The sequence below is a fragment of the Acaryochloris marina MBIC11017 genome, from assembly GCF_000018105.1.
Classification (GTDB): Bacteria; Cyanobacteriota; Cyanobacteriia; order Thermosynechococcales; family Thermosynechococcaceae; genus Acaryochloris; species Acaryochloris marina.
Map to the genome: position 1 here is coordinate 3,517,538 of NC_009925.1, position 57,671 is coordinate 3,575,208.

General features: G+C 49.0%; 50 protein-coding genes and 1 pseudogene (1 of these 51 cut by a window edge). 29 read left to right on the forward strand and 22 right to left on the reverse strand.

The window, feature by feature from the left end; translation table 11 throughout:
* Positions 1 to 2 precede the first annotated feature (2 nt).
* The 4 genes from AM1_RS15760 (at position 3) to AM1_RS15775 (ending at position 2,202) form a co-directional block, all read left to right on the forward strand.
* Positions 3 to 1,097 (forward strand): AI-2E family transporter, encoded by a 1,095-nt coding sequence (locus AM1_RS15760; RefSeq protein WP_012163869.1) that lies wholly within the window; start codon positions 3 to 5, stop codon positions 1,095 to 1,097.
* Between the two features lie 161 nt (positions 1,098 to 1,258).
* Positions 1,259 to 1,570 (forward strand): Rossmann-fold NAD(P)-binding domain-containing protein, encoded by a 312-nt coding sequence (locus AM1_RS15765; RefSeq protein ID WP_012163870.1) that lies wholly within the window; start codon positions 1,259 to 1,261, stop codon positions 1,568 to 1,570.
* 103 nt (positions 1,571 to 1,673) lie between these two features.
* Positions 1,674 to 1,910, forward strand: a complete 237-nt coding sequence (locus AM1_RS15770; RefSeq protein ID WP_010476655.1) for a DUF2949 domain-containing protein — start codon at positions 1,674 to 1,676, stop codon at positions 1,908 to 1,910.
* Positions 1,911 to 1,917: 7 nt separating this feature from the next.
* Positions 1,918 to 2,202 carry a DUF1816 domain-containing protein gene (locus tag AM1_RS15775; RefSeq protein WP_012163871.1) on the forward strand — a complete coding sequence of 95 codons (285 nt, stop codon included), beginning with the start codon at positions 1,918 to 1,920 and terminating at the stop codon, positions 2,200 to 2,202.
* A gap of 3 nt (positions 2,203 to 2,205) precedes the next feature.
* Here the strand turns inward: AM1_RS15775 and AM1_RS15780 are convergent, their stop codons facing one another.
* From AM1_RS15780 to AM1_RS15810, 7 genes are all read right to left on the reverse strand, one after another.
* On the reverse strand, positions 2,206 to 2,514 hold the full coding sequence (locus tag AM1_RS15780; RefSeq protein ID WP_012163872.1) for a hypothetical protein: 309 nt from the start codon (positions 2,512 to 2,514) through the stop codon (positions 2,206 to 2,208).
* A gap of 322 nt (positions 2,515 to 2,836) precedes the next feature.
* A complete protein-coding gene (locus tag AM1_RS15785) occupies positions 2,837 to 3,817 on the reverse strand; it encodes a uracil-DNA glycosylase family protein (protein ID WP_012163873.1) in 981 nt (326 codons plus the stop codon).
* A gap of 137 nt (positions 3,818 to 3,954) precedes the next feature.
* A complete protein-coding gene (locus tag AM1_RS15790; protein WP_012163874.1) occupies positions 3,955 to 4,764 on the reverse strand; it encodes a phosphate ABC transporter ATP-binding protein in 810 nt (269 codons plus the stop codon).
* Positions 4,761 to 5,615, reverse strand: coding sequence for a phosphate ABC transporter permease PstA (gene pstA / locus AM1_RS15795; RefSeq protein ID WP_012163875.1), 855 nt, complete (start codon positions 5,613 to 5,615; stop codon positions 4,761 to 4,763). Before pstA ends, AM1_RS15790 begins: the two co-directional genes overlap by 4 nt.
* Position 5,616: 1 nt before the next feature.
* The gene (gene pstC, locus AM1_RS15800; protein WP_012163876.1) at positions 5,617 to 6,468 is read right to left on the reverse strand and encodes a phosphate ABC transporter permease subunit PstC; all 852 of its coding nucleotides are present in this window, start codon (positions 6,466 to 6,468) and stop codon (positions 5,617 to 5,619) included.
* Entirely contained in the window at positions 6,449 to 7,309 is an 861-nt protein-coding gene (locus AM1_RS15805) for a phosphate ABC transporter substrate-binding protein (RefSeq protein ID WP_083776719.1), read from the reverse strand. The genes pstC and AM1_RS15805 overlap by 20 nt, the downstream gene beginning before the upstream one ends.
* A 370-nt stretch (positions 7,310 to 7,679) precedes the next feature.
* Positions 7,680 to 7,982 (reverse strand): ArsR/SmtB family transcription factor, encoded by a 303-nt coding sequence (locus AM1_RS15810; protein WP_012163878.1) that lies wholly within the window; start codon positions 7,980 to 7,982, stop codon positions 7,680 to 7,682.
* A 193-nt stretch (positions 7,983 to 8,175) separates the two neighbouring features.
* On the opposite strand from AM1_RS15810, the gene AM1_RS15815 reads away from it, so the two are divergent.
* The 3 genes from AM1_RS15815 to AM1_RS15825 all read left to right on the forward strand — a co-directional run bounded on the left by AM1_RS15815 (position 8,176) and on the right by AM1_RS15825 (position 11,948).
* Complete coding sequence (locus AM1_RS15815; RefSeq protein ID WP_012163879.1) at positions 8,176 to 8,694, forward strand: 3'-5' exonuclease; 519 nt, start codon at positions 8,176 to 8,178, stop codon at positions 8,692 to 8,694.
* Positions 8,695 to 8,730: 36 nt separating this feature from the next.
* Positions 8,731 to 9,840, forward strand: a complete 1,110-nt coding sequence (locus AM1_RS15820) for a hypothetical protein (protein ID WP_012163880.1) — start codon at positions 8,731 to 8,733, stop codon at positions 9,838 to 9,840.
* Between the two features lie 224 nt (positions 9,841 to 10,064).
* Positions 10,065 to 11,948, forward strand: a complete 1,884-nt coding sequence (locus AM1_RS15825; RefSeq protein WP_012163881.1) for a leucine-rich repeat domain-containing protein — start codon at positions 10,065 to 10,067, stop codon at positions 11,946 to 11,948.
* A 48-nt stretch (positions 11,949 to 11,996) separates the two neighbouring features.
* Here AM1_RS15825 and AM1_RS15830 read toward each other — a convergent pair whose 3' ends face one another.
* Complete coding sequence (locus tag AM1_RS15830) at positions 11,997 to 13,733, reverse strand: ankyrin repeat domain-containing protein (protein ID WP_012163882.1); 1,737 nt, start codon at positions 13,731 to 13,733, stop codon at positions 11,997 to 11,999.
* 33 nt (positions 13,734 to 13,766) lie between these two features.
* Positions 13,767 to 18,878 (reverse strand): nSTAND1 domain-containing NTPase, encoded by a 5,112-nt coding sequence (locus tag AM1_RS15835; RefSeq protein WP_012163883.1) that lies wholly within the window; start codon positions 18,876 to 18,878, stop codon positions 13,767 to 13,769.
* Between the two features lie 375 nt (positions 18,879 to 19,253).
* On the opposite strand from AM1_RS15835, the gene AM1_RS15840 reads away from it, so the two are divergent.
* The 3 genes from AM1_RS15840 (at position 19,254) to AM1_RS15850 (ending at position 24,732) form a co-directional block, all read left to right on the forward strand.
* Positions 19,254 to 20,558 carry a diguanylate cyclase domain-containing protein gene (locus AM1_RS15840; RefSeq protein WP_238548991.1) on the forward strand — a complete coding sequence of 435 codons (1,305 nt, stop codon included), beginning with the start codon at positions 19,254 to 19,256 and terminating at the stop codon, positions 20,556 to 20,558.
* Between the two features lie 141 nt (positions 20,559 to 20,699).
* Complete coding sequence (locus AM1_RS15845) at positions 20,700 to 22,667, forward strand: neutral/alkaline non-lysosomal ceramidase N-terminal domain-containing protein (protein WP_238548992.1); 1,968 nt, start codon at positions 20,700 to 20,702, stop codon at positions 22,665 to 22,667.
* Positions 22,668 to 23,166: 499 nt separating this feature from the next.
* Entirely contained in the window at positions 23,167 to 24,732 is a 1,566-nt protein-coding gene (locus AM1_RS15850; RefSeq protein WP_012163886.1) for an alkaline phosphatase D family protein, read from the forward strand.
* A 12-nt stretch (positions 24,733 to 24,744) separates the two neighbouring features.
* Here the strand turns inward: AM1_RS15850 and AM1_RS15855 are convergent, their stop codons facing one another.
* A complete protein-coding gene (locus AM1_RS15855) occupies positions 24,745 to 25,050 on the reverse strand; it encodes a DUF962 domain-containing protein (RefSeq protein WP_012163887.1) in 306 nt (101 codons plus the stop codon).
* Positions 25,051 to 25,514: 464 nt separating this feature from the next.
* On the opposite strand from AM1_RS15855, the gene AM1_RS15860 reads away from it, so the two are divergent.
* Complete coding sequence (locus AM1_RS15860; protein WP_012163888.1) at positions 25,515 to 26,423, forward strand: FecR domain-containing protein; 909 nt, start codon at positions 25,515 to 25,517, stop codon at positions 26,421 to 26,423.
* Here the strand turns inward: AM1_RS15860 and AM1_RS15865 are convergent.
* On the reverse strand, positions 26,420 to 27,673 hold the full coding sequence (locus AM1_RS15865; RefSeq protein WP_041659902.1) for a serine hydrolase: 1,254 nt from the start codon (positions 27,671 to 27,673) through the stop codon (positions 26,420 to 26,422). The two genes, AM1_RS15860 and AM1_RS15865, sit on opposite strands and share 4 nt — an antisense overlap.
* A gap of 102 nt (positions 27,674 to 27,775) precedes the next feature.
* On the opposite strand from AM1_RS15865, the gene AM1_RS15870 reads away from it, so the two are divergent.
* Positions 27,776 to 28,573 carry a hypothetical protein gene (locus AM1_RS15870; RefSeq protein WP_012163890.1) on the forward strand — a complete coding sequence of 266 codons (798 nt, stop codon included), beginning with the start codon at positions 27,776 to 27,778 and terminating at the stop codon, positions 28,571 to 28,573.
* Between the two features lie 21 nt (positions 28,574 to 28,594).
* Here the strand turns inward: AM1_RS15870 and AM1_RS15875 are convergent, their stop codons facing one another.
* The gene (locus AM1_RS15875) at positions 28,595 to 29,269 is read right to left on the reverse strand and encodes a hypothetical protein (RefSeq protein WP_012163891.1); all 675 of its coding nucleotides are present in this window, start codon (positions 29,267 to 29,269) and stop codon (positions 28,595 to 28,597) included.
* A gap of 464 nt (positions 29,270 to 29,733) precedes the next feature.
* Here AM1_RS15875 and AM1_RS44445 point away from each other — a divergent pair.
* Both AM1_RS44445 and AM1_RS37640 read left to right on the forward strand, forming a co-directional pair.
* Positions 29,734 to 30,039 (forward strand): annotated as a pseudogene (locus tag AM1_RS44445) (toll/interleukin-1 receptor domain-containing protein); the annotation flags it as partial.
* Between the two features lie 41 nt (positions 30,040 to 30,080).
* The gene (locus tag AM1_RS37640; protein WP_012163892.1) at positions 30,081 to 32,669 is read left to right on the forward strand and encodes a tetratricopeptide repeat protein; all 2,589 of its coding nucleotides are present in this window, start codon (positions 30,081 to 30,083) and stop codon (positions 32,667 to 32,669) included.
* Positions 32,670 to 32,690: 21 nt separating this feature from the next.
* Here the strand turns inward: AM1_RS37640 and AM1_RS15890 are convergent, their stop codons facing one another.
* Positions 32,691 to 33,305 (reverse strand): Uma2 family endonuclease, encoded by a 615-nt coding sequence (locus AM1_RS15890; protein ID WP_012163893.1) that lies wholly within the window; start codon positions 33,303 to 33,305, stop codon positions 32,691 to 32,693.
* A gap of 344 nt (positions 33,306 to 33,649) precedes the next feature.
* Here AM1_RS15890 and bioU point away from each other — a divergent pair, with 344 nt between their 5' ends.
* From bioU to nrtS, 3 genes are all read left to right on the forward strand, one after another.
* Positions 33,650 to 34,714 carry a (S)-8-amino-7-oxononanoate synthase BioU gene (bioU, locus tag AM1_RS15895; protein ID WP_238548993.1) on the forward strand — a complete coding sequence of 355 codons (1,065 nt, stop codon included), beginning with the start codon at positions 33,650 to 33,652 and terminating at the stop codon, positions 34,712 to 34,714.
* Positions 34,715 to 35,314: 600 nt separating this feature from the next.
* Positions 35,315 to 36,115 carry an aquaporin Z gene (aqpZ, locus tag AM1_RS15900; protein WP_012163895.1) on the forward strand — a complete coding sequence of 267 codons (801 nt, stop codon included), beginning with the start codon at positions 35,315 to 35,317 and terminating at the stop codon, positions 36,113 to 36,115.
* 49 nt (positions 36,116 to 36,164) lie between these two features.
* Positions 36,165 to 36,395, forward strand: coding sequence for a nitrate/nitrite transporter NrtS (gene nrtS, locus AM1_RS15905; protein ID WP_012163896.1), 231 nt, complete (start codon positions 36,165 to 36,167; stop codon positions 36,393 to 36,395).
* A gap of 5 nt (positions 36,396 to 36,400) precedes the next feature.
* Here the strand turns inward: nrtS and rsmI are convergent, their stop codons facing one another.
* Entirely contained in the window at positions 36,401 to 37,258 is an 858-nt protein-coding gene (gene rsmI, locus AM1_RS15910) for a 16S rRNA (cytidine(1402)-2'-O)-methyltransferase (RefSeq protein WP_012163897.1), read from the reverse strand.
* A gap of 164 nt (positions 37,259 to 37,422) precedes the next feature.
* Positions 37,423 to 37,884 (reverse strand): DUF4279 domain-containing protein, encoded by a 462-nt coding sequence (locus AM1_RS15915; RefSeq protein ID WP_012163898.1) that lies wholly within the window; start codon positions 37,882 to 37,884, stop codon positions 37,423 to 37,425.
* A gap of 205 nt (positions 37,885 to 38,089) precedes the next feature.
* Between AM1_RS15915 and AM1_RS15920 the strand changes: the two genes are divergently transcribed.
* The 7 genes from AM1_RS15920 (at position 38,090) to AM1_RS15950 (ending at position 44,208) form a co-directional block, all read left to right on the forward strand.
* The gene (locus AM1_RS15920; RefSeq protein WP_012163899.1) at positions 38,090 to 38,755 is read left to right on the forward strand and encodes a TVP38/TMEM64 family protein; all 666 of its coding nucleotides are present in this window, start codon (positions 38,090 to 38,092) and stop codon (positions 38,753 to 38,755) included.
* 77 nt (positions 38,756 to 38,832) lie between these two features.
* The gene (fabD, locus tag AM1_RS15925) at positions 38,833 to 39,714 is read left to right on the forward strand and encodes an ACP S-malonyltransferase (RefSeq protein WP_012163900.1); all 882 of its coding nucleotides are present in this window, start codon (positions 38,833 to 38,835) and stop codon (positions 39,712 to 39,714) included.
* Positions 39,715 to 39,795: 81 nt separating this feature from the next.
* A complete protein-coding gene (locus AM1_RS15930; RefSeq protein ID WP_012163901.1) occupies positions 39,796 to 40,434 on the forward strand; it encodes a lysophospholipid acyltransferase family protein in 639 nt (212 codons plus the stop codon).
* A gap of 4 nt (positions 40,435 to 40,438) precedes the next feature.
* Complete coding sequence (locus tag AM1_RS15935; RefSeq protein WP_012163902.1) at positions 40,439 to 40,846, forward strand: hypothetical protein; 408 nt, start codon at positions 40,439 to 40,441, stop codon at positions 40,844 to 40,846.
* An 84-nt stretch (positions 40,847 to 40,930) separates the two neighbouring features.
* The gene (gene def, locus AM1_RS15940; protein ID WP_012163903.1) at positions 40,931 to 41,461 is read left to right on the forward strand and encodes a peptide deformylase; all 531 of its coding nucleotides are present in this window, start codon (positions 40,931 to 40,933) and stop codon (positions 41,459 to 41,461) included.
* Between the two features lie 332 nt (positions 41,462 to 41,793).
* Positions 41,794 to 43,191, forward strand: a complete 1,398-nt coding sequence (locus AM1_RS15945; protein ID WP_012163905.1) for an undecaprenyl-phosphate glucose phosphotransferase — start codon at positions 41,794 to 41,796, stop codon at positions 43,189 to 43,191.
* 156 nt (positions 43,192 to 43,347) lie between these two features.
* Positions 43,348 to 44,208, forward strand: coding sequence for a M48 family metallopeptidase (locus tag AM1_RS15950; RefSeq protein ID WP_012163906.1), 861 nt, complete (start codon positions 43,348 to 43,350; stop codon positions 44,206 to 44,208).
* A 39-nt stretch (positions 44,209 to 44,247) separates the two neighbouring features.
* On the opposite strand, the gene AM1_RS15955 is transcribed toward AM1_RS15950, so the two are convergent.
* Genes AM1_RS15955 through AM1_RS15960 form a run of 3 tightly spaced genes read right to left on the reverse strand, consistent with a single transcriptional unit; the run spans position 44,248 to position 45,417 of the window.
* Positions 44,248 to 44,673, reverse strand: coding sequence for a hypothetical protein (locus AM1_RS15955; RefSeq protein WP_012163907.1), 426 nt, complete (start codon positions 44,671 to 44,673; stop codon positions 44,248 to 44,250).
* Positions 44,674 to 44,700: 27 nt separating this feature from the next.
* Complete coding sequence (locus AM1_RS42195; protein ID WP_012163908.1) at positions 44,701 to 44,868, reverse strand: hypothetical protein; 168 nt, start codon at positions 44,866 to 44,868, stop codon at positions 44,701 to 44,703.
* 6 nt (positions 44,869 to 44,874) lie between these two features.
* A complete protein-coding gene (locus tag AM1_RS15960; RefSeq protein WP_012163909.1) occupies positions 44,875 to 45,417 on the reverse strand; it encodes a 2'-5' RNA ligase family protein in 543 nt (180 codons plus the stop codon).
* Positions 45,418 to 45,520: 103 nt separating this feature from the next.
* On the opposite strand from AM1_RS15960, the gene AM1_RS15965 reads away from it, so the two are divergent.
* The 3 genes from AM1_RS15965 (at position 45,521) to AM1_RS15975 (ending at position 49,915) form a co-directional block, all read left to right on the forward strand.
* Positions 45,521 to 47,218 (forward strand): ABC-ATPase domain-containing protein, encoded by a 1,698-nt coding sequence (locus AM1_RS15965; protein WP_012163910.1) that lies wholly within the window; start codon positions 45,521 to 45,523, stop codon positions 47,216 to 47,218.
* Positions 47,219 to 47,592: 374 nt separating this feature from the next.
* Positions 47,593 to 48,891, forward strand: a complete 1,299-nt coding sequence (gene speE, locus AM1_RS15970; RefSeq protein ID WP_041659904.1) for a polyamine aminopropyltransferase — start codon at positions 47,593 to 47,595, stop codon at positions 48,889 to 48,891.
* 4 nt (positions 48,892 to 48,895) lie between these two features.
* Positions 48,896 to 49,915: an agmatinase family protein gene (locus AM1_RS15975; protein WP_012163914.1), complete on the forward strand. Its 1,020-nt coding sequence runs from the start codon at positions 48,896 to 48,898 to the stop codon at positions 49,913 to 49,915.
* A gap of 108 nt (positions 49,916 to 50,023) precedes the next feature.
* Here the strand turns inward: AM1_RS15975 and AM1_RS38735 are convergent, their stop codons facing one another.
* Positions 50,024 to 50,224 (reverse strand): hypothetical protein, encoded by a 201-nt coding sequence (locus tag AM1_RS38735; protein ID WP_012163915.1) that lies wholly within the window; start codon positions 50,222 to 50,224, stop codon positions 50,024 to 50,026.
* A gap of 263 nt (positions 50,225 to 50,487) precedes the next feature.
* Between AM1_RS38735 and AM1_RS15980 the strand changes: the two genes are divergently transcribed.
* Positions 50,488 to 51,102, forward strand: coding sequence for a hypothetical protein (locus tag AM1_RS15980; protein ID WP_012163916.1), 615 nt, complete (start codon positions 50,488 to 50,490; stop codon positions 51,100 to 51,102).
* Positions 51,103 to 51,104: 2 nt separating this feature from the next.
* On the opposite strand, the gene gatA is transcribed toward AM1_RS15980, so the two are convergent.
* Positions 51,105 to 52,553 carry an Asp-tRNA(Asn)/Glu-tRNA(Gln) amidotransferase subunit GatA gene (gene gatA, locus AM1_RS15985; protein ID WP_012163917.1) on the reverse strand — a complete coding sequence of 483 codons (1,449 nt, stop codon included), beginning with the start codon at positions 52,551 to 52,553 and terminating at the stop codon, positions 51,105 to 51,107.
* A gap of 51 nt (positions 52,554 to 52,604) precedes the next feature.
* Between gatA and AM1_RS15990 the strand changes: the two genes are divergently transcribed.
* A complete protein-coding gene (locus tag AM1_RS15990) occupies positions 52,605 to 54,836 on the forward strand; it encodes a glycoside hydrolase (RefSeq protein WP_012163918.1) in 2,232 nt (743 codons plus the stop codon).
* Positions 54,837 to 54,965: 129 nt separating this feature from the next.
* Here the strand turns inward: AM1_RS15990 and AM1_RS15995 are convergent, their stop codons facing one another.
* Positions 54,966 to 56,423: an ammonium transporter gene (locus AM1_RS15995; RefSeq protein WP_083776721.1), complete on the reverse strand. Its 1,458-nt coding sequence runs from the start codon at positions 56,421 to 56,423 to the stop codon at positions 54,966 to 54,968.
* Between the two features lie 433 nt (positions 56,424 to 56,856).
* Positions 56,857 to 57,671: the 3' portion of an ammonium transporter gene (locus AM1_RS16000; RefSeq protein ID WP_063710527.1), read on the reverse strand. It continues 679 nt past the right edge of the window; only the last 815 of its 1,494 coding nucleotides appear in the window; its start codon lies off the right edge, out of view; the stop codon is at positions 56,857 to 56,859.

Consider the following 57,671-nt stretch of genomic DNA (forward strand, 5'->3'; position numbering starts at 1 on the left):
GCATGAAGCCATCCGAACCTTCTTTTACCTTGTCGATTGCCAGTTTGATGCGTGTAGGAGTGATCAGTTTGGGGCTGCTGTTACTGTGGCAACTCCAAAATTTAGTGGTGGTGCTGATGATTTCCATCGTCTTGGCCTCTACTTTGGCTCCGATTATTCAGCAGGTGGAAGCGTTACGAGCGCCTCGATGGTTGGCGGTGTTGGGGGTCTATATCAGTTTGATTGGAGCGGCGATCACGGCCACCCTGGTGATTGGTCCGACGATCACAGAGCAAATTCAACGGATTGTCGCCGCACTACCGGGTTATTTAGATGCCCTGACGACGCTGATCGAAGACTCGATTATGCAGTTGGGCATCAGTAAGCCAGAAGATTTGGGCATGATCAATCAGGTATTGGATCTACAAGCTCTGACGGCTTGGACCTTTCGGTCGAGTCAAAAGCTGATTCTCCAGTCCGTAGATATCACCAAAGGCTTATTGGGAGGGGTCTTTAACTTGCTGTTAGCGCTGATTTTGTCAGCCTATATGCTGTCCGATTCCCAACGCTTGCTGCAAGGGCTAGTGGCGCTTTTCCCTCAGCCCTGGGAACAGCGGTTGGCGGATCAAGTCCATCCCGTGAGTCAACGGATGGGGGCCTATATCCAGGGTCGCCTACTGGTCTCGCTGATTTTGGGAACCACGGTGAGTATTGGCTTGAAGCTGATTGGCATTACGGAAGTGGCCTTGGGATTGGGGGCCATTGCGGGCCTGACTAATTTGATTCCCTTCTTTGGACCCGTGCTAGGGGCGATTCCAGCGTTGCTGGTGGCGGTTGCCCAGGGGGGCTGGACGGTGGTGTGGGTGTTTTTGCTGTTTGTGTTGATCCAAAATCTAGAAACCTATGTCCTTGATCCGTTGGTAGTGAGTCCGTCGGTGAATGTGCCGCCCCTGTACCAACTATTAGCGGTATTGGGAGGCACCCAAGTGTTGGGAATTATTGGGGCCTTAATTGCCCCACCCTGGGTCGCGGCAGGAGGTGTCCTGATTGAAAATTTATACCTGCAACCCAAACGTGATGCAGAGCAGCAGACTCAGCCTGAGCCAGAGATGGGGTGACTGACGGCTGAGTTCAGATTCTTCATTTCCAAACTTGAGGGGTGATCCTCACATTTTCCCCAAGTTTGGAGAGTATTCTCCACATAAAGGATACTGGCTGGCTTCTGTGATGGAAGCTGTACCTGAATCTGAATAACTGCGTTCGACCCCCCTAAAGACTGATGACGAAGACCTTAATTAATCTCACGTTAGCTATCGTGAAAGAAGAGGCGGAGTTACTCGCAGAGTATTGTCCCAACCCTATCTACCAAGATGTGCTGGGGAATCCCGCAACTAAACAGGAACTGATGACCTATGTTTTAAGTCGAGTTCCCAATACCTATGTACTGACTGCGGAACCAACGCCCCTGTCTGCACGTGGACAAACCACTGCCTACCGTCTCCACATTGAGACATTACTGAAGCAAGGCATGGACGTACTTGGCGGCCATCGTCCGATGACTGCCCTTCGGGAGACTCAAACTGTTGGATGAGCGGCTGGATGCCCGTTTTTCCTTGCTTAGATGACTAGCCTGACTGTTTGTACTTGTAGATGAGATTGTTTAACCAAGCATTAACGATGCTGGGGGACTGGAGATGACTGCCAACCGATACCAACAACTGATTGACTTTTTAACCCAAGAAGTCGGGATTTCGACAGAGTCGATCAATATTGCCCTGAAGTCTTGTCAACAACAGCAAGGGCCTTTGCCGATGATTCTGTGGCAGTACGGCTTGATTACATTAGAGCAGCTTAATGAGGTCTTTCATTGGATTGAGACATCTTTTGGTCCCGATGAAACCTACAACATTACAATCAACTGTGAAAAATGAGGTTTTTATGTTCTCTTTAACCACTCGACATCAACCTTGGTGGGTACATATTCAAACCACGATTCCTGATTGTCAATATTATTTTGGCCCCTTCGATACTATCGAAGAGGCAGAGGCCCATCAATCGGGGTATGTAGAAGATTTAGTCCAAGAGCAAGCCTTAGAAATTGTGGTCAAAGTCAGTCGCTGCCAACCTGAAATGTTGACCCTTTGTGATGAAGAAGATCTTTATCCTATGGACTGGCGGGATTTGTCTCCCCATGACCGACCGACGGTGCTATGCCATTGCTAGCCTTTAATCGGTGGTAATCCAGAAAAAGCCTGGATCCGTGCGCCGCTGATCATCGAGTAATTCAGATTCCCAAATATCAGGATTGGCGGTGGCTGCCAAGGGACGCTTGCCCGACATTTGTAGCTCAAGGTCGGGGGTCTGGGCGGGAGTGTCGCTGTTTTCTGGAAATAGGGTAATGGAAGGCTTTACTTCACCCCCCAAAGCTTTAGCAGATTCTCGCGGTGCGGGGGGAGAAGGGATGGTTCCGGCCCAGGCGGGGCTGGTGAATGTTGTCAGCAGACTGGCAACCAGGATGAATTTGAGAGAAGTCATGGTATGTGTGAGGGTTTCAGATACTGGCAGTCTAGAAACTCGCGGGAAAAGTTGGGGTGTCTCAGCCCAGCCTGTAATGGCGATCTAGATCATTGCTAGGATGCCCACTCTCTCGTGAGAGAGATCTGGAAGGATGGGCGTGCGATCTCAACCAACGTATTGCGTGAACCCAGTACGTCTTAACTCCAATGGTAAAAACATAAGCGAGTGAAAGTGTTCATTCACTCAAATGACTCAAGCATCCAACTTATAAGTTTGGGAAACATTTTAGGCGTTTCAATGAGATATAAAATTAGCATCGATATATCAATGTTTTTACACTTTATTGATTAGTCCAATTGGGTTCCCAATCTTTAATTTTTGACTGCCAATACTTTACTTTATTGGCATGTGTAGCACGTTGCCCATTTAATATAGTTGACCAACACCTGTTTCCTCCACTAGGATGCGGAAAATTGAACCTATTAACTTTTAAGGGGAGTTTTTTGATTTCATTAGCTGCTTGTTTCCCCCATGTTATTAGCGCTACTGGATCACCAATTTTTAATTCTTCCTCTAGTATGTTTAAAAAACGATCAGCGTTTGAGCCAAGTGGTATACCTCGATTCTGCTTACCTGCTTGCCTAATCCAGATTTTAAAAATATCAGTTAAGTAAACTCTGTAGCCTTTTCTGAGCAAGACATCAACCATTTTGAAATAAAGTTTTGTAGCCCGATGGCTTTCTCGACAACCTTTAGCATGAAAGCCAAATGGTGTGCCTAATTCAAGTTTGTCTGACTGCTGACTTCTAAGTGGATCTTGCGCAAGAATAACAATAGTTGGTTTATGGGAGCATGTGTTATTAAGTTCAATCAGGCTAGGTAAGTCAGATCCAACCATTGGAGCATTGTTGTACCGCTCACAAAACTCTTGCCCCTCAGGACTGAAAAAAGAACGACTTACCATTTGAGGCTGAGGATAATCTGGCAAGTCAAATGTATCGCGCCATGAATTGTAAAAGGTTTCTAACTGTGCCCGGCTAGTGTTAAAAACTGAACATAGAACTTTGCTTAACTCTGAAAATTCTGTAGGGCTAAATTTACAGAATGCGTAACTTGGATATGGATTTAAGGTTGAAGTTTGTATTATGTGATTTTTCCAATATGAAACATGCTCTTCAATACGATCGCTAATTCTCTCTTGTCCGGATTCTTCCAACCATTTTGCAATGGTTTGTCTTTGGGGTATTTTTTTGCCTTTGAGTTCTTTTGCAATTTCCTGGCGGACCGTCTCAACTGTATGAGGACCTGACGAATGATTCATAGAATGGCGTGGGTGAGCTGTGGAGCAAAACAATCACGAAATGCCTAATGTATTTACAGGCTTATCGTTTTTCCTTATTTTTAGGATGCCCAGCTTTTTCTGCCTCAAGTTTAAACAGCTTGTTGAATAGCGACTGATTAACCCCGGCGACCGCTGACATAGGCTGCCGTCAGGGGATCTTGGGGATGGGTAAAAATCTCTTGAGCGGAGCCAAATTCAATCAATTGACCCACATCATGCTGCACCCAGAAAAAAGCCACATCATCGGCAATACGGGAGGCTTGGCCGAGGTTGTGAGTGACAACCAGAATCGTATAAGTGCCTTTTAACCGCACAATTAAATCTTCGATCACTTCGCTGGAGAGGGGATCCAGGGCACTACAGGGCTCGTCCATGAGCAGAACTTGAGGTTTTAAGGCCAAAGCTCTTGCGAGGCAGAGGCGTTGCTGTTGCCCTCCAGACAGGGAAAGGGCAGGCGCTTTGAGGCGATCTTTGACTTCTGTCCACAGGCCCACATCCGTGAGGGTGGTTTCGATGATGTGGTGGATATGGGTGCGATCGCAAATCCCATGCTCTTTCAACGGAAATGCCAAATTGCGGTAAATGGAGAGGGGAAAGGGATTCGGTTTTTGGAACAGCATGCCCACTTGGCGGCGCAGGGGCGTTAGGGGTATCGTCGCCGTATCGCAATCATTTAAATAAACTTGACCAAAAAGCTGAGCTTTAGGTGTGAGTTCATGGAGGCGATTTAAACAGCTTAAAAAGCTGGTTTTGCCACAGCCCGATGGACCGATTAAAGCCGTTATCTGTCCCGCTCGAAACTGAGCATCCACATTGGCAAAGGCCACCTTGCGCCCATAGCGTAAACTCAGCTGTTCTACCCGGACGCTAGGAGGCTGGTGATGATCAGCGGTGAGGGATGGTGGGCTCAAGGTGGGAGAGGTCATAGAATTTGTAGTTTGGATTGGCGAAAGCGTTCGGCTAACCAGGAGACTAAAGTATTAATCAGGATAAGCAAGATGACGAGGACTAGAGCAGTCCCATAGGCATTCTGTTCACCGCCGGGGATATTCATCGCCAAGTCGAAAATATGAATCGATAGTACCCGGCCAGAATCGAGTAATGATGTCGGCATCCGATCGACATAACCACTTGTGAAAATTAAGGCAGCAGTTTCTGCAATGGCCCGTCCAATTCCCAGCAAAACCCCCACGGCAATCCCCGGTAGCGCTGCCGGTAAAATCAGGGTTTTCAGGGTGCCTAAACGAGATAATCCTAATGCTGCTGCCGCTTGGCGATACTCGCGAGGGACATTAACTAGTCCCACCTGAATGGAGCGAATGAGAATGGGCAACACCATACAGGCTAAGGTCAGGCCCCCGGACAAAATGGAGAATCCCAGATCTAAAACTTTTGAGAAAAAAGCATTGCCAAACAGGCCAAACACTATTGAGGGGACCCCTGCCAAAATATCTAAGCTGAGACGAATGACCCGATGAGAGCGCTGTGGATTGAATTCCGATAAGAACACAGCCGTGCCTAATCCCAAGGGAAGGGATACGCCCATACAAACCCCTAAGACGAGTCCTGTGGAGACCAAAATGGGAGCAATACCGCCTTCTAGCCCAGCTTTAGCGGGAGCTTGGGTTAAAAAGGTACCATTGACGGCTTGCCCTCCTTGCCAAATCACATTGCTGAGCAGCCAGAGAAACACAGCGGTAATTCCCAAGGCCACTAGCCAAACCACCAGGGTGGCTCCTTGTTCCTTACCAATAGGGATAGCCAGACGACGGACCATCTCAACCCTCCGGTGAATCCGTCCAGGGATCGGTGACGACGACCAGCCCAGTTACCACCAGCATGAGAACAAGTCCACTGGCAAATAGGGCTGAACGGTGAAGATCGAGGGCATAGGCCATTTCCAAGGCAATATTGGCAGTCAATGTACGGACAGGGGCAAAGATCGAATCGGGGACCTGGACAACATTTCCGCAGACCATGAGGACCGCCATGGTTTCGCCTAGGGCGCGGGCGGTGGCGAGCATCACAGCCGTTAAGATACCAGAGCGAATAGCAGGTAAACAGACCCCCTGGATGGTGGCCCAGGTTCCTACACCCAATGCGGCGGACCCGCGCCAGTAGGATGAGGGTAAGCTGGCTAGACTGGCATCAGTAACCAGGGCAATCGTGGGCAAAATCATCAAAGCTAAAATCAAAATTCCCGCCAAGAGACTAGAACCGGGGGGCTGAACTTTGGCAATTAAAGGCACGAGAACTACTAGGCCCCATAAGCCATAGACCACAGAGGGAATGCCAGCCAGTAACTCGATTAGGCGTCGATAGAGTTGGGAAACGCCTGCTGGGGCATAGTATTGGCAAAATACCGCTGATAAAAGTCCTAGGGGAGTTGCCACCAATACTGCGCCAATGGTGACTCCCAATGTTCCCATCACCATCGGAGTGAGATTGTACGCCTGTTCACTAGGGTGCCAACCTGGATCTCGCCAAAATTGATTGAGAGAAATGGTGCGCAGAATCGGTAGCGTTTCCCAGATAAGAAAGCCCAGAACTAACAGCAAAATGGCCCCGGAACAGAGCGCCAGGATCTGCAACAGAATTCTCCAGATTGCTTCACTCTTGAACCGGGACAAGGGACTGCTCCTGCACAATATCCTTGACCTGGGAGGATTGGGCAAAGTCAATAAATTTTTGCTGTTGGGGATTGAGGGGGCCTTGAGTCACTAAGTTGAGGGGACGCGATAGGGGAAACGATCCATCTCGAACGGTTTGGGCCGTCGCCTGAATTCCTTCTAGGGGCAGTACTTTAATAGGAGTGCCCTGTTCCACATTCACTTTCGCTGCGCCGACGGATACATAGCCAATGGCCAGCGGGTTACCTGCCACGGTTTTGATGCCTTGCTCGTTATCGCCAATGACTACATCCGCTTTAATCTGCGAGGACTTGAGCTGGAAGTGCTTGGTAAAGACTTCTAATGTGGAGCGACCTTCAGCTTTATTGACGACGGTAATGGCTTGGGATTTACCGCCAGCGTCCTGCCAGTTGTTGAGCTTGTCCGTATAGATATCGGTAATTTGCTGACGAGTCAGTCGCTGAATCGGGTTATCCCGATGGACAATCACCACAACACCATCTTTGGCGATGGTATGGAAGTTGAGGCCCTGGTCTTCTGGTTTGGCGGCGCGGGACACCATGCCAATATCGGCGACCTGTTGGCGCACATCGGCAATGCCACGAGACGAGCCTCCTGTTTGTACGTCAATCCGCACCTGGGGGTTTTGGGCTTCATAGCGTTTGGCGATTTCGGAGGCAACGGGGGCAATGGTACTGGATCCAGTAATCACCAGTTTTTGCGGGGCGTTGTCGGAGCTAGACGCTTGTAAACTGCTACAGGCTTGCAATCCCAGGGATAAACCCAAAAACGCACCGGCGATGGCTCGACCAGACATAACGGTTCCTGCTAATGACTCCATAAAAATTCGGTAACCCCTGGATTCAAGGGTCGCTTAAAAGTTTGAATCGGTCGTGGGGAAACGACCTAGGATAACGAACTTAATAACACCGGAAAATATAGTTGAACACGGCTCTACCTCCTATCCTCCACAGTCTTAACGCCACTGATGGCCCCCTAAATCCCCCACTGGTGGGGGATTTGTCTGCTCGACCCACACAGGATCTGTGACAGAGTTGAACCTCAGCAGATCTAGAGGCCTCATGGCCTAGATTCATTAACCTAGACATAGGCTCAAAGTCCCCCAGAATGGGGGATTTAGGGGGCGAGTGCAAAAGCTGATGTTGCCAAAAGAGACGGCAGAAATCTCAGTATCAATCACTTTTCATTCCCTAAATAGAAAAGGAAGTAAATGAGAATTCGCAACAACCTAAATCCAATCCTTCTTGGGACACCTGACTTTGGACATCTGGTACCAGGGCATAAAGGACGGCTTTGCCATCGCGAGTAGCTTGCACAAATCCGGCCTGCCGCAACACTTTCAAATGGTGGGACAGGAGACTTTGCTCGACGTTCAAAACGGCATTGATTTCATTGACGTGTTGAGGGCCATTCATCAATAGCTTCAGAATTGAGAGCCGAGTGGCGTCCGCCAAGGTTTTGAGCTTGTTGGCACAAGATTGAGATGTTTTCATGCTCACCTTGCTTTTGGTCAACCTAGGGTGTGGGTATTTATAGGAATTTTTATCTGTGTTGAATATATCTTGATATCAATTTTGATTCATTAATCATAGATTAAAGTTTCCTGAATCCTGCTGATCCTGGAAGGGCTGCGAGTAGAACTTGGATAGGCTATCTTGGACAGGTTTATGGTGAACTGGAACGGTTATGAGTTTTGTGATGGTCGACGTGGAGTCGGATGGTCCTATCCCCGGCGACTATTCGATGGTTTGTTTTGGAGCTGTGATTGTAGAGCCAACGTTGTCAAAAACGTTTTATGGGCAGTTAAAGCCGATTTCTGAACAGTGGGTTCCAGAAGCATTAGCGGTCAGTGGTTTTAGTCGGGATGATGTCCTTGGCTTTGAGGAACCAGCTATGGTGATGCAGGCGTTTGCGGATTGGATTACCGAGAATAGCAAGGGGCGTCCGTTCTTTATTTCGGACAATAACGGCTTTGACTGGCAGTTTATCAATTGGTATTTTCACCATTTCCTGGGCAATAATCCCTTTGGCTATACATCTTCCAATCTTGGTTCTCTGTATAAGGGCCTGGTCAAGGACACCTTCACGAATTTCAAGCACTTACGGAAAACGGCGCATACTCACCATCCGGTGGATGATGCTCGGGGGAATGCAGAAGCGCTATTGCTGATGAAGGAACAGGGCTTGAAAATTAGCCTGAAGTAAACCACCCACTCAGTTGCATGCTCACAAATCAACACTATGCCTCTCGATTTTCATTTCAATCTGTTCGATTTTCTGATGGTGATGGCCGTTGAGCTGGGTATCGGACTCCTGATTAGCTTGATCAAAAGCGCTTTAGTGAAGCGACATGCCATTAACAATCCAGACCGTTATCAAGTGTTTCAATGTAATGACTATGAGTCAGTTGGGTATGGTGCTCGAAAGCTCGATAATTCTGACAATGCTTTGGGGTTGGACTACAGCTTTGTAATCGTTGAATTTCAGGCAGGAGAAGTTATTCGAGAACGATTCTTCTCACCGCTAGGTGACTCAATCAAGGTTGAGTATATCGATGGTGCACCAAAAGCTAAGACATCATTCTGGTCAGTACCTATCTATTCGATGACTGTTGTGATTCCTTTAGTAGTTGGTGTTTTGGGAGTCCTGGTTATTACTGAACTGGATGATGATAGCTTTGAGAATGCTTATGAAATCGCTTCTAACATTGGGAATTACGCAATTTATTTAATGGCTTCTGGCGTTGTGTGGACCACTGTACTGAATGGTATCCCTAGCGTGTTCGCTATGAATGAGATTGTGAATAGAGATGCGACTAATATCTCCAATCGTCAATTGTCGCCACCCATTCCAGCAGAAACAACCATCTCAGTACCAAAAGAACGCGAACCAATTGTGTTGGAGCGCTACTTTTGGGTGTTTATCATCGCTGTCACACTTTTTAATGGATTAACGCTGTATTTCCAAGGATGGAATGATATGGCAACCCTGGAACTGAAGTTGAGCTATGCCAAACTCACGCTCTACGTACTGTTGTGGGCCAATGTACCTTGGATAGTGATGGGCACAGGTTGTCTACAGAAAAATTTGACCTTCAAAGATTATCTAGAGCCTCAAACCCTGCACCCTGCCTTAATTGCCTTTTTTGTTTCACTGGTTTGTGTCTTTGCGGTTGGCAGTTATTGGATATTTGCTGCAGGTGGTGCTGTGCAGCTTTTGCATTACCCAGGGATTGATGCTCACTCTTGGACTTTAGAACAGGTTAAACAGATCTGGGGGCTTGGAGTGATATCAGGGATAGGTACGATAGGGGTTATGGTCGCCCGCGTGAATCGCACTTCCGTTGATTGAGCTTAAGGCTCTTGACGGGTTATTGGATTATGTTGATCACGAGAGTTCACCACTTTTGAGAAATGGGTTCGAGACCAAGTTGCTAATTAAGAGAGAACGAGCATGAATAGGAACCATAACTCATCAAAAGGCAATCAAAATCCAGCTCAAGGCTATACGGATTACTCAAGACCAGGGTCAGAGTAATAAAATCAGTCGTTGGGTCGTTTCTCTCTTGATTTATTATGTCGGCACCAGATTTAATCCATACCCTGGAACAGACAACTCGGAAACGACTCAAACAAATGTCTGTTGAGGACTTTAATCAAAGTCTGGATGATACCTATCACCATTTGCAACTTCAGCCCAATGCTTATGCCCTAAATGATGAACATCAAATCGTTGGGCTGAGTTTGCAAGGGGTGGATGGCCATGAATTAGTGGACGCATCCATCGAGCAATATCCACATCTCTCCGCCTTGTATTTATTCGATATTGTCTCGCCCGAAATCGTCCCATTTGCCAGTCTCCCAGGACTCTCCACCATTGCCCTGTCGGGACAAGACGTGACGGCTGCCTCCTATCTTCAGCCAACCACCAATCTCACCACGGTTTATTTAAAAACCACCAATATTTCTGATTATTCCTTCTTGTCGGACCTCAAGAACCTAACCCACCTCGACTTAAGCAACAATCAGATTGCTGATCTTTCCTTTATCCAAGACCTTAAACAACTCACTAGCCTCGGGTTGGCGTCAAACAAAATTGTTGATATCTCAGGACTAAAAGACCTGACGAAACTGAACACCCTGAATTTGCGCTCCAATGCAATAGACGATTATTCCGTGTTGCTCAATCTCAAAGAACTTCGCCAACTAACGGTTAGTGTTCGTGAAGCAACCGATCTTGCCTTTCTACAAGATCTTAAAGACCTGACCCATCTAGATCTCAGTTACAACCACTGGATTTCTGATATTTCGGTTTTACGCAATCTCCCAAAGCTCACCCATCTAGATTTAGGGTCTAATCAGATTTCGAATATTGCAGTTTTGCTAGACCTGCAACAACTTACGCACCTGTCTTTAAGTTCCAATCAAATTTCTGATGTTTCTGTCTTACAAACCCTCCAGGGACTTGAACGTCTGGATGTCAGTGCTAACGAGATTGCTGATATCGCCATCCTACAAAATCTCCAAGGGTTGACCCATCTGGATATCAGCTCTAACGAAGTGTCTGACATTTCCGTTTTGCAGGATCTCACGACGCTCACCCAACTGAACGTCAGTTCAAATGAGATTATTGACTATTCCGTTTTACAAGGTCTAACCCAACTCACGAGCCTAGATGTCAGTGATAATCAGATGTCTGAGATCTCAGACTTACAGGGACTGCACTCACTCACCAGTCTGAACCTCAGCTATAACCAGCTGTCTGATATTTCAGTCTTACAGGACCTCAAGCAACTGGCTACTCTGAACTTAAGCTACAACCCAGTCTCTGATATTGCAGTACTGCAAAACTTCAAGGATCTCACCACCCTGAATTTAAGTTTCACCCAGATTACCGACCTCTCCCACCTGCAAGACCTTAAAGGACTAATCAGTTTAGATTTACATAGCAATCAGATTACAGATATCTCAGCGTTACAAGACCTGGAGGGACTCTACCGGCTGAATGTCAGTGATAATCAGCTGTCCGATATTGCTGCATTAAGAAAACTCAAGGGCCTCTTCAGCCTGAATTTAAGCATTAATCAGATTTTAGATATTGCAGCCCTACAAGATCTCACAAGACTAACTAGCTTGAATGTCAGTCATAATCAGCTGTCTGATATTTCAGTTTTGCAGGGACTCACCAGGCTGAACAGTCTAGATTTAGGAGCCAACCAGATTGCTGATATCTCAGTTCTGCAAAATATCCCAGGGCTTTTTAGTCTGGATTTGCGATTTTCTGATGTTTCTGTGTTTCAAGACTTCAAGGGATTGACCAGTCTGAATCTCAGTTCTAATCAAATTTCTAGCGTTCCTGAATGGTTACGTGAACAGGGGCTTCCCATTCAAACGGAGGATGAAGAGGCCTTATTCTGCATTAACTTATGTGGTAATCCCCTCCCAATGTCACCTGGATAGCGTTTGAATATCTGTAGATTGAAGGTATCCAACGAAGCCATCCCCTGACTACATTGCATCTCCTACCAGCACCTGCCAGGACAGCTCATTCAAATCAAGAACGAACTCCACATCGTTCTCCACATACTCAAGATGATCGCCTTGCTGAACCCAACGATTCCCACCCGTAATATGAATCTGGTTATTAGTGAGCATCGCTTGATGATTACTAATCCAGCCCGGTGGCTGTCCGCTAGTCACAAGCTTGGTAATCACAAATGTATGGCAGTTTAAGCAATACACCGGGGTTTCATCGATCACTCGATCCCAGGGATAGCCGAGATTGCCAATGATATAGATTTGGGCGTCCACAAGGGTAGCGGTATGGAAATCAGTGGGGGGAAAGACATTCCGAGGATAGCCATAAATTGTGAATCCGCCTTCACCATCCGAGACCACCACATCGTTGTAGATATAAAAGTCTGGATCGTAGTAATCTTCATGCTCACCCGCAATTTCGATCACCCTGCCATCCGGCAACAACGTGATGGATTGACCATAACGATTGAATGACCAAACCGGACCCGCTTCTTCTGTCTCTGTATCCCGATAGTGGTGACGCGCCCCATAGGCTGAGTAACGCAGCTTTACCATATCTCGCCAGAAGGGAAAAGACATTTCCTCGGGATTCGTTGCCCCAAACGTTGGGTGTTTCTGGGTCTGATAGATTTGGGGAGAGACGGAATAGAACCTCGATGAATCAACCTGGGTTAACTGGCAGCGAACCTCTTGATTCACATCTTGTAGCTTAGCCCCTGCCGTGACAAGCAACTTCGCCATCGCCCCGCTCTTGGCCTTTTTAATAATGTGCCGCTCAGATTTGCGGATGCCTTGACTGACATAGGTGAGCTTCGCCCCTGCTGCCAAGAGGTGTTGAGCGATGACCACATCATCTAGCTCCACGGCGGATAAGAGAGGTGGTTCACCCGTGTCGTCTGTGCCGTTGACGTCTTGCCCTATCTCAATCAGCCAGGCTACCAGAGCACGGTTTCGGGATGCGATCGCATACATCAGGGGAACGGTGCCATACCATCCAGTGACCTCTGGATCAGAGCCAGCTGCCAAGAGACATTTGGCTTTGTCTAAGTGGCCAACCTGCAGACTCAGCAACCAAGGGGTGCGCTTCCAGGCATCGACAGCCTTTAAGTCAGCAGTCTCCAACAATGCTTCCATGTCGGATAAAGTGCCCAGGACAACGGCATGCATCAGCGGCGTCCAGCCCAACATAGTGGCATCACTACCCGCCCTTAACAGGCACTGCACAATTGCAAACCAGCCACACCGCGAAGATTCAGACAATACAGATTCCCCGCAACAGGTTTCGCCATTTAGAGGAGCACCTTGATCGATCAGAAACTGCATCAGTGCCGTCAGATCCGTTTCATTGACGGCGACCGCACTAAACATGGCCGTGATCAGGGCGTCATGTCCCTCTTCATCCGCTTGAGTAATATCAGCCCCTTGCTCCAACACCCACTGAATTTTCTCGATTCGTCCTGACTGGATGGCTAGAAAAAGAGCCGTTTTGCGGTTATTGGGCGAGAAAAGCAGTTGTGCGCCTTTGTTCAATAAGAGGAGGACAATTTCTAGAGAAGCGATGGGGCTAGATAGAGCGCACTGGATAGGGGTAAGACCATAAGTCGCTTCCCCACCGTCTTGATCCTGGATTTCCAGATCGGGTACTTCAGTCAGTGCTTGCCGAACGCTTTCCAGATCGCCGTTGTACGCATCTTGGTGGATTTTCATTGCGTCCTGTGCCCAAACCTTGGGTCAGCAACATCATTGGGAACACTGCCGTTGCGAAGGCAGTAGCTTAGCAGTCGTTGTGAGATAGCTAGAGAGATGGCGACACCCCTTCTCCAATAAACCATCTAGATCGAGATTGGCATTCTGGAGAGTCTCTCCGGTGCTCACCCATATTTGCTTACCCAGCAAATTGATCTGTGCCACAGCGCCTAACCCATCCAGCGTTTTGATCAGTCTGCCTTGATCTACCTGCCACACCTTAACCGACTGATCCGCACTCCCCGAGACTAAAATCGGCTGATCAGGCAGAAATGCCAAACTCGTCACCCCATTTTGATGGCCCGTCAGGGTTTGGACTAACGTCCCGTCTCGCCACAGCTTGATCGTATTGTCCCAACTCGCCGACGCTAACAGATTGCCCTCGGGGTTGAACTGGATTTGAGAGACGGCCAAGCCGTGACCCGTTAGAGTTTTGACTGGGGTGCCGTCTAGCTGCCACAGCTTCACCGTCTCATCATCACTGCCCGACGCTAGATAGCGTGGCCCCATGCTAACGCTCGTTACGGAGCCATCGTGGGCCTGGATGGTTTTGACAGGTTTTCCCGTGGTGGCATCCCATAGGCGAATCGTTTGGTCATCACTGCCCGAGACCAAAGTTTTGCCATTTGGACTGAAATCGAGACTATTAATTTTGCCCGTATGGCCAGAGAGGGTGCGTTGCACCGTCCCCTCATGGATATCCCACACCTGAATGGTTGAGTCATGCCCGGATACTAGCTGTTGGCTATCGGCATTAAACCGGAGGGCGTATATGGGCGTTTCGCTTTTGAGGGTTTTGAAAGGGACTTTGCCCACTTGTGGATCGGGTCGCCAGAGCTGAATTACCCCGTCTAGACTGGCCGTGGCTAAGATCTGCTGGTCTGGACTCACGGCCATGGCCAGGATAGGTGATGTGTCTTCAGGAATGGATGGTGTGGCCCAGACTCGAACCTGTTTATCGACACTGGCTGAGACTAAGGTTTTGCCGTTGGGATGAAAGGCAGCATCAAGGGTCGGAGCGCTATGCCCTTTCAACGTTGACAAGAGTTGACCTGTTTCAACTTGCCATAGTCGGAGGCTGTGATCGGCATGGGCCGAGACTAAGGTGTTGCCATCTGGGCTAAAGGCGACGCTAGTTGCGACGACATTCTTTGTTTTGAGGGTATGCAATAGTTGGCCCGATAGGGTCCATAACTGAATCGTGCCGTCTTCCATAGAAGCAGCGAGGGTCTGGCCGTCTGGACTGATGGCGATATCGGTGACTGCAGTAGCCTGTTTGGGCAAGGTACGGAGCGTTTGCCCCTTCGCCACATCCCAAATCCGTACGGTTTTATCTTCACTGGCAGATACCAGCACATTGTCGGAGAGGGCAATGGCATTGACCCAACCCTGATGCCCAGATAGGGGTTTCACTAGTTGGCCTGTACCGGCATCCCAGAGTTTAATCACGGATTCTCGCCCTGCGGTTGCCAACTGATGGCCCTGGGGATGAAAGGCTAAGCCTGTTCCCTGAGGGGAAGCTGCAAAGCTGGAAAGCTGCTTCCCTGTTTTGGGAGACCAGCGTTGCACCGTTCCCTGAGTCGTGATCACGGCAATAGACTGGTCATCAGGACTAAAGGCAACGTCATTGACTTTCTCGCCAAGGTCCAGGGTATGGAGGTGCTGGCCGCTTGCCTGCCAAATCCGTACCGTTTGGTCATCACTGCCCGACGCAATCCACTGCCCCGATGAACTGATGCTAACGGAGGTGACCCGTTGGGTATGGCTTTCTAGACGGTTTCGTTCATGGGTATTTGCGATCGCATCTCCTAACGTCAGAGCGGTTTGGGTGCGGATTGCTCCCAACGTATGGCCATCAATGCCCCAACCCCAGAGGTTTTGCATCTGTCTCGCAGCTTGGGTACTGGTAAGGAGTGCTTCGAGTTGCTGATGCGATCGCAACTGGGATTCCGACAGAGCATTTAAGGCTCGAATCTCACTGAGCTGAGTCTGCTGCCGCTGAAGAAAAGCCATACCCGCTAGTCCCGTCGCCACGACTCCCAATAGACCAATAATCCCCACTGCAACCTGTGCCCGTCGTAACCGTTGTTTAGCCCGCTGCTGCTCCTGTGCTTGGGCTGATAAACCCGTTTGAACAAAGGCTTGCACCTCCGTCGATAGCTCGTCTGTATACTTCACGTATAGTTCAGCTGCGGCATCCAGTCGCACCCCGCGCAACAGAAAATCGGGAGACTGCTGACTCTGTTGCCAATCCTCCGCCGCTTGCTCGATCTGGCGTTGAGTTTGTAGACGAACCCGGTTTTCCTCCAACCACCAGCGCAAGGTGGACCAGTGACGAATCAGAATTTCATGGATCACTTCAACGGTCACATCCTGTTTAATCCGCTCCAGCCAGTCGGGTTCAGAGGGTTCGGGTACCTCATCACCTTTACTACCTGAGATCTCTGCTGGAGCTAGATCTTCCTCTAAACTAACGATCACTAACTTGGCATCCGTCAGCGCTTTCAGGGTTCGTTCCACTAATTCCGCCGGATACTTGGGCACGATTAAGTCAGACTTTTTGATTCGCCGCCGGGTATCTTCTGTGCCATCCCCTAACTGAGTCAACGCCAGAAAGATCCACTGGGCACAGACTTGAGCCTCTGCATCCAAACTGTCGTACACGGCTTGGGCTTTGCGTTCTAACGCCCCCTTTAAGCCACCAATCTGCTGCTGATAAATTGCAAGAGTCAATACTCCCGGCTGGCGCTGTTCCCAGAGCTGCTCTAAAACAAATTCCAGCAGCGGCAAGTCCCCCGCGAGATTGCTCAATTCTTCCAGCAAGACCTCCACTAGCTCAGGCTCAACTGCTAGACCCACTTGCTCTGCTGGATTGAGAATGACTTGGCGATAGCTGTCCGTTGTCAGAGCAGGGGGCACCAGAATATTGGACTCTGGCAACCGCTGGGCTAAGGCGGGGTATTCCAAACAGGGCGCAATAAAATCGCTGCGTAGAGTGATGATCAGCTTAAAGCGATCGCCTGCATGGTCTATGGCTCCAAACATCAGGTCCAAGAACTGCTGACGATCTTCAGGAGCCGCGAGGGTAAATAACTCTTCGAACTGATCGATTACGAGGACGATGGTGGATTGGGGGTGCGATCGCAACCAATACACAAATCCCTCAGTTCCCTGATAGAGCATTCCTTCTAACTGCAATCGCTGATATTGCTGCTCTTTGGCCGTCCCACTCTCGATTAACCGTTCCACTAAGGCTTGTAAAGGTTTGGCTCCTGGTCGGAGGCTCCGTACCCACCATTGGTCACTGTCTGGAATATGCTGCCCCTGCTGCAGTTGGGCCATCAACCCTGCCTGCACCACTGAGGATTTACCGCTGCCGGAAGCGCCCACAACGGCTAGAAAAGATTGATCTCGCACCGCCTCAATCAGTTGCTGGGTCAAGGCTTCCCGTCCAAAGAAAAACGGTGCATCATCGGGGCCAAAGGCCCGCAGCCCCATATAAGGACAAATCCCTAAGTCAAAATCTGAGGTAGTACTGCGCGCCCCCATCCCACCGGGCAATACTTCAATCACGCCCTGCACCCCAGATAGCCAGGTCTGCAGCTGTATCTCACTCCCTGCTAGCTGCATCTGGAGCTGAGCAATCCAGCTAGCCACAGGCATTCCCTCTTGGGGATTGGCTTGCGTTAGGGTCTCATACAAAACGTCTGCAAACTGTTCCGGCTGATCGGCGGGAGCTGCTGCGGCTAACAGACACTGGCCCTGATAATGGGTCTGTAAATCTTCAATCCAATCCAGCAGATCTGTATCCCCAGGACAGTCCAGAATCACAATTTGCTGGGCCAAAGGCGACCGTCGCAGCATCTGCCGCAACCAGGACCGACTAATCGCCACCCCTTCCGGCAACACCAGATGAGCCTCGCCCGTTTCCGTCTGTTCCGTTTTGCCCCGCAAGTAGAGGAGTGCGGTTGTCACCGTCGTGGGGGTAGGCTGAGCTGGATCCGCAATTTGCAAACAGGTTTGAATGGCCTCTCGCACGTCTTGCCAGGTTTGCTCCGCCTGGGGGAAATAGGTCAGCTCAAAGGCCCCCGCCCCGCGCAACACTTTTCCAAATGCCAACGCTGTGGGATTATCTGCCAATCCTGCCACCATCAGGGCCTGCCGAGGATAAGCATGGACAGGCAGCTCCGGCTGTAGCCCCAGTACCAATTCCCCCACCCCTTCCACAATCCGCTTCGGCGTCTGTTGGGGATATTCGGCATCGAGCTGGGTTTCGCCCCGGCCTCGCTTTTGCTGGTTGATCAGGCGCAGCTGCTGGTTGACCTTATCGATATAGCGTAGGGTCTGGTAGTAGACGTACTTATAGAGGGCATCGGCTTCAATCACTCCGTCATTGTCGGCAGCCTCGCCCAGCAATCCTTGAATCAGGTAATAGGTAAACACCCCATGTTCCAGCTCGGGAAACTCCCAGGACTGTTGGTTCTGATCACAGGATAGAAGCGCATAAAACCCCTTACTCTGGGCCGCCCGCTGTCGTAACAGGGCCATCAGTTGGGGGATTGGATTGGGTAATGGGTCTGGGGTTTCATCTTTACTCCCCAGCTGCATACTTATACCGCCGCTATGGCAAGCATCCAGCCACACCAATTGCTGACGAGCAGCACTATTGGCCAGGGTCGTGAGTAATTCCTGCACCGGAAGTCCCGTCTGCAGTAGCTGTTCCTTTTGGGTATCAGCGAGGCATAAATAGGTTTGCTGAGTCGGCGGATCAACGACGCCATGCCCTGAAAAATAAAATAGAAGGGTGTCTTGCGGTTGGGCCTGCTCGACACTTTTCTGAAGGCTCGTACGAATGCTCGCTAGGTCAGGTAAGGTGCCGGATGCCTGAGGATGATCGTGATGCAAAACAATGGATTTTTGCGGAAACGCCGCTGTGGCAGTCGTCAGGGCATCCCCCAATCCCTGACAGTCTAAAGCTGGATAGGCCAGGTTCGATAGTTGTGCATCAGCATAATGATTAACCCCTACCAACACGACCCATAGCTTGGCTTCTCCCGATTCCAAGGCTCGGGTTGATCGACTGGTTTTGACGCTAACAGGGGACATAATGGTGGTGGGCTTCACCCAGTTTTGATGTGTTTAAGGCTAGTGCCGCACTTGGCATGGGCTACTTTCTCCAAGTTATAGGGTTCGACATCAAGATTTATGCAAACCATCAGATTTTGATCGCATCACGGCTGGCACTGGACGGCTGATGCATTGATAATGTTGCCCTAAAACGGTTGTGGTCAAGTTAGAGATTGCCCGCTAAAAAGGTGTAAAAGAATAAAAATTAGCAGAATCAAATGCTTATCTCACTTTTGGTTAACTTCTTGCAGAGAAATAAGCCTAGACCATTGGAGAATTGTAATTTTTAGCTAGAATCATCATCCTTGATATAAGAGTGGGCAACCTGATTTATCCCAACTCCACCCTGGTTTGATGATGTTAGGTACATTCCTAAATCGGCTGCTTCAGCGTTTGTACCAGCGGGTGATTATGATTATGATCATCTTGTTCAGTCTAGGGCTAGGAGTCGCTTTTGTAGGTACCTACTATCTCTCCATATATTGGGTAGATAGCCAAGCGGTGCAATATTCAAGCGTTGTTATTCAGACCTTAAATCAGGCCCGGCGGTTCTATAGCGAAGATGTTGTTGATCGCCTAGAGTCTATCAAGGGTGTGCAAGTTATCCCTGAATATCATGCTGTCAGTGGCGGCATTCCCAACCCCGCCACCTTTACGATTGAATTGGGTGAATTGCTGAGTAATCAGTCCACAGGGACCATCTTCCGACTCTATAGCAACTTTCCGTTTCCCCATCGACAGGCCACAGGAGGCCCTCAAGATCAATTTGAACGGGCTGCACTCAACTATCTCCAAAATCATCCCCAGGCCGCTTACTATCGCAAAGAGCGAGTGGGAGATCGTCTTTCATTTCGATATACAGAAGCTGTTTTGATGGAACCCAGTTGTGTCGCATGCCACAATACATTGCCCAGTAGCCCCAAAAAAGACTGGAAGGTTGGTCAGGTTCGAGGGATTGCCGAAATCACACAGCCTCTCGAACAGGGCCTACAAACGGCTCAGGGAGGTTTAAAGACTATCTATCTGGCCCTGACCATCATCATCACGTTGGCCATGATGGGGTTGGGGCTGGCTGTGGGTCGGTTCCGCACCCTTAATCAGGAACTAGAGAAGAAAGTTGCGGAAAGAACAGCTGCCCTTGAGCGATTAGCCATGGTGGATGAGCTGACTCAATTGGCCAACCGACGCCAATTTGATCAGCGTTTAGAGCAGGCCTGGAAAGTCGCTCGGAGACAGCAGCACCCTTTATCTTTAATTTTGTGTGATGTTGATTATTTCAAAAACTACAACGATACCTATGGTCATCCAGCCGGAGATGAATGCTTGCGGTCGATAGCCAAAGTCTTAGACAGGAGCATCAGACGTCCTGGAGAATTTTCTGCCCGGTATGGTGGTGAAGAGTTTGCCATAGTTTTACCCAATGTCAGTCGTATGGATGCCATCCAAATCGTCACGACGATTCAAACGGCCATTCACCAACTCCAAATTCCTCATCGCTCATCTTTAAACCATGCTTCTGTCACGCTAAGCCTGGGCATTGCCACGATGATTCCCAATGCTAATTATTCCCCTGAACAATTGATACAAGCAGCGGATGAAGCCCTATACCAAGCTAAGCATCAAGGGCGAGATCGATATGTTGTCTGGGATAACCCGTAAGGAGCATTACCGTAGATAAAATTTATGATGCCGCTGATGGGTGAATTGGTTGAGTGTCTTGCTCAGAGTGTCGGACTCAAACCCTGAACTCTACAATATTGGCTAGATAGTCTGGCTAGTTGTTTCGATCGGATGGCGCTGATGCAACCTCAAGTCAACCTCTCTAGACGTCAGTTTCTGAGTGCAGCCAGTATGGCAATGGGCTCAATGATTCTCGATCAACGTTTTGGAGATCCGGCTCAAGCGGTTGAGTTGCCCGGTACTGAGTATCTTGTTGGCGTGGGCAAAAGCGATATTACCGATCCAGCCATTGGCTTAGGCATGCAAGGGATGGCGGATAAGCATCAGCGTACGACGGGGGTTGAATCCCAACTCTATGCCAAAGTCTTTATTGTGGTTGATCCAGAGTCTGCGAAGCGAGTTGCGATCGCATCCACCGATCTCTGGTCGGGCACCCATATCGTCAAGCATGAAGTCCTGCAGCGCCTCCAAAAGATTTACGGTCCTGACCTGTACCAACTCGCTAATCTGCTCATTAGTGGAACCCATACCCACAGTGGACCGGGTGGTTATTCCCACTACTATCTGTACAACCATAGTTTGGGTGGACCCAACCAAATTGGCGGCTTTGATCGCCACAATTTTGAATGTATCGTCTCAGGGATTGTGGCAGCAATTCAGCAAGCCCATCACCAGCTAGCCCCCGGCAAAATCTACGTTAACCAAGGACAAATCGAGGATTGCGGCAGACAACGCTCACCCGCAGCCTACGAGCAAAATCCGGAAGCAGAACGCAAGCAGTACGGTCGCGACACGGACAATGAAATGCTGCTGCTGAAATTTGTCCATGTGAACGGTACCACCGAGACACCCATTGGCCTCTTGAACTGGTACGCCATCCATCCCACGGATCGCGGACAATACAACACCCTAGTAACGGGAGATAACAAAGGATATGCGGCAGAGCAGTTTGGTGAATCCATTGTTGCAGCCTTTGCCAATGCCAACTGTGGTGATGTCTCTGGTAATGTCGCCTATGGCTCTATCCCAACGGGCATCAACGATAGCGAGCGAATGCAAAAACATGGCCAGCAGCAATATCAGCAGGCTCAAGTTTTATTCGACCAGGCCATTGAACCCCTGCAGGGCAGTATCGACTATCGACATACATTTATTGATATGTCCCATATTGAGATTGCCGACCAGCCAGGGAAACGAACCTGGCCCGCAGCGTTAGGACTCTCCTTTGCTGCTGGCAGTAGTGAAGATAGCGATCCACCCTTTCAATTTAGAGAAGGGATCACCGTCAGAACGATTACCAAGGCAGAGGCCTCGATTTTAGCGGCTTCCGGCGTGATTGCTGCGCTTGAGATGCCCGGTGCTGACCTCCCTGGCCACTTGGACCGCAAGCTCACCCGAGATTTTGTTGACGGCCATGCTCCCAAACCCATTGCCTTTGCCCCTGGTTTAGCCAATCCCGACACGGACTACTACCCCATTACGCCAAAAGGAGTTCCCATTCAAATCCTTAAAATTGGCAACCTAGTTTTAACAGGTATCCCTGGTGAAATCACCACCATGGCTGGCCGTCGCTTACGGGCAACGGTCCAGGCTGAGCTGAAAGCAGACTATCTTGCCCTTGCCACCTATGCTAATGCTTTCTCCCAATACATCACAACGTTTGAAGAGTACCAGGCCCAGCACTACGAAGGTGCATCAACCTTGTATGGGCCATATACGTTGATGGCTTATCAGCAAGAGTTTCGCAAGTTGGCGTTAGCCATGAAGCGGGGACGACCTATCTCGCTGGGTTCAGTACCTCCGGCTCCGGATCCTCAAATGATGTTGCCGAGAGTGACCTTTAGAAACTTAACCAAAGTACTCCTCACTCCAACCTTTCATCAGAACGAAACTTCCCCACCACTCAAACTGTCTTCCTTGCAGTTGCCCCCAGAAACGGACGTAGCTTGGATGATGCCCAAAGACTATCGAGAGACGGGGTTAGTGGTGAGACTTGATGGGGCCAACGTCAAAATTGCCGTCAATTCCCTGGTGACGATTCATGCCGACCACAGCATTGAAGTATCGCCTTATCATCCCTTGACTTAATGTTTCGGCCCGGCTTCATTCAGCCCAGACTCAACCTCTCATTTCTCCCTCATCAAACTTTTAAGTCAGGCTAATAGCGGCTTTATCAGTCATTTCTACAATCAGAGTTGAACTACAGCCAAGCCCAATGTTATGCGCATGTACTACATTTGTATTACAGGCTCAGGATGCCACTTACCTTGGTCATCAATTCATCCCCGCACTCAGGGACTGAGGGTTTGCCTTCTTTGGCTAATTTTGAACTTTCAATGCGGTCAGACCTAGCGGGAACTGCTAAACAAGGCCCTTGAGTCGGTTTACCTGAAGCATTGTTAACTGATCTTTAGTAACGATTACTCTATGTATCAGTCCACCATGGCCGCTTGGCCAACCTTACCCATCCCAAGGCCATCTCCTCACAATTCATGGCATCTAATTCCCAGCATATTTAGAGATCTGGGAATTAGATGCCATAGCCCTTGGCCCCAGTTCTGTAGCGCTTAACCCAACCAAATATTTAATGCTCAATCGACGACAGTTTTTGTTGACGGTGGGGGCAGTTATGGGTCTTGTCGTTCTCAGGGATCAGTCGCCCCCGATCTTGGCTCAGCCCCAATTTTCTGCCTATCCCTTTAGCCTAGGCGTTGCCTCCGGCGATCCTCGACCCGATAGCGTTGTCCTCTGGACACGGTTAGCCCCTAACCCTTTATCGGGGCAACCTATGCCTGCGGTTGCTATTCCTGTTCAGTGGCAGATTGCAACGGATGCCCAGATGACCGAGGTGATTCAACAGGGAACGACCCAGGCTACGCCACAATGGGGACATTCCGTTCATGTGGTGGCAGACAATTTGTCTCCAAGCCAGTGGTATTGGTATCAATTCCAAGTGGGGTCAGAAACAAGCCCGATTGGTCGAACTCGAACCCTGCCGGCCTTGGACACAGACCCTGAGCAGTTAAAGTTTGCGTTTGTGTCTTGCCAGCATTACGAAAAGGGATACTTCACGGCCTATCAACATCTCGTTCAAGAAGATTTAGATCTGGTCTTTCACTTGGGGGACTATATCTATGAAGGCGGTCCTCACAAAGGGCGGCCCAGACAACATATAGGGCCTAACCCCATCGATCTAGAGACGTATCGTCTACGTTATGCCCTGTACAAAAACGACCCCCAATTGCAGGCCGCCCATGCAGCATTTCCCTTTATCTGCATTTGGGATGACCATGAAGTCGATGAAGACTATGCCCAAGACCAGTCCCAAAACTATGATGACCCTAATGTCTTTCGCAAACGTCGATGGGCAGCCTATCAAGCCTATTATGAGCATCTGCCGTTACGGCCCACTGCTCAGCCTCAAAACGGCCAAGTCCAACTGTTTCGTCGCTTCCAGTTTGGCCAATTAGCTGAGTTTCATTGCTTAGATAACCGCCAGTATCGGGACGATCAACCTTGCGCCACTGAGGGAATAGGAGGAGGCGCGATAGTCTCAGCCTGCCAAGACCGTTTAGCGGCTGACCATTCCATGCTGGGTAAACCACAAGAGGCTTGGCTGATCCAGGGGCTACAAAACTCTTCCGCTCATTGGCAGGTGATTGCCCAACAACAGCTGATGGCAGAACTGAAGTTTGGTCTGGAAACAGTATCTGGGTATTGGACAGATGGCTGGGATGGCTATGCCGCCTCACGCCAACGCATCTTGGATGTTGTTGAGCAACGCCCCCTGAAAAATGTGGTTGTGATTGGGGGAGACATTCATGCTTTTGGGGTTGCAGATCTAAAGACAAATTTTCAGGATCCTCAGTCCCCTATCATTGGGACTGAATTTGTGGGTACCTCCATTAGTTCTACGGGGCTACCGCAGGCGCTCTATTCCCTCAGTCAAAAAATAAATCCTCACATCAAATTTTTGGATACCCGCCATCGAGGCTATGTCCTTTGTCAGATCACGCGGGAGGTTTGGACTGCCCATTTACGCATCGTTAATTCCGTCGAACAGTCTGAGTCCACTATTCGAACCCTGGCTTCTTTTCAAGTCAAAAATGGCCAACCTGGAGCCATTCCCATAGAAGCCATGGCAAACCCTTGATATGCGGCTCACTTAAAGCTCAATCTGGCCGGTTAGCATATCCTTCATCATGGCAAAATCGCCTCGTAGGCTCCACAACGGATAATTGAAGGTGGCTGGCTTGTTCTTCTCAAAAAAGAAATGACCGATCCAGGCACACCCATAGCCCAGCACGAGAGGCAGGGGCAGATAAATCCAGTTTCTAAGGCTGATCACCGTCAGCAAGGATAGCAGTCCCAGGGTGATCCCTAGGAGGTGTAACCGCCGACAGATCAGATTTTGGTGTTGAGATAGATAAAAAGGGTAAAACCCTTGAAAGTCACAAAATTCTGGTTGCATGATTGATGTCTATCCTCAAGTGAATTGAGAAAAGGAAGTCCCATGGGTCCGGCAGTAAAAGACTGCCTGAAGAGACCTCTCCATAACTGGTTGCAAAAAGTGCCTTGACTTAGAGCATACTCTAACTTTTAAGGTACAGATATGGAGCAATCACTCACCATTCAGCAAGTAGCTTCAGCAACGGGACTGAGCACTCACGATGGAAAGTGAGGCAACTGTGCCCCTCCAACTCTCTGCATAGGGCCAGTAGAACGTATTGACCATCGGATGCTCTCCCGTCCCAGACCTTCGCTCAAGCGTCGATAGCCGACTGGGTTTGCATAGGTTAAGTTTGGAACACAGATATCTAGTCAGAAGTCTGTATGAAGAGTGGTTCCTCAACAAGCTCAAAAAGAGGCAGATAGGTGATTCGATCGCTGATAGCTTGGGCTGGTTAAGTGTTGTTGGAATTTTGAGGATTAGGGATGAGCTTACTAGGTAAAAGAGGGTTGTCTGGCATTGTCGCAGGCAGCATTTTGAGTGGGCTATGCATTCAACCTGTATGGGCAGGGACGAATTTAACCCGTGCCAAAGTTTATGAATTTGACTCCCAAGTTCAACTTCAGAAAGTAAAACAAAAGCCACGCCTTGCCAAAGTCGGTGACGTGATGGTGCCGATGGATATTCTCAAAACGGGGTCGAGTGCTTGGGCCAAGCTGCTGTTTAATGAAGGCACCTTGTTTCGGGTTCATTCTAATGCCAAGTTCTTTTTTACCCCCAATACTCGGAGCTTTCAGCTCAAGCATGGATTAGTTTTATCGATGATTCAGCCGGGGCAGGGAATTACGACGGTGATTACGCCGACGGCCAAAATTGTCGCCTTTGGTACAGCCCTAACGGTTCGCCATGACTCCACCCAAAACTCAACCATCGTGAGTGCGTTAACTGAAAAAACCGGTCGGCCTATCTTTGTCTCCAATGATGATGGTGCAGGACAGATCAGATTGAAAGCAGGTGAGCAAGTAGAAATTAAAGATAACGTCGTGGGGCCTGTCCAAACCTTTAGTCTGCCAGCGTTCTATCAAGCCTGTCCGATCAGTTCGGTGTTAGCACCTGACCAAGAACAACTCGTTGCCCTAGAACCCACGGATGTGCAAACGCCTTTGTTAGTGATTCGAGAGGAAACAGCAGAGGCTGTGGCAAGACAATCTGCATCGCCTGCCGTTTCTACGGCTGAGTTGGCAGAACTGTGCGCTCCTGTTCCAGAGTTGCCAGAAGAAGAAAAACAGCGACCGAATGGTGGTCCTAGGATTGGTATTGGCGGTTGTATTCCTTTCCTCACCTGTGGAACCGGTAGACCTAACCCGGTCCGAGTCCCTGGACAAAGACCCTAATTGGGAATCGCGGCTGGTTTGGCTTTGGGTTTGGACTTAAGGCTATCGATTAATCCGCTATATAGAGCCGTAAACTTTGCTTCCTCCAAGGGTTGGTTGTTGTTCCAGGTGGCAGACACACAATAGGTTTTGCCGTCCTTGCTTTGCAGTTGAGTGGTGAAATTGAGAACTCCCGGTTCGGATCCACCTTTAAAGGAAATGGTCTGCCAATCTTGAGGACGAGCTAACCCTGGATTAATTTGGGTCACGGGTAAGTCAGCAACGTTTGCCATCAATTGACAGAGTTCTGTTGTGGTATAAAACCATTCAATTTCTGGAGAAAGGACGCCTGATTCAAAATCGGTCACAGAGGAGAGTGGTGCTGACTCACTAAGCAGGGCTTGGCGTTGTTTGGCCTCGGTAGCCAGGAAGCGATCGCGCAATGATACATTTTTCGGATTCTTGAGTACAAACGCTTCTCGCGTCATCAGAAACGGTGTATTGCGAGGGGAAAGCTTTTCTAAAGCGGGTTTACCCACGAGCTGGATCAGATGGTCCGTGGCCGTGTTATCACTTTGGGAAATCATCAACGCCGCCAAACTATAGACCGTTAAAGAGGACTTGGCAGGCCAGGTGTGCAAGAACCCAGACGGTAAGCTTTTTAACTGCGGCTGTAGCTTCACTACCGCATCCCAAGACTGTTGCTTGGCAGCAATCTGGGTCTTCAGTACATTTAGGACGGCCAGCTTAAAGGCAGAACCAACAGCCAAAGGCTGATCGGGGTTGTGGGACAGCTTGGGGGTTCCATTCTCAAGCACCAATACGCTGACTTTACCGGGTAAGGCTTTAAACGCAGAGGTCAGATCCTGAGAAGGTTTAGGATGCGCGCGCGGGGCTTGAAACAGTAACCCAGAAATCAACCCTTGCTGGTTAAGCACCAAACGGGTGGGGACAATGCCTTTTTCAAACACCACCACAAAGCCAGTGCCGTCTTCTCGTACCCCTTGATAAGGGCCGAGTTGCTGCTTCATATTGCTAATAATGGTTTGCACCTGGGGTGCAGCTACCTGGGACAAAAATGAGGGGGTAAACCAATTGGCTAGAACTACTGAACTGGTAAATAAGCGGGTGAGCATTCGCCCTTGAGGAGTTTGGGGAGCAGCCTGGGAAGCAGGGACTTGGGGATTGGCATATCCCCTGGGATTGGTTAAAGTTCCTGATGTCGTGATGAACAGACTCAGCAATACAACCAATCGAGTGTGACGTTTCATGGATTAAACCTCTGGGTGCCGAACAAATTTCTAATGACAGCAACGGATTCCAACTCCTGAAGTATAATCTTGCCCAACGAGTTGCTGAGAGTATCAAGGGTTATGGGTGTTGGAATTATTCTGGTGTGTGCTCTCTTCCTGTTGGTGATCTGGCTGGCCTTTCAGCCCAAGCAGGGAGAAACGGCAGCGAACTCGCCAGACAAAGACGACCCACCCTATATCCCCCCTCCACCCTCGAAAAAGACTGCTAATTTCTCTGATGATGACTCCAATTTGTCCCCAGATGTACCGAATGTGGAGCATCTATCTGATTCGCAGGTAGAAAAGTCTTACTTTGATGATGAATCCTCACCTCTTATAGCTGATCCTTCTCTTTTAAATCTCGACGGGATAGGCGACGACGGAGACGATGCCTCTAGGCAAGGTCCCATTGTCATTAGTGATGATCTCCGACAGCAGGTTCAACAACTCGTGGCGGCAGGACGTGAGATTACCGCAGTTAAAAAGTTGCGGCAACAGGGCATGGAGCTGAATGAAGCTCGACAATACCTGGATGCTTTGCCCACCCCTCCTCCTACCGATGTATTGGGACCCTCATCGAGACAGCAAAATTATGAGCAGGTTGAAGCTGAAGTTCGGCGACTCCTGACCCAGGACCAAAAAATTCAGGCCATTAAATATGTTCGTGAGCAATGGGGCTATGGTCTCAAGGCGGCAAAAGCCTATGTTGAATCCTTGGAGGGAACAAGCAGTCCATCCCAAAATTCAGACGATGTTGATGCAGAGGTTCGGCTGCTGCTCTCGCAAAACCGCAAAATCGAAGCCATTAAATTGGTGCGTCTGCGATGGGGGTATGACCTCAAGGACGCCAAGAACTATGTGGAGTCTTTAGGAAGATAAATCAGGTTGACTAGCAATCGACTAATCCAGAATTAACTCTCTTTGCTCAATCCGTTGACTGAGCAGTTGCTTATTCCCTTGGGTCACCACTAAACGGGCATCCCGCAAGGCTTGAGGATTCGTCTCAATCTTATAGGTCACGTCTCCATTTACGGCTTTATAGGACAAGGCATAGTATTCACCGGTGGTCTGAGCAGGTAAGACAATCTTCGACCCGGTCTTTTTCTCAATGCCTACGTAGCGATAGTTTCGGTCCGTTTGGCTGGATTGATTCAAACAGATGAAAATCTGATAGTCGGGGGTATTCATGCTCTCAAATAGATGATCGTTGCCACAGAACTGGCGTGGATTTTGGGAGTTTGCGGCAATGGTCGGTGCTGGAGCAACTACACTGTCTTCCGGGTCGAGATTAGGTGGGGGCTGACTCGAAGGATTGGCGACGGGGGGCAATTGTGCGGGTAAGGGCTGGCTCGGGTTTGTGGCCAAAGGTTGTTGATCAGGGCTTGTCGTAGGCGCGTTGGCAGGCGGATTCTCGTCTAGTTCTGAAAGTCCGGGAGGTGCAGGGGTGGGGCTGCCTTGGCTCACGGATTCACTCGGTGTTTCCGGGGGTGGATCGCTCTCTTCTGCAGGTTGAGTACAGGCCGTGATCAGTCCCAAGCTGATGATATAAACCCAGGACAGCCAAAACTTTTTCATATTTCATCCAGTGCGCAACCTATCTCTAACCTAGCCTAATCGTAGGGGGATGTAACACAGGCCTTGATGGGTTGAATGCGAATTTGGACTCGATTTTGGATTGGCCTTTGCTGTCTAAGTTTTAAACAAAAGATTTAGTGGGCGGGGCGTTTGCTAGTGCTATTAATGAGAGACTTTGTGACTAGCAAAGCGGGAAACAATGCGTGGGAAGTGACTTTAGCCTGGCGTGAGGTGTTGCAGCTTAATGCTTGAACGGTTAGATGATTCTCTGAGGTCTTGCACACGGTATTTTTAAGCGTGGATTCACGTATCTAGCACCGATTTACGCTCTCGTTTATGCTAAAAAAGCATTTAAGGTGATATTTGCAGAAATCGAGTTTCAAGGGCTGAGCTGGCTACCATTTATTTCTCAGCGGCAGAATCAATCATGGGCATAGTAGCTATCATCTGGGAGAAGCATGGGAATGGAAGGCTTTTACTTTATTAGCTATTCCAAGGTTGATAGCACAGACCTAGCGCGCAAACTGGCTAACGATCTGCAGAGAATACCTCCCTCTATCCCAGTGTGGCTAGAAGAGCGTGAGTGCCAGGGTGGCATTGACTGGGATGAGCAACTGGTGGAAGCGCTGCGAACCTGTAGTGGCGTTCTGTTTCTGATGACAGCGGACAGCGTTCACCCCAGATCAGAATGCAAGCGGGAATGGACAAGGGCTTTGCGGTATAAGAAACCCATTATCCCGCTGCTCGTGGAACCCAATGTGGAGATGCCACTCGACAGTATATTGATTTTTCGGGCGACTATGACCAGGCATTGGCAGCACTGCGTAGCCATCTACAATGGCGCTTGTCGCCTAAAGGGATATTATCTAGTCTTCAAGAACGTCTCTACGATGCTGAACGGGACTTGCCCAGGGCACCAGATGAAAAGGAACAGGCCCGAATTCAAGATGAGATGGACTCGCTTAGGAAAGAGATTGCTGCGCAGCAGGAGACGATAGCCAATCCACAAAAGGCCGAGCAGAAAACCCAGGATCGGGTTGAAAGCAGTATTGAGCGGGAACGTCAGCCGATCCAGCCAGTTCAGGCACAGACCTCGACCAAGTTTATTAACCCACCGCCAACCACTGCACCCACATGGTTCCAAAATCGCTTTGTGGAAACTCAATTCCTGGGCAACTTTCTGCAAGATCCAGGGTTGCGGATGATGACGGTGGTGGGTCGGGGCGGGGTCGGCAAAACGGCGATGGTTTGTCGTCTCCTGAAAGCCTTGGAAAATGGATATCTGCCCGATGACTTGGGACCGTTGCCTGTGGATGGCATTGTTTACCTCAGTCCAAAGGGCTTAAGGCAAGTTAATTTTCCTCATCTTTATGCAGACCTTTGTCGGCTATTGCCCCCTGCGATTGGGGAACATCTGAGTGAGATTTATCGCACTCCCCAAGCCTCTGCTTATGCCAAAATGCAAGCCCTGCTCAATGCATTTCCACAAGGTCGCGTCGTTGTTCTGCTGGACAATTTCGAGGAAGTGTTGGAGTCAGAGACTGGCAACTTGCAGGATCAGGAGTTTCAGGAGGCTTTGCAAGCTTTATTGGAATTACCCCAGCATGGGGTCAAGGTGATTATTACGACTCGTGTTTCACCGCAACCCTTGCTGCTCACTGAGTCAGCACGCCAAGAGGTTCTGAGAGTAGATCAAGGGCTAGAATCCCCCCACGCTGAAAATCTGCTACAGCAGATGGATGCGAATGGCAGTCTTGGACTAAGGGATGCTTCCTCTGAATTACTCGATTTAGCCCGCCAAAGGACGCTGGGTTACCCACGAGCGTTGGAGGCTTTAGTCGCTATTCTGAAGGTTGATCGCAGCAGAACTCTAGCGGAGCTGCTTGATGATGCCAAGCAAACGCTACCTGAAAATGTGGTTGAAGTGCTGGTGGGTGAAGCCTTTAGCAGCCTTGATCCCTTGTCTCAACAGGTGATGCAGGCCCTGGCGATTTTAGGCAATTCAGTCACGGCAGGTGCGGTGGACTTTTTACTGCAACCCTATTTGCCGACAGTTGATAGTGCTCCTGTACTGGGCAGGTTAGTGAATATGTTTTTCGCCCGCCGAGAAGCAGGGCGATTTTATCTCCACCCAGTAGATCGCAGCTATGCTCTTAGTCGCATCCTGGAGGGGCAGCCAGAGGATCGTGATGCTGCTTCCTTGCCCTTTACCCGCTTTGCCCTTCTCAATCGGGCTGCTGACTATTACCAGACGATTCGAACGCCCAGAGAAAATTGGAAGATCCTTGAAGACCTGTCACCACATCTGGCAGAAATTGAGGTCCGAATTGCGGGGGAGAATTACGACACTGCAGCTTCAGTGCTGCTAGATATCGACTATGATTACCTGCTGCTTTGGGGGCATGCTCGGCTATCCGTTGATCTCTATGTACGACTAATAGGCTACCTCACAGATCGCGATCTAAAACGTTCATGTCTTATAAGCCTAGGCAACTGCTATTACAGACTGGGCGACTATCCAAAAGCCATCGACTACTATCAACAGTATCTTGCGATCGCACGCGAGATTGGATACCGAAAAGGCGAGGGAATCTCCCTTGGCAACCTGGGCAACTGCTATGACAGCCTGGGCGACTATCCAAAAGCCATCGACTACCACCAACAGTCTCTTGCGATCAAGCGAGAGATAGGATACCGACAAGGCGAGGGAAACTCCCTAGGCAACCTGGGACTTTGCTATGACAGCCTGGGAGACTATCCAAAAGCGATTGACTACCACCAACAGTCTCTTGCGATTTCTCAAAAGATTGGAGATCAATATCTTGAAAGCTATGAATTCTGTTCCCTAGGTGACACATATATTGCAATTCGAGAACTTACTCAAGCATGTAAGTTTTATCGGGAGGCTAGCGATATTGCGTGCAAAACTAGTAACCGAGAGAACCAACATCTAGCATATTTCGGTTATGCCTTGGCCAACTTACTCAAAAATGAACTAGAGATTGCCCAAAATGCAATCGATCTCACTCAAACCAATGATTACCCTCAGAATAATGCCGCAGCATTAACACTAGCGGGCATCATCCACCTACGCACAGCTAAAGCCAATAAGGCCAAAGAGGCCTTTGTGCAAGGTGTAGAAGAAGCCGATAAGTTGCTCAAGATGTGCGATCAAAACCTGTTGATGTTGGAAACTAAAGCCCTCGCTCACTGTGGTCTAGCACTTTGTGAAAAGACAAATCATCTAGCTGCCGCTCATCAAGCCTTCCAGGTCGCTCGTCAGATTACAACCGCCAAAGGCGTCATCGCACATCTACTCCAGTTATTCGATGCTCTCGCCATTACAGATACCGACAACATCCTCGTAACCACCCGACCAATCGCAGCAGGTCAGAACTGAGCAATCTTTTATCCACTAACATCAATTAGCAGCTGCAAACACTGCATCTACAGTCAAATTCAACTGCGGGAAGATCCCAGAAACCAACATTTCTCCCGCTACAAAACGTCGAATTTGATACTCTTCACCGTCCAGCTGGCAGATTGTAATCGTCGGCTGCTTCGGTTTGCCAATGTGGCGCACAGCCCCTAACGCCCGAAAATCAACCAGCCAATATTCGGCAACGCCCATGGCCTCATACTCTACAAACTTGTGACCATAATCATCCCGCCAGTTTGTACTCACCACCTCAACAATCAGTGGAGCCGTTTGACCCAACTGAATCACTGAAGCAGTGGGCCAAAGTGATTCTTGTGGCAATAACTCACGATTGAGAACCACAACATCTGGTATGTAGCCCGATCCTTCCGACTGAGGTTTAACTAGGCAAGTGCGAGGAATGGAATAGGGTAGCTGTTGTCTCCGAATTTCAAAATTGAACTCCGCGCTTAAAAAGCCACTGACATCCTCATGGGGACCGGTTGGTAGCCTCTCAACCCCAACTCCCTCAATTAATTCATACCGGCGGCCATCATCGGGATACCACTCAAGAAAAGCTCCAAAACTCATCGGGTGTTCTACCCGCGCTTGAACCATGAGGAATCCTCCACAATGTCAATGCCCCATCCGTATTTACGAGCCCAAACGGATATCTGAAAGCCAAGCTTCACCTAAACCTACCATAGGCAAAATATACCGAAGCCAAGGTCAGCCCTGTCTACCCATCCTCACACTTGTGATTGCTCCTGGAGGATTGGCATACCTCTCATTTTTTGCAGATCGGGCATACCACTAGCTCAGTTTCCACGAGGCTCAACACTTCAATAAGACATCGTCTTTTTGAATCAGTGCCTGGATGTTTACGACCAACAGTTGCGATATGTTTCTATCTCCTGCTTGGTCGACCAAATCCAGTTAAAAAAAGACCACGGTACCCGATAATGTTTGAGGTTGTTATGGATAGTCTGACAGGCGAGGTAAAGCACGTGACCAATTTAGCCAATCCACTGCAAACATCAAACCAGCCGATTCCCGTTGGTGTGCTAGGGTTTGGCGGACTTGGACAAGCCGCAGCTAGAGTTCTAGCTCCCAAACAGCAAATGAAGCTGGTCGCCGCTGCAGACCAAAAAGGCTTTGCCCTCAACCCCGAAGGCTTGGATTTGCAAAGTGCGATCGCAGCCTACAAAACTCAAGGCTCCCTCGGTTACCTCGACCCAGGCGGTACCCTCAGCACCCAAAGCATTGCCGATCTGATTCAGCAGAGCCAGAACGTTGCCGGTTTTTTCCTGGCGTTGCCTAACCTGCCCAATACCTTTATGGCCTCCGTCGCTAAACAGTTTATCGATCTAGGCTGGAAAGGCGTTTTAATCGATGCCATCAAACGGACCAGCGCCGTTGAGCAGCTTGTAGACCTCCGGGCTGAACTGGCAGCAGCAGGTATTACCTACGTCACAGGCTGTGGCGCTACCCCTGGCTTATTGACCGCGGCGGCTGCCTTAGCGGCCCAGAGCTACGCCGAAATTCATCAAGTCAAAATCACCTTTGGGGTCGGTATTGCTAACTGGGAAGCCTACCGCGCCACCATCCGTGAAGACATTGCCCATTTACCCGGTTACACCGTCGAAACGGCTAAAGCCATGACCGATGCTGAGGTGGAAGCCTTATTAGACAAAACTAACGGCATCCTTAGCTTGGAAGATATGGAACATGCCGATGACATCATTCTAGAGATGGCCGGGATTTGTGGTCGCGATCACGTCACCGTTGGCGGGGTCGTCGATACTCGCAATCCTAAGAAACCCCTGAGCACCAACGTGCAGCTTACGGGGCGAACCTTTGAAGGTAAAATCTCCACCCATACCTTCACATTGGGTGATGAAACTAGCATGGCCGCCAATGTTTGTGGGCCTGCTTTTGGTTACCTCAAAGCAGGCATTGCCCTCCATCAACAAGGGCTTTGTGGACTCCTGACTTCTGCTCAGGTCATGCCCCATTTTGTGTCTTAACGGGCTTCTACAAAATTCATCCTTGTCTGAGAACTTTGCCCTAAACCGGATAGGTTGTGGCTTTACTTTCTTAAGGAAGCAGATGGTGAGGGATGCCCTAGAGGTGATCGCGAAAAGGTCGCCACATTCTAGGTCAGCCATCGCTTTTTGATGGGTTCTATTCACGATCAAAAATGTTCTCAAAACGTTTTGTAGGCTGCTTTTAGAACTCTCTGAGCAGCCATGATTCGCTGTGGTTATGGCCCATCATGAACACCGGTGAGCAATGAATGCAATGCTCAGGATCAAACCCTTTTGGCTAATAGGTTGTAGCGACTCAATCCCTCGTATTCTGAATTACTTGCGTGCTGTAGAAAATCACTTCTAGAAATATTGTCAAAATCTATAGATGTGTTTACAAATACCGTTTTGATATTCAGAATATGTTAGCGAGGATTGGTTTATTGATAACCATTCGGAATTGTTGATGCTCTTTCTTATCTCTCACCCGAGATTCACTAACCTTTGCTCATAAAACAAATACGTGAACCTGAAAAGAGTTGCCGAGCCGAGGGGGGTATGAAGTTTATGTTCCTCATGTTTTGAAGATGGAGTTCATCTATGTCGATTACAAAAAAAGTTTTTGCTGAGTTTTTTGGCACGTTCTGGCTGACCTTTGGGGGCTGTGGTAGTGCTGTATTTGCTGCTGTATACGCCACAAGCTTAGAAGTCGGTGAAGCCAAAGAAGCCTTTCCTTTTTCTTTGGGCATTGGCTTTACAGGGGTGTCCCTGGCCTTTGGTTTAACGGTTCTGACCATGGCCTATGCGGTAGGCCATATTTCTGGCGGACATTTCAACCCAGCGGTCTCCTTTGGACTATGGGCAGGCAAGCGATTTTCTGGATCTGAACTCTTGCCTTACATCGTTGCTCAAGTGGTGGGTGCGATTGCTGCAGCGGGTCTTTTGTATCTCATCGCCAGTGGTGCGGGTCCCATTGATGTTTCCGGTGCGAACCCACTTGCGACCAATGGATTTGGTGCTCACTCACCCGGTGGCTACAATCTGGTTGCTTGTTTGATCGCAGAAGTCTTGCTCACCATGATGTTCCTCTTGATCATCTTGGGTGCCACAGACAGCCGTGCCCCTCAAGGGTTTGCTCCTGTTGCCATTGGTCTAGGCTTAACCCTGATTCACTTGATCAGCATTCCCATTACCAATACTTCCGTCAACCCTGCTCGTAGTACTGGCCCTGCCTTGATTGTTGGTTTGGCTGGCAACATGGAGTTATTTGCTCAAGTTTGGCTATTTTGGGTGGCACCGATTGCAGGTGCGATCGCAGCCGGTTTCATCTATAACGCTCTATTCGAAGCAGATACCACTGCCCCCACTGCAGGTGATCGGAGTTTCGCTGAGCGATCATAAGAGAGTCTCTCTCAGTTATTAACGCTCTCTAACATTTGCGAATCGATCAATGTCCTTTTTGCGAGGCTATCTCGCGGCTTTAATAGATCCCACCTATCGGACCAATGCTTTAAAAGTGGCGGCCATAGTGGGGTCTATTTTATTGGCGATTAATCATGGCGCGGCCCTAACCCAAAACAAAATGACCCGCGCACGCTGGATCTCAGCAGTCCTCACCTATTGCGTTCCCTATATGGTGAGTGTTCATGGCCAATATGTTAGTCGCACTAAACAACCGTAGTGGCGTTACTCCAAGTCGAGGGTGAGCTGGTAAATTTGACGACGAGACATGGCATGTTTCTCTGCCAATTGCCGACTCGCCCGTGATTTAGACCATCCCTGAGCCAATAACGCTTGCAATTCTGTGCGTAGCTCTAGGTCTGTAGGCAAGGTCTTACTCACCACTGCTCCTGCCAAGACCACTGTAAATTCCCCTTTGGGTTCATGGCTTTGATAGTGGGTGATGGCAGCTTGCACCGATCCGCGCCAAAACTCCTCGAACCGTTTAGTTAATTCCCTTGCCAAGACAATCTGTCGCTCAGCACTGACCTGCTCTGCTAAATCTTTTAAGGTCTGGCGTAACCGATGGGGTGCCTCATACAAAACAACGGTGCGGGATTCTGTCGCGATGTCCTGCAATCGCTGTTGACGCGCTTTTCCCTTTGCAGGCAGAAACCCCTCAAAACAGAAGCGATCGCAGGGTAACCCCGAGGCTACCAATGCTGCGATCGCAGCATTGGCACCAGGAATCGGTATCACTTCTATCCCAACCTCAACACAAGCTTGCACCAGTTCCACTCCCGGATCAGAAATTCCTGGCATGCCTGCATCACTAACGAGAGCTAAATCCTGCCCGGATTCTAATCGCTGAATTAGTTCCTGTGTGCGGGTTTGAGTGTTGTGCTGGTGATAGCTAATTTGCGGGGTTTTGATCTGAAAGTGATGGAGCAGTTTACCCGTATGGCGCGTATCCTCGGCTGCGATCGCAGCCACCGTTTGCAAAATCCGTACCGCCCGAAAGCTCATATCTTCTAAATTCCCAATCGGCGTTGCCACAATATACAAGCTGCCGTTTTGGGATGTATTGGTTTCAGAAGATGTCATAAACAACTGAACAATCTAGAGCATATGCAGAGTATCGCCGATAAAGTGCTAAACAGACTATTTCGGGCAGACAGCCGCATATTTATAGATTCGCCAATACGATGGTTCACGGGAAATGAGCGAAACGGATGATTAGTTTAACACCATTCCAATTCAGTGATGTGCTATCCCACGATTTTGAATGGAGTGGCATTGTCCACCTCTTCAGAACCGCCCAAATAGACGTCGAACCATAGTTCTAAATTAAGTTCAGCAAGCCGCCGAGACTGTTGCGGTGAAATAGTCGGCCCACCATGTCCAGATAAGGATTGCCAAAAACAACTAATATCTGCTTTGCAACCAGCCTGACGCAGGGCAAAAAATCTATCCGTAATGGGTTCAACTTGGTCGAGGAGCCAATCAATGTGTCGGCGAGAATCGAGCGAATCAATCAAATGCTCAGTCTTTAAAAACCAACCGTTAATTCTTGCCTGCCGACGGGAGGACAGAGGATCACCCAAACGTTGGGTGAATGTGGGTTGGATGCCAAGCAGCTTGGTTACAGCATGAGGATCTTTAGTGCCGGGATATAACCGTAGCGTTGCGTAGGTCTTTTCACATATTGCGTAATCGTCGTTGTATTCCATATCGCAAAGCACGATCGCTGTGGTTATACGTATAAAATCCCTGGGTAAAGATACATGAGGTCGATAATTTATAGCCTCGTCCGGTTACTTCTGTAGCTCTAACATCTGCTTCAAGGATATTACGATGTCAAATGTTGGCTACATCCTCCCTACCCGGTATAACGCTCAAACTCTCGTGTCTAAGCTGTCCTTATGTGTCTGAACCATGAAACGAGCAAAATTCCTCACTCCCCGTATGAGCATCTTGCTCCTAACTGTGGTGTGTGTAGTGGCAACAGGCATCGCTCTACTGGCGTTGGGTAAGCTGGATACTACTCAAATTGAGGACATGGTTAGCCGTGTAGGGATTTGGGGACCCATTTATTACATCTTGGCTTATGTCATCGCCACCCTCTTGGTTCTTCCTTCAACAGCCCTAAATCTCATGGGAGGGGGATTGTTCGGCCCTTGGTTAGGAACCCTTTGGACAAGCCTTGCCGCCATTATTGCCGCAGTTGTGGCTTTTTACTTGAGCCGCACTATTGGCCGCGAGCCGATTGCGAAACGATTAGCGGGACGCTGGCAAAAAATGGATGCTGAGGTCAAGCGTGGTGGTCTCTTCTACATGTTTGCGATTCGTTTAGTGCCGATTATGCCCTATGGCCTGGTGAACTTTGCAGCGGGTCTCACCTCTATCCGCTTTCGTGATTTTCTAATTGGGACAATCTTGGGCACCATTCCCAGTGTCTTGCCCTTTGTCCTCATCGGTAGTTCCAGCGTGCAAGCCCTCAACTCTGGTAATGTTGCCCCTTTAATCGGTGCCTTGGCATTAACCGGAATCCTGGTAGCAGGATCAACCTATTGGCGACAAAAACGGTACAAGCGGAGTTGATACCCGCGAAAAAGTGTTATGAACGCTACCGTTCAGTGCAAAACTGGTAGGTGGAGCTGACGCAATAATCTAAAAGTATGACCAAAACAGCATGGGTATTTCCTGGGCAAGGGTCCCAGGCCATAGGTATGGGCCTCGACCTCCTTGACACCGAAATCGGCAAACAGCGGTTTGAAGCTGCAGCCAGCATCTTGGGATGGTCCGTCCCCGAAGTGTGCGGGGAGGATGAAACCCGCCTCTCCCAAACGAATTACACCCAGCCTTGCTTATACGTGGTGTCTGCTATTTTTTCCGACCTATTAACCGAGAAAGGACTAAAACCCGATTTGGTTGCGGGTCATAGTTTGGGAGAATACGTCGCCTTATACTCTGCCCAAGTCTTCGACTTTGAATCCGGTTTAAAGCTCGTACAAAAGCGATCAACTCTGATGTCTCAAGCTTCGGATGGCAAAATGGCTGCTTTGATGGGGTTTGATCGCGATCAGCTCAGTCAAACTGTTGATAGTAAAGATGGCGTGGTCTTGGCCAATGATAACCATGCAGGCCAAGTCGTCATTTCCGGCACACCCGCTGCTGTGGATAGCGTCTTAGGCAGTATTAAAGTTAAGCGGGCAGTGGAGCTGAATGTCAGCGGTGCCTTCCATTCACCTCTGATGGCGGATGCGGCGGCTGAATATGAATCAGTCCTCAATTCTATCGACTTTAAACCTGCCCAAGTGCCCGTTGTCTCCAATGTAGAGCCAACGCCTTCAACCGATCCGGCTATCCTGCAAACTCGACTCATTCAGCAAATGACGGGGCCTGTGCGTTGGCGAGAAACGGCCCTCGTCTTTGCCGATCAAGGGATTGAAGCTGTTATGGAAGTCGGACCGGGCAAAGTCTTAACGGGGTTGGTCAAGCGGACCTGTAAAGAGATGGCTCTAACGAATATCAATAGTTTGGAGAGCCTACCTATGTGAATTTAGATAGGGTTTAACCGACCGGCCCAACCCCAATTTGATATGGTCAGTCTTATTGAGTTCTTTGCCGAGGTTCGCCCCATGCCACAACAGCGTGAGCCCACAATTAGCTTAGCCCTCTACCACCTGTTCAAATGGACGGTGGTCAGCCCCTCTTTACATGTTTATTTTCGGGGGCGTATTCACAATGCCGAACGGGTGCCCCAGCAAGGTCCACTCGTGGTGGTGAGTAACCATGCGAGTGACTTTGATCCACCGCTTGTATCCAACTGCATGCGTCGGCCTGTGGCATTTATGGCCAAACAGGAACTCTTTGAGGTGCCGGTTTTATCCACTTTGATTCGGTGGTATGGTGCCTATCCTGTGAATCGCGGATCGGCAGATCGCAGTGCGATTCGGGCGGCCTTAGCCTCCTTAGACCAAGGGTGGGCTGTGGGCCTATTTTTGCAGGGCACTCGTACAGCAGATGGGCGAATTTCTAACCCCAAGCAGGGAGCCGCTTTAATTGCTAGCAAGATTCAGGCCCCTTTACTGCCGGTTTGCCTATGGGGGACTGAAAAAATTATTCCCAAAGGTCAGAAATTCCCGCGTAGTGTACCGTTAACCATCCGCATTGGAGAGCCTATTCCCCCGCCGCCTAGTCGCGATCGCACGGCACTGGCCGATGTGACTCAACACTGTGCCGATGTGATTAATGCCATGCATGATTTAGGTCGTTAACGCCATGGAAAAGTGCTTTAAATCGATTCAATGGGGATTACTGTTAGGGATAACCCTCGCCATGGGTGCCTGTGGGTTGCCAGAAGCCTTCAATCAGTTTTCGCAAGAAGCCGATAATCAGTTTGGTGATCAACATTTCAAAACAGCGATTACTTTGATTGAACTGCATAAAGTGCGGTATGGCGACTATCCCCAATCCTTGGCAGATTTGAAATATACCGGGGATTGGGATAAGCTCGCGACCCAATCTGTGAGCTATCAAAAGGTGGATGACGGTTATATCCTCAATTTAGAAAGAGGTTGGGTTGGCAAAGCAGATCTGGAATATCCGCCTGATTTTTGGCAAAACTTAGGCATTGTCGAGTCCAATGTTAAGGGGTTGCCGTCTCCTGAGCAGACACTGAAATCGTAATATTCACGCTTATGTTTGGATACGACAGTCCGGGTTAAGCAAAGTTAAAATTGAACCACTTTTAAGCAGAAGGGAGAGTCCGTCATGTCAGCGATGCAACGAGAAGTTCTCCAACTTGGTAATCCTAAACTGCGTCAGACAGCCTGTCCTGTGCAAAATCCCACCGATTTAGAGATTCAGTCTCTAATTGATGACTTAATTGGAACCATGGAGGAGTCCAATGGCGTTGGCATTGCTGCTCCTCAAGTAGGCATTGATTTGCAAGTAGTCATTGTGGCCTCCCGCCCCACTCTCAGATATCCTCATGCGCCTCACATGGATCCGATTGCCATGATTAATCCCCACATCACCCCTATCGGTGCAGAGCGGGTGAAGGACTGGGAAGGCTGTTTGAGTGTACCGGGTATTCGAGGATTAGTTCCTCGTGCTTCTACCATTTCTGTTGAGTACCAAGATCGCAACGGTCAGGCCCAAACAGAAATCTTTCAGGACTTTGTGGCACGCATTATTCAGCATGAATGCGACCATTTACAGGGCTATGTGTTTATTGACAGAGTTGAATCCACTCGGGAACTTATTACCGAAAATGAGTATCACAAGCTAGTACTTTCCTAGTTTTGGAGGCTCAAAGGTCATAAATAGTGTGCAATTTTATTCCAAAGTATAATTTTTGACGGTCATACGTTATACTCATCCAAACTTAGTTTTTCATTGAATTCTTTTTAATTTTGAGGAATAGCGCTGCTAGCTTCAGTGCTGTGATTGAGTGATTTGTAACTCGTAATACCTAGGGTGATCACTATCACTTCTCTTTTGTCAGGAAAAATCAACAATGAAGTTGACAAAGCTACAAATGTAGTTTTGATAGCAGCATTCATCGTTCTGAGCTTTTAGAATTAGGCCATATTTGGCCAAGTTAACAAGTTTTGTTCTCCCCAAGATGATTTATGAGCCATAACTCCCACTGGACACTCCGAGCCAATACGTCAATCGTGACCTTGGTGCAGCGCCTTCTGGATCCAACATTGGCAATTTTGTTACTGGTGGTTTTGGCCCATTTTTATGCCATTGCATTTACCACTAGCCTGCAGCTCTTTGCCCTGACGGCATTTTTGCTGATTCTGCCGGTCTTTAAGTCAACAGGGATGTATCGTCCCTACCGTAGTTTGGCTGCAAGATTGCTCGCTATTCGATTGGTCCTGGGATGGTCCATTGTGATGGGGCTGATGCTTTTCATTGGCTTTGCCACTAAGACCTCCATGATTTTTTCAAGGGCATTGATCTTGACTTGGTCTTGCAGTGTGCCAGTGGTGTTGCTCGTGGTTCACTTCTTGGTTTGGGCGATGCTCCGCCAACTGCGCATGTCTGGGCGAAATTCTAAGTCTGCGGTGATTGCTGGAGTGAATCAAGTCAGCTTGGATTTAGCCGAACAGATTCGCGAATGTAAGGATTTAGGGATTCGGCTCAGTGGTTTCTTTGATGATCAGCCGCCAGCGGAGTTACCGGATGTGCCGGTGGTGGGGAAATTATCCGAAGTTCCCGATTATGTTCGTCGACATCATATTGATGTGGTCTATCTTGCCTGTGCTGCGGATGATGAGCCGCGCTTTGCAGAACTGATCGAGGCCCTACAAGATACGACGGCCTGTGTCTATTTCGTGCCTAGTCTGTTGATGTACAGCCTGATGCATGGTCGTTCCTACGAAATTAATGGTGTCCCTTTGATTTCGATTTGGGAGATTCCTTTCTCAGATTTGCAGTATGTCTTTAAGCGGGCGATTGATGTGGTGTTGTCTGGCTTAGCTCTGGTGGTGCTGTCTCCAGTAATGACGGTGATTGCCTTAGCTGTGAAGTTATCCTCGCCTGGCCCGATTTTGTTTAAGCAGCGTCGGTACGGCTTAAATGGCCAAGAAATCATTGTGTATAAGTTCCGCTCCATGACGGTGATGGAAGATGGTGGTGCTGTGGTTCAGGCGACTCGTGGTGATCGTCGTATTACCCCAGTGGGTGGCTTCCTACGCAAAACGTCTTTGGATGAACTCCCTCAATTTTTGAATGTGTGGCAAGGTCGCATGAGCCTGGTGGGACCTCGTCCCCATGCGGTGGCTCACAATGAGATGTATCGGAAGCTCATTAGTGGTTATATGCTGCGCCATAAGGTCAAGCCTGGTATTACCGGGTGGGCTCAGGTGAATGGTTGTCGGGGTGAAACGGAAACCTTAGACAAGATGAAGCGACGCATTGATTATGACTTGGAATACCTGAAGAACTGGTCTCTAAGCCTAGATATTCAAATTCTGTTGAAGACAGCATTTGTGTTCCTGAGAGACCAAAATGCCTACTAAGAATAGTCTGGTTCTATAGATTGGCCTACGGGCAGGAAACTCCTACGGTCATTCAGCGTCATAATTAGCACATAGGAATTGTGTATCTCTTTGCTCAATACGCTCAAGCGGGCAGAGAGTTACGCCTATGATGCTGTCTCATCGTCTGGTGACTTTATGAAAGATGCAGTTTCCCAGCCGCCCATTTCTAAGCGTGTTGTTGCTGCTACTACTTTAGCAACGAGTCTTGCGATCGCAACTCCAAATCCAGCCCAAGCAATTCCTCTGAGAGATTTGATCTTCCGGGGAATTCAAGTGATTCAGCTGTCTAATCTTTCCAATCAGCAGGAACGGGAGCTAGGCGAGCAGATTCACCGTAACCTGCAAAGCCAAGGGATGCGCTTACACCAAGGGCGGACCCTAAACCGCTATGTCAATCGTATTGGCCAGCGTTTGGTGGAAGCGGGTGCCAGACGACGGAAAGTGGCCTATCGGTTTCAGGTCGTCGACGATAAACGGGTGAATGCCTTTGCCACCATGGGAGGCCGCGTTTATGTCACCACGGGCCTGATTAATACCGCAGATAATGAAGCCCAGCTGGCTAGTGTGATTGGTCATGAAATTGGCCATATTGACCGGAAGCACTTGGTCAAGCAAATTCGCAAAACCATGGTTGCTCAAGGATTAACCACAGCCATCACGGGTTCCAACCGGAGTCAAGTTGCCAATATTGGGGTTAATTTATTGGTCAGTCGCCCCCAAAGCCGGAGTGACGAATATGATGCAGATCGGGAAGGGCTGCGTATTCTGAGAGCAGCAGATTATGCTACCTCAGCCATGCCAGCATTTATGCGCAAACTAGTGTCTAGCCGATCGACTCCTACGTTCTTAAGTACACACCCCGCAGTCCCCGATCGCGTCGTGCGTCTGGAACAAGATATTCAGTCCGGTCCTAAAAATGTGTGCGATAGCAACCCCGATCTTAGAAGTTGTGGTCTCAGTGAAAGCCGCTATCGGCAACTCGTGGGCAGCCGTTAAGGGGGACAACTATCTCTATGCCTTCAGCTTGTGACGGTCTTACAAAGGCTGGGTAATCAGATCCACTCTTTGAATTTTGTTTTGATAGACTTCGGACACGAAGGCCTTGGAGCGATTCTCGTCTAGGGTTAGCTGAATCGTTTGAATCCTCAGGGATTGAAATAAGTTCTCGTAGCTATCAATAATAGTGCTGGGTTGAAGAGAGATGCCTGCGGCTGCTATTTCTTCCGCCATTTCCTCATAAATTTCGGCTTCCTCCTCAAAGTCTTCGGTGGTTTGGTAGCGGGTTTTGAGGTTTCCTGGCGAATAGAGTTGGCAGTCTACTGCGCCTGAAGTATCTTCCCCTGCAAAGACGAGCACCTGGGCATTCAGGTTTTGGGAGAAGTCGGATACTGAGTCTAGCGGTATATATCTGCCGACATGATGGAAGATAATCACCCAGTCACTATCAATAACTTGGACCACTGCACCAGTGGGGTCATATTGATCCGCTTATTTGGTTGTGGAGGCCGTGATCGGTAAATTGTGAACCATCTCACGCTGTAACGTCTCAGCATAGTGGTTTGAAACAGCATCCATGGGAGCGTTCACAAATAAGACAACCCATGAATAATTGCCAAAATCGCTTACATAGCCTTGAAATGTTTCGGGTCTATCCATAAAGGTTTAGGGCAAGGGGTTCACTTCAGCAGAATGATGATCTAAATTCCAGCAATCTAGGGTTTGCCAAGTTTCTACAGCAGTCCATTCTCCTGGTTGTTGTGGACTGACTACTGCTAGGGTATCGAAAATAAACGTTTCTTTGATCTTCAGGGCTTGAATGATGAGCTGGCGTTCGGAGGAAGTCAATTCTTTATAGATCAAACTGATATGGGGCATAAAAGGTTTGACGGCATTCTCAGGCCACAGTTCGTAAACCTGTTCTCGTAAGGTCACCAGAGAATCGGCGAGAGAAGTGCGGATATACACGGTTCGAAATAACGTTGCACTATGGTCTAAGCCTTGATTATGCAGCTGCAAGATCGGTGTAGCCGCTGCCAGCTCCGATAGTGATGATTGATATTGCTCAGAGACTTGGAGGCGTCCGGCAAGGGTGACATGGGGGCTAAATCTAGGGGCTTGATATTTTTCGGCCAGCTGATCGATTATGCCTTGCAAATAAGCGGCATCCTCGGGTTGAGGAACGAGCCAGAGTGAAACTTCTTGCATGGGGGGTGTTGCTTCTTGTATGGCGTCCCCTTTTTAATGGTGAAGTCTCAGCAGAGAACAGGATATCTCTAGGGGAGGCAGAACCTTATGCGCTGGAGTTGCCATGACCCATCATACTCGTCTGGTAGAGCAGTTACAGCAACTGGATGGCAAAGGCTACAAAGCCTATAAAATCATTCGAGGCGCGTATAACTTTCCTCGATTTACCCTAAAAATTGATCGGGTACAGGGCGATCCGTTTGCTAAGCCTAGCCAATGCCGGGTCCTGATCCCCCAGAACATCGCGGGTTTTCCTGCAGCGTTATACGCCAATCATAGTCGAGCAGTGGGACTCAGGGATTTCTTAACTCGACAGTTTCACCAGTTGGCACAACAGAGGCAGCGCCGTTCGGGCACTGGCAATAGTGGCTTGATTGCGATTACCCAGCCGGGTCCGGAAATCTTAGAGCGGACTGCAGCTTTTATTGATGACGAGCAGGTCGAGCTGCGATTTTGGGTTGGCTTGCCCGCTCGGGGCCGCCGCATCGATGGGTGGCAGGCGGCTGATTTGCTGTGTGAACAGATTCCTCAGTTGGTGGAGGGCCTACTATATGCTCAATTGTCCACGCAACAGCTCCAGCACCATATTGATACCCACGAAGATGCTGACTGGCTGAGACAGCAACTGTCTCATCAAGGACTAGTAGCCTTTGTCGCTGATGGAGCCATCTTGCCCCGTCGAAGTGGCATTGATAGACGTCCTTTAGATGCTGCCACCCCCTTTCAATCACCGGCATCCTTACGGGTTGAATTTCACTGTCCCCATCGTGGTGCGATTACGGGCATGGGAATTCCTGAAGGCATTACGTTGATTGTTGGCGGTGGCTATCACGGCAAATCGACGCTGCTGAAGGCTCTAGAGCTAGGAATTTACAACCATATTCCGGTAGATGGTCGTGAGTATGTAGTCACTAACGGAGATGCGGTCAAAATTCGGGCTGAAGAAGGGCGCCCGGTGACGGGCTTAGACCTTTCTCCATTTATTAACCATCTGCCCCATCAACAGAATACGACCCAGTTTTATACGACGAATGCTAGCGGCAGTACCTCACAAGCGGCCAATATGATCGAAGCTTTAGAGCTGGATGCAAAAGTCTTACTGATTGACGAAGATACCACCGCCACCAATTTGATGATTCGCGATCGCAGAATGCAATCTCTAATTGCCAAAGACCAGGAACCAATCACTCCGTTCATCGATCAAATTTGCCCTCTGTATGAAGAACACGGTGTTTCCAGTATTTTGGTGATGGGCGGCAGCGGGGATTATTTTGAAGTCGCTGATACGGTGATTGCTCTAACGGCGTATCGCCCTGAAAACGTGACAGGGCAAGCCCATGCGATCGCAGGGCAGTATCCGAGCGATCGCACCTGCGAAGCGGGACAACCCATCGGCACCCACCAACCTCGAACCCTCCATCTCAATCCATCAGCGTTGGAATGGAAAGGCCGGCCTGCCAAGGTTAAAGTCCATGAGTTACGGGAAATTATTTTAGGTCGTGAAGCCATTGATCTAAGCTACGTCGAGCAGCTTGTGGAGTCTGGGCAACTGCGTGCGATCGCAGCCGCCATCCTTTACCTCCATCAATCTCCACCCACTGATCTGAATTTTGCCCAAGCGATCCGAGCTATTCTGTATCAACTGTCTACAGATGGACTATCGGCCCTCAGTTCTTTCCCCGAGGGAAATTTTGTCGCGTTTCGTAGATTTGAACTAGCCGCTGCCCTCAATCGTTGGCGTGACCTTAACCTAGAAGATTAGAATTGGAACCCAATTACTTTGTCTCAGCCAAAATCTGTCTCCGCTTCATGACAAAATAGAACAGGATTTTGAACATCAGCACATTACTTGGGGCAACCTCACGGCAACGCATCAGCGCTGATTGGTTGAACCCCACCGCAGATTGGGAGGCGCTAAATCCAGTGATACAAATATCAAACCATTTTTGTTCAGGATTTAATTGAAGACAACATGGGCATACTTTGAGCACTACGATTTCTCAAGCTTGCCCTTCGCAAAAGCCTGCCCCCAGATAGTTAACTCAGTGATCTTGATGGGACATACCTGCCCAGATCAGGAAGCGGGAGCTTATCTGCACTGCGACCCAAATATTCTCTCCACTCTCTTCAAAACCTATGAATTCACTTGGAAGACATATCTTAGTTGAGTTTTATGGCGGTTCTGCCGAAGTCCTAAACGATGTTCTCCTAATTGAGACCAATATGTTGAGAGCAGCGAAGGAATCAGGCGCGACCATCATCACTTCCCAATTTCATCGGTTTCCACCCATCGGCGTCTCCGGCTTTATCGTGCTCCAGGAAAGCCATTTTGCCATTCATACTTGGCCTGAGTACGGCTATGCGGCCTTGGACTTATTTACCTGTGGCATGTCCGTTAACCCCTGGATTGCCTATGAAATCCTCAAGGAAGCCTTTCAAGCCGATCATGGCTCTGCTCTGGAGTTAAACCGAGGCCAACTCCATTTGCTGGAAACAGAAAATGTTGACTTCAAGCGTCCCGAAGAGGTCGCTGCCTACGAATATTCGGATCCTCAGGAAAAACGCACCGTCTGGTTTACGGATCGCAATGACAATATTGCCTTATCCATTCGACATCGAGGCGGCTGGATTTTCCGGGAAAAGTCGCCCTACCAAACCGTCGAAGTGCTCGATACCTTTGAATACGGCAAGATGCTGGTGATCGACAATATGGTCATGTGCAGTGAAGGGGATGAAAAAGCCTATCACGAGATGATTGTCCATGTGCCCATGCTCACTTATTCCGCTCGAAAAGTGCTGGTGATTGGTGGTGGTGATGGCGGTAGCGTTCGGGAAATTTTGCGTTATCCTCAAGTTGAAGAGGTCACCCTAGTCGAAATTGATGAGGTGGTGATCAAGGCTGCTAGAGAACATCTACCCACCTTGTCTTCAGCCCTAGACCACCCCAAACTGAATCTACTGATTGGCGATGGTATCGAGTATTTAGCAGCAGCTGCCGATGAGTCCTATGACCTGATTATTATTGATTCCTCTGACCCCGTTGGATGTTCTGCGCCCCTGTTTACCAAGGAATTTTATCTCCAGGTACACCGAGTTTTAAGCTCAGGTGGAGTTCTGGTGGCCCAAAGCGAGTCTCCCCGGTTTAATCAACCCAAATTTGTGGAACTTTATCAGGACTTAGGCGCGATTTTTGGGGCTTCTCAAATTCACTGTTATCTAGCTTTTATTTCTACTTACCCCACTGGGATGTGGAGCTTTGCCTACTGCTCCAAGAATGGTCCACATCCCCTCCAAGACTTCGACTTCCAAAAAGCCGAGCAGTTTTCCCAAGACCATCAATTGGCCTATTACAATCCTGGGATTCACCAAGCCGCTTTCTGTTTACCCACCTTTGTGAAAGACATGATTACGGTGGAGCAGCCTGTGCTGGTCTAGACCAATGACGGCCTTTGATCCTAATGGCGTGGGCCTAGAAAATGGCAATCTGTTTGGCCTGCCCTTCGACTTTGACAGTGCCCAGATTATCGTTTGGGGCATTCCCTGGGAAGTGACGGTTTCCTACGGTTCTGGGACAGCTCAAGGACCAGCAGCGATTCTGCGAGAGTCCCCACAGTTGGATTTATACGATTTTGATCATCCAGGTGGCTGGCAGCAAGGTATTTATCTGGCGGGCATTCCCGACTTTATCCTGGCTAAAAATGATGAGATAAAAGCCAAGGCTCAAGCCGTGATTGAGCATACCAGTCAAGGCCATACGGTTGCCGATTCATCCACCTTGATGACCGCGCTAACGGAAGTGAATCAGGAATGTCGCCACCTTAATCAGTGGATTTATCAGCAAGCCCAAACTGTTCTGGCTCAGGGGAAAAAGCTGGCACTTTTAGGCGGAGACCACAGCATTCCCTTGGGCTACTTGCAGGCATTGGCTGAGCAGTATGACGAATTTGGTATTCTTCAAATCGATGCCCATTCCGATTTACGTCAAGCCTATCAAGGGTTTGAATTTTCCCATGCATCGATTATGGCTAATGTCTTGAAACTGCCCCAGGTCAGGAAGCTTGTTCAGGTGGGGGTGCGGGATGTCTGTGCGGCTGAAGTTGAAACCGTCGCTCAATCCCAGGGACGAATTGTGACCTACTATGATCCAGACCTGAAGACGCAGCTTTATCAAGGGACGACTTGGCACTCCCTTTGCCAAGAGATGGTGACGCATCTTCCTCAGCAGGTCTACATTAGTTTTGATGTGGATGGGTTAGACCCCAAGTTATGCCCCCACACGGGTACTCCGGTTCCGGGTGGATTGGAGTTGGAAGCAGCTTTTTATCTGTGTCGAAGGATTGTTCACAGTGGGCGATCGCTCATTGGCTGTGATATCTGTGAAGTGGGGAATGGGGTGTGGGACGGCAATGTGGGTGCTCGAATTCTCTACAAACTCTGTAATTTGATGGGGCTATCTTAGTCCTAGATATAACCTAACCTGTAAACGGCACTAGCACCTGAAGTCAAATGACGCTTGTTGATTTGGAGTCAGAGTTTAACGCTAGTGAGAGCGCACCTGCAATGCTGGTCAAACTTGCTGACGTTGCCAAAAGTGATCGGATTGAAGTGCTTCTGAGAATTCCTGTGCGCTATAGCATCGAGTCGGCTTGCGCTGTCTGAGTTCCTGGCAAGCGGACTGTACTTCAAGATCTTTTACAAACAAACGTCCTCTTTGACGTTGTTCAATTAACTCTAAAAGTTCAGTGACAGAGTAATGCGAAAATTGCATGCTTACCTCCTTATGGCCAAGTCTCTTCTACAGTGCCAAAGGGATGAATACAATAGTAACCAAGTCTACGGTTTTGATGATTAACACTTCCCACGTAGTAGTATGCATCTGTTCTCCCAGGAATAGCTTTAAGTCAAGTTCTGACTGACCAACCCTGCGGACAATTTTCTTCAATTTGACTCGCTAACTCAATCTGGATTTTAGTGAGAATAGGCATAATTCTGTTGGGTCAATAACCTCCATCATCTATATGAGTAAATGCGATGTCTCAGATCCACACGAATCGTGATTTATGCCCTGAGATTAATAACTTATTGCAACAGCAGATCCAGAACCAGCGCACACTTGAAATATATCTGAGAGCTTTATTAGCAGGTGTTAATTGTTATGCAGATGCTGTTTCCATCCGGGCTAATGAATTTTATGAGCTCTTAGAAAGAGGATTTGTTGGTGTTCCATTACCTTTTAGTACCGAATGGAATGAACAGTATGATGATCTTCCGAACAATTTCGCAAGCTTTCATAGTGTTCAGTTAACCTTAATTAGACAAATCGTTGATCTGCATGAAATGGCTGATCACGGCATGCTTGCCAACAAACTACGATATTTTGGAATCCATTCCCCCCGGAAATCAATTTGGTATAACTTTGAGCCAGTAAGCTATCTTGAATGTGCTGTGGCTGGTTCCTTGGACGTCGAGGATTCACGAAATGATACCCTGCAGCAATTTGTTCCAGGTTTAATCGAAGCCTTAGACGATAGTGCTCAACAGGGAACCAAAAATTCAGACGATATGCCTTCTCCTCAGAACGATTTAGAAAGGGTTACTTGGCAACAATTTCAAGTGTTTCTTGACTGCGGGCAAATGTACGAATGAGATTATAGTTTGGGAGATGCCTTGTGCCATTCTGTAGATTGCTCATAGGCATAGGCCGCTTGTAGCACCTGATCTTCCCGTAAGACATTACCAATCATCTGCAAACCAATCGGTAATCCTTGATCATCAAAGCCACAGGGTAGGCTCAAACCCGGTAATCCAGCTAAATTCACAGGAATCGTCATTAAGTCAGAGAGATACATGCTTAAGGGATCAGCTGTTTTCTCCCCGGCCTTAAATGCGGTTGTTGGCGTGGTGGGACAGACCAACACATCTACACTCTCAAACGCCTTCTCAAAGTCTTCTTTGATTAACGTGCGGACTTTTTGGGCTTTTAGATAGTAAGCATCGTAATAGCCCGCAGACAGGGCATAGGTGCCAATCATAATTCGGCGTTTCACTTCAGCCCCGAACCCCTCAGCCCGAGTATTCGTGTACATAGACATCAGATCGTCGGGGTCATCGGTGCGGTAGCCATACTTGACGCCATCGTAGCGGGCTAGGTTGGCAGAGGCTTCCGACGGGGCAATCACATAATACGTGGGCAACCCATAGCGGAAGCGTGGACAAGAAATCTCTTGGACCTCAGCGCCTAGTTCAGCTAATTGATCGATCGCCTTGCGAACGACCTTTTCTACGACCTCATCTAAACCTTCCCCAAAGGTTTCGGTGATCACTCCTACCTTTTTCCCTTTAAGGTCAGGAATCAGAGACTTGGAATAATCAGGAATTTCGACTTTGAGGCTAGTAGAGTCTTGGGGGTCGTAACCTGCGATTTCTTGTAATAGGATGGCTGCATCTTCGACGGTGCGACCAAAAGGACCAATTTGATCCAAGGAAGAGGCATAAGCCACCAGACCAAAGCGAGATACTAATCCGTAGGTAGGCTTGAGACCAACCACACCACAGAGGGCTGCTGGCTGCCGAATAGAGCCACCTGTATCCGAGCCAATGGATACCACACATTCATCAGCCGCTACCGCTGCAGCCGAGCCCCCCGAGGAACCGCCCGGCACGCGGGAGACATCCCAGGGATTGCCCGTGACTTGATAGGCAGAGTTTTCTGTGGAGCTGCCCATGGCAAATTCATCTAGGTTGGTTTTACCCACCATAACTGCCCCCGCTGCCGCTAATTTTTGGGTTACGGTAGACTCGTAAGGGGGAATAAAGTTTTGAAGGATTTTTGACCCACAGGTTGTAGCAATTCCTTTGGTACACATATTATCTTTGATACCAATGGGAATCCCCGCTAGTAAACCAATCTCTTCCCCCGCAGCTAACTGAGCATCGACCTGTTTAGCTTGGGCGAGTGCTTGGTCAGCAGTAATGGCCAAAAAACTATGGAGTTTGGGTTCTAATTGATGAATGGTTTCCAGGGCTGCTTCGGTAATTTCTTGGGCTGAGCGCTCTTTAGTGATCAGCTCTTGATGCAACGCTTGGATGGATGCCATGCAGCAAATCCTTCTGTTCAAAATGTGCCAATCCTCAGTATACGGTGACCTATGACTCACCCGCTTTATATCGCCTTTATTTGGCATCAGCATCAGCCTCTTTATAAAAGCCGAGTCACCGGCCAATACCGACTTCCTTGGGTTCGGTTGCACGGTACAAAGGATTATTTAGATCTCGTCTTGTTGCTGAGTCGCTACCCCAAGTTGCATCAAACCGTCAACTTGGTGCCATCCCTGCTCATGCAGATCGAGGACTATGTAGCGAGGACTGCCATTGACCCTTATTTGGAAGTGGCGACTCTGCCTACAGAAAAGCTGACGCCAGAACAACATCAATTTATTGCCCAGCATTTCTTTGATGCCCATCACCAAACTTTGGTTGATCCCCATCCTCGCTATGCAGAACTGTTTTGCCAGAAGCAGGAAAAAGGGGAAGCCTGGTGCCTAGAAAACTGGACGGCCCAAGACTATGGCGATTTATTGGCCTGGCACAATCTCGCCTGGATTGATCCCCTGTTTTGGGATGATCCGGATATTGCTCGCTGGCTCAAACAGGACCGCGATTTTAGTCTTCAGGACCGCAAAGATATTATCGAAAAGCAGCGCCAGATCCTCAGTCGCATTGTGCCTCAACATCGACAGATGCAGGATGACGGTCAGCTAGAGGTGATGACAACTCCCTATACTCACCCCATTTTGCCCCTGTTAGCGGATACCGATGCGGGACGGGTTGCGGTGCCCCATATGGATTTACCGGAAGCCCAGTTCCAATGGCCAGAAGATATCCCTCGCCACTTGCAAAAAGGGTGGGAGATGTACGAAGAACGATTTGGACGTGCTCCCCGCGGATTATGGCCATCTGAGCAGTCGGTGAGTCCTAGTATTTTGCCCTATGTGGCCAAGCAGGGGTTTGACTGGCTATGCTCCGATGAGGCGGTTTTAGGGTGGACCACCCATCATTTCTTCCATCGAGATGAATATGGCAATGTCTTTGAACCGGAGATTCTCTACCAGCCCTATCGCTTAAGTACCTATGAAGGTGATCTGTCGATTGTCTTTCGAGATCACCGATTGTCGGATCTCGTAGGCTTTACCTATAGCGCTATGCAGCCAAAAGAAGCCGCCTCTGATTTAGTGGGGCATCTGCATGCGATCGCAAACACCCTCATCGACCGCCAACCTGAAGAAGGCACCGCTTTGGCGAAGCCCTGGCTGGTGACGATTGCCCTCGATGGCGAAAACTGTTGGGAATACTATGAACGGGATGGCATTCCTTTCCTAGAAAGCCTCTATCAAAGGCTGAGTGAGATTGATGACCTCAAACTCGTCACCGTCTCTGAATATCTGGAACAGTTCCCACCCCAAGCAACTCTGCCGACGACTAAACTCCATAGCGGATCTTGGGTGGATGGTAGCTTCACCACTTGGATTGGCGATCCCGTTAAGAATCGAGCTTGGGATTTATTGACCGAGGCGAGAAAGACTTTAGAGAAGCATCCTGAAGCCACAGAAGAACAGAACCCAGATGCCTGGGAAGCCTTATACGCTGCAGAAGGATCTGACTGGTTTTGGTGGTTTGGTGAAGGACATTCTTCCAATCAAGATGAAATTTTTGATCAGCTTTTCCGGGAGCATTTAGTCGCTCTCTATCAATCCTTAGACGAGCCAGTCCCCGAAGTACTTCAGTATCCTTTAGAAGAACATCAGTCCACAGCAGATCATCGTCCCCAAAGCTTTATCCACCCTGTGATCAATGGCGTTGTGGATGAACAAGATTGGGATCATGCAGGTCGGATAACCATCGCTGGCTCCAGAGGTACGATGCATCGCAGTAGTACCATCCAGCGTCTCTGGTATGGCTTAGACCATCTGAATTTTTACATGCGATTCGATTTTCAGGTGGGTAAAAAACCGGGCGTTGACTCTCCACCAGAACTACACTTGTTGTGGTTCTATCCGGGACAAACCATGAATAATAGCCCTATCCCCCTGGGCCAGATTCCTGATCAAAGCCCCCTCAACTATCGCTACCACCATCATTTGGGTATTAATCTCACCAATCACGATATTTGGTTGGAAGAAGCGGCTGACCATAACCAATGGCATGGTCGCTCCCATCGGGTACAGATTGGTCTTGATCAATGCCTAGAAATTGCAGTGCCTTGGAGCGATTTACATCTACAGCCTGATTGGCCCTTAGAGTTAGTGGTCGTTTTATCTAAACACGGTGAGTTCGTTGAACATCTGCCTGATAATACATTGGTGCCCTTGCAAGTGCCTTAGAAGTATGATTGGCTCTTTGCCTACACAAAACAAAAAACAATAGCCCCCAGCACTGGTGTAGTTCTGGGGGCTATTGTTGATGAAAGATGACATATTCAACCCAGTGGATGGGGCTGGTACAAGGAAGCCTTATGCCTCTTTAAGGAAACCGCTATAGGCTTCCATGCCATGTTCGCTGATATCGAGTCCTTTGATTTCTTCTTCTTCAGGAACCCGGAGTCCAGCAATTGCCTTGATGGCAGCCCAAGCAATGGCCGTGGTGACCAACGTGAAAGCACCGACAGCCAGGATACCAACGATTTGCGGAATCATTTGTTCAAAGCCACCGCCTAGGATAAGACCCTTAGCAGGACCGCCTCCTTCGCCATAGATCAGACCATCTGGTCCTTGAGAAAATAGACCGACCGCCAAAGTGCCCCAAACACCACAGACACAGTGAACAGAGATGGCACCCACTGGGTCATCAATCTTCATGCCATCGATGATAGTGACCGCAAACACAACAATCACCCCAGCAATCAGACCAATCACTGCAGCCCAAGGAACCGTCACCCAAGCACAAGGGGCCGTAATGCCCACTAAGCCAGCCAAGATGCCATTGATGACCATGGATAAATCAGGCTTGCCGAGGTAGAACCAAGCCGTGAAAGTTGCCGCAACGCCACCGAAAGCAGCCGCAATATTCGTAGTCAGGGCCACATGAGCAATGGCAGCACCATCCCCTACCCCCATAGTGGATCCTGGGTTAAAGCCAAACCATCCTAACCACAGAATCAAACACCCTAGAGTAGCAATACTCATATTGTGACCAGGCATAGCAGTGGCCCCAGTTTGAGAATAGCGACCTAACCGAGGTCCAAGGAACGCAGCACCGACGAAAGCTGCCCAGCCTCCGACAGAGTGGACGACTGTAGAACCGGCAAAGTCCCAAAAGCCCATACCTGCTAACCAGCCGCCACCCCAAATCCAATGACCAGAAATGGGATAGAGAATGCCAGTGAGCACTAAGCTAAAAATCAAGAAAGAGACAAACTTAATGCGCTCAGCCACTGCTCCAGACACAATGGTGGCTGCAGTTCCAGCAAACACAAGTTGGAAGAGGAATTTGGCAAAGAGTGGAACTCCTGTCCAATTCAAAGCTCCAAAAATACCTTCATAGGCATCTCCAGTGGCTGGACTGTTGTCAGCACCACCGACGAACCACCCGGCAGTCCCTAAGACCGGATTGCCATCGCCAAACATCAAGCCAAAACCAATAGCCCAGTAGGCAATGGTGGCTAATGCAAACACAATCAAGTTTTTGGCTAGGATATTGACGGCATTCTTTTGACGACAGAAGCCCGTTTCCAGCATGCCGAATCCGGCGTTCATAAAAAAGACTAAAAAAGCACAGAGCAGTACCCAAACCGTATCTAACCCAACGGTGAGGGTTGCTGTGGGGTCAGGGGGAGCTGCTTCTTGGGCAACAGCGGCCACAGACCAAAATAATAAAACTATTGCTGTCATTGGCATGCAAAGCTGCCAAGCAGGAGATAAGCGCTTTCTGCGCTTGAGGTTTTTAGACCTCGATTTAATTGGCTTAGACATCACCACAATACGTTTCCTAGATAAACGATGGACAACCAATTGCTCTAGTAATTGATTTGGATAAAGGCATCGAAACCATGACTAAATAACAAATTGAGGGCCATCTTTGAATGATTACTGAAGGGACAGTTAGGGCTTGAATCGACTGAAACCTCTTTGGGGTCCTAATCTAATCGATTCAACAGTGCTAGGTACTGTAAATCTGTATTTTTAGATACATTTTTATTTTGCAAAAGACCTCATGGCCTAACTGGGCCAGTCCATTGAAGCCTCAATCATAAAATATTCTCCACCCTATCCTTAGATGTAAACCTGAGCCTATGTAGTTTGGATATATTCACAAAACGCCCTGGATTACACCAGGGCGTTTTGTGAATATATGTTATTCAAGCTCTAATGTTAGCCATGCTTTAGATGGCTGTTTAGAGAAGTGTTAGCGTATCGCTGAGGTTGCTCGACTGCCTTGAACTTGAGCATCTTTAAGGAAACCGCTATAGGCTTCCATGCCATGTTCGCTGATATCGAGTCCTTTGATTTCTTCTTCTTCAGGAACCCGGAGTCCAGCAATTGCCTTGATGGCAGCCCAAGCAATGGCCGTGGTGACCAACGTGAAAGCACCGACAGCCAGGATACCAACGATTTGCGGAATCATTTGTTCAAAGCCACCGCCTAGGATAAGACCCTTAGCAGGACCGCCTCCTTCGCCATAGATCAGACCATCTGGTCCTTGAGAAAATAGACCGACCGCCAAAGTGCCCCAAACACCACAGACACAGTGAACAGAGATGGCACCCACTGGGTCATCAATCTTCATGCCATCGATGATAGTGACCGCAAACACAACAATCACCCCAGCAATCAGACCAATCACTGCAGCCCAAGGAACCGTCACCCAAGCACAAGGGGCCGTAATGCCCACTAAGCCAGCCAAGATGCCATTGATGACCATGGATAAATCAGGCTTGCCGAGGTAGAACCAAGCCGTGAAAGTTGCCGCAACGCCACCGAAAGCAGCCGCAATATTCGTAGTCAGGGCCACATGAGCAATGGCAGCACCATCCCCTACCCCCATAGTGGATCCTGGGTTAAAGCCAAACCATCCTAACCACAGAATCAAACACCCTAGAGTAGCAATACTCATATTGTGACCAGGCATAGCAGTGGCCCCAGTTTGAGAATAGCGACCTAACCGAGGTCCAAGGAACGCAGCACCGACGAAAGCTGCCCAGCCTCCGACAGAGTGGACGA

Bases quoted from the DNA above. Each gene is read 5' to 3' on its own strand.
- AM1_RS15995 (WP_083776721.1), bottom strand. From the start codon at position 56,423: ATGTCTAAGCCAATTAAATCGAGGTCTAAAAACCTCAAGCGCAGAAAG.
- AM1_RS15780 (WP_012163872.1), bottom strand. From the start codon at position 2,514: ATGACTTCTCTCAAATTCATCCTGGTTGCCAGTCTGCTGACAACATTC.
- pstA (WP_012163875.1), bottom strand. From the start codon at position 5,615: ATGGTCCGTCGTCTGGCTATCCCTATTGGTAAGGAACAAGGAGCCACC.
- AM1_RS15805 (WP_083776719.1), bottom strand. From the start codon at position 7,309: ATGGAGTCATTAGCAGGAACCGTTATGTCTGGTCGAGCCATCGCCGGT.
- AM1_RS15975 (WP_012163914.1), top strand. From the start codon at position 48,896: ATGACGGCCTTTGATCCTAATGGCGTGGGCCTAGAAAATGGCAATCTG.
- AM1_RS15845 (WP_238548992.1), top strand. From the start codon at position 20,700: ATGCAACCTCAAGTCAACCTCTCTAGACGTCAGTTTCTGAGTGCAGCC.
- def (WP_012163903.1), top strand. From the start codon at position 40,931: ATGTCAGCGATGCAACGAGAAGTTCTCCAACTTGGTAATCCTAAACTG.
- speE (WP_041659904.1), top strand. From the start codon at position 47,593: ATGAATTCACTTGGAAGACATATCTTAGTTGAGTTTTATGGCGGTTCT.
- AM1_RS15935 (WP_012163902.1), top strand. From the start codon at position 40,439: ATGGAAAAGTGCTTTAAATCGATTCAATGGGGATTACTGTTAGGGATA.
- AM1_RS15830 (WP_012163882.1), bottom strand. From the start codon at position 13,733: ATGAAAATCCACCAAGATGCGTACAACGGCGATCTGGAAAGCGTTCGG.
- AM1_RS15760 (WP_012163869.1), top strand. From the start codon at position 3: ATGAAGCCATCCGAACCTTCTTTTACCTTGTCGATTGCCAGTTTGATG.
- AM1_RS15950 (WP_012163906.1), top strand. From the start codon at position 43,348: ATGAAAGATGCAGTTTCCCAGCCGCCCATTTCTAAGCGTGTTGTTGCT.
- AM1_RS15860 (WP_012163888.1), top strand. From the start codon at position 25,515: ATGAGCTTACTAGGTAAAAGAGGGTTGTCTGGCATTGTCGCAGGCAGC.
- AM1_RS15855 (WP_012163887.1), bottom strand. From the start codon at position 25,050: ATGCAACCAGAATTTTGTGACTTTCAAGGGTTTTACCCTTTTTATCTA.
- AM1_RS15850 (WP_012163886.1), top strand. From the start codon at position 23,167: ATGCTCAATCGACGACAGTTTTTGTTGACGGTGGGGGCAGTTATGGGT.
- AM1_RS15770 (WP_010476655.1), top strand. From the start codon at position 1,674: ATGACTGCCAACCGATACCAACAACTGATTGACTTTTTAACCCAAGAA.
- gatA (WP_012163917.1), bottom strand. From the start codon at position 52,553: ATGGCATCCATCCAAGCGTTGCATCAAGAGCTGATCACTAAAGAGCGC.
- AM1_RS15775 (WP_012163871.1), top strand. From the start codon at position 1,918: ATGTTCTCTTTAACCACTCGACATCAACCTTGGTGGGTACATATTCAA.
- AM1_RS15990 (WP_012163918.1), top strand. From the start codon at position 52,605: ATGACTCACCCGCTTTATATCGCCTTTATTTGGCATCAGCATCAGCCT.
- AM1_RS15965 (WP_012163910.1), top strand. From the start codon at position 45,521: ATGACCCATCATACTCGTCTGGTAGAGCAGTTACAGCAACTGGATGGC.
- AM1_RS15890 (WP_012163893.1), bottom strand. From the start codon at position 33,305: ATGGTTCAAGCGCGGGTAGAACACCCGATGAGTTTTGGAGCTTTTCTT.
- fabD (WP_012163900.1), top strand. From the start codon at position 38,833: ATGACCAAAACAGCATGGGTATTTCCTGGGCAAGGGTCCCAGGCCATA.
- AM1_RS38735 (WP_012163915.1), bottom strand. From the start codon at position 50,224: ATGCAATTTTCGCATTACTCTGTCACTGAACTTTTAGAGTTAATTGAA.
- AM1_RS15915 (WP_012163898.1), bottom strand. From the start codon at position 37,884: ATGGAATACAACGACGATTACGCAATATGTGAAAAGACCTACGCAACG.
- AM1_RS15810 (WP_012163878.1), bottom strand. From the start codon at position 7,982: ATGAAAACATCTCAATCTTGTGCCAACAAGCTCAAAACCTTGGCGGAC.
- AM1_RS15980 (WP_012163916.1), top strand. From the start codon at position 50,488: ATGTCTCAGATCCACACGAATCGTGATTTATGCCCTGAGATTAATAAC.
- aqpZ (WP_012163895.1), top strand. From the start codon at position 35,315: ATGTCGATTACAAAAAAAGTTTTTGCTGAGTTTTTTGGCACGTTCTGG.
- AM1_RS15790 (WP_012163874.1), bottom strand. From the start codon at position 4,764: ATGACCTCTCCCACCTTGAGCCCACCATCCCTCACCGCTGATCATCAC.
- AM1_RS15920 (WP_012163899.1), top strand. From the start codon at position 38,090: ATGAAACGAGCAAAATTCCTCACTCCCCGTATGAGCATCTTGCTCCTA.
- AM1_RS15825 (WP_012163881.1), top strand. From the start codon at position 10,065: ATGTCGGCACCAGATTTAATCCATACCCTGGAACAGACAACTCGGAAA.
- AM1_RS15945 (WP_012163905.1), top strand. From the start codon at position 41,794: ATGAGCCATAACTCCCACTGGACACTCCGAGCCAATACGTCAATCGTG.
- AM1_RS15835 (WP_012163883.1), bottom strand. From the start codon at position 18,878: ATGTCCCCTGTTAGCGTCAAAACCAGTCGATCAACCCGAGCCTTGGAA.
- AM1_RS15765 (WP_012163870.1), top strand. From the start codon at position 1,259: ATGACGAAGACCTTAATTAATCTCACGTTAGCTATCGTGAAAGAAGAG.
- AM1_RS15875 (WP_012163891.1), bottom strand. From the start codon at position 29,269: ATGAAAAAGTTTTGGCTGTCCTGGGTTTATATCATCAGCTTGGGACTG.
- AM1_RS42195 (WP_012163908.1), bottom strand. From the start codon at position 44,868: ATGGATAGACCCGAAACATTTCAAGGCTATGTAAGCGATTTTGGCAAT.
- AM1_RS15820 (WP_012163880.1), top strand. From the start codon at position 8,731: ATGCCTCTCGATTTTCATTTCAATCTGTTCGATTTTCTGATGGTGATG.
- AM1_RS15785 (WP_012163873.1), bottom strand. From the start codon at position 3,817: ATGAATCATTCGTCAGGTCCTCATACAGTTGAGACGGTCCGCCAGGAA.
- AM1_RS15930 (WP_012163901.1), top strand. From the start codon at position 39,796: ATGCCACAACAGCGTGAGCCCACAATTAGCTTAGCCCTCTACCACCTG.
- AM1_RS15870 (WP_012163890.1), top strand. From the start codon at position 27,776: ATGGGTGTTGGAATTATTCTGGTGTGTGCTCTCTTCCTGTTGGTGATC.
- AM1_RS15815 (WP_012163879.1), top strand. From the start codon at position 8,176: ATGAGTTTTGTGATGGTCGACGTGGAGTCGGATGGTCCTATCCCCGGC.
- AM1_RS15960 (WP_012163909.1), bottom strand. From the start codon at position 45,417: ATGCAAGAAGTTTCACTCTGGCTCGTTCCTCAACCCGAGGATGCCGCT.
- rsmI (WP_012163897.1), bottom strand. From the start codon at position 37,258: ATGACATCTTCTGAAACCAATACATCCCAAAACGGCAGCTTGTATATT.
- bioU (WP_238548993.1), top strand. From the start codon at position 33,650: ATGTTTGAGGTTGTTATGGATAGTCTGACAGGCGAGGTAAAGCACGTG.
- AM1_RS15865 (WP_041659902.1), bottom strand. From the start codon at position 27,673: ATGAAACGTCACACTCGATTGGTTGTATTGCTGAGTCTGTTCATCACG.
- AM1_RS15840 (WP_238548991.1), top strand. From the start codon at position 19,254: ATGATGTTAGGTACATTCCTAAATCGGCTGCTTCAGCGTTTGTACCAG.
- nrtS (WP_012163896.1), top strand. From the start codon at position 36,165: ATGTCCTTTTTGCGAGGCTATCTCGCGGCTTTAATAGATCCCACCTAT.